Consider the following 57,671-nt stretch of genomic DNA (forward strand, 5'->3'; position numbering starts at 1 on the left):
GCCAAATAACCGAGGTTATTTGTTTTGGTCACTCAGTTCATTGATAAATCTTTTTGACTATCTATTCACGAGTGCCCACACAGATTGCATGGTCAAATTTTTAAAGAGCTAAGCTTCTTTTTTAAGCCTTTCGACTTAACTTTCGAAGTGGACGGTCATTTTAGCGATTTAAGTTAGCGTGTCAAACACTTTTTCTAACTAATTTCTTGTGACTCAGTCTTTACTGATTTGATGCAAACCCTTACAGGCTCTGCTCCGTTTCAGTGAGGACGCATTATAGAGACTTCGATCTCATTGGCAAGAGTAAATTGGTTTTTTTTCCATAAAAAAAGCCCAAAAGCTCACTAATTAGCCACAATAAACTTTATACCAGGAGACTCCCAAATTACCCACAAAGTTACCCACAAAAAGGAGGGATATTCAGATCTTCAGACTTAACTATTACTGTCAAAGAAGTATGAGATACGCGCTCTTGGGTTTAAATACTCTCTAATATTATCAGGGAGCTTATTAGGTAAGATTGCAGAAACAATCTTAAGCTCCTTTTCAGCCAAACCAACAATTGGGGCTTGTGTCCTTGGAACAGTGGGATCATACAATAAGACACTAGGGTATAAGATTTGCTCTGAATTAACCGATATCACTAGCCCAATAAGATCATTTGATAATTGAACAACCGTACCAGGAGGATAGACCCCCATGAACTTAACAAGTATGTTTAGATTTTCCTTACTATAAAGATGCTGATGATTTTTATAGAGATGAGATAGAGCGCTATAGGGAATTCTTTGCTCAGAGGGAATGGCAGGATGACACAAATTATCATAGGCATTTGCTAAAGAGACGATTTGAGCATATACATCTATCTCCTCCCCTTTTAGACCTTTTGGGTAACCGCTACCATCATAGAGCTCATGATGCTGTTCAATGATAGCCTTTGCCGTATCTGGAAAACTGTCTAAGTGATCAATAAGCTGCAAGCCATATTCTGGATGTAGCTGAAAATAGTTTCGCTCTGGCTCTGTTAAAGGTGTTTTCTTTCTTACTATATTATCAGGGATTTTTACCTTACCCATATCATGAAATAATGCGCCAAAAGCCACTTCTTTTATTTGTTCTGCACTATAGCCCTTATTACGGCAAATCATCATAGATAAGACAGCAACATTAAGCGAGTGAAAATAAACATCTTCTAATTTTGCTTTGCCATTCATTAAATGCAAAGTCACACTATCGTCAGTTAAAAACTTATCGACGATGTCCTCTACCATTAAAGAGGCTTCATTAATGGCATCTACAGGACGATTACGAATTTTACTCATTACGGAACGCAACTGTGATAAAGAACGCTCAAACTCTTTTTCACATTTTAGTACTCGCCGCCGATACGCATTAAGCTTCTCAATTCTTTTTTCTTTCTCTTCCCATAGTTGTTGTTGCAATGCATTTAGTTCATTCGGAGCATCCTCTTCCTCTTTACTCTGATCTTGGGGAGGCAATGGCTGAGTATCACTTTGACTTAAGTTAATATATACATGCTGAATACCAATATGCCTGATAATATCAATCTGCTCTTGGTCTTTTATTTTAAAGCTATTGAAGAGAAAAGGATGATCCTTCCACTTAACGGGTAAGCGGATATAAAGACCTGGCTGAATGCGATCCACCGTTATCTTTATGGCTGCCTCCTTGCTGACAATTCACACCTAACTGTGTTTCATTGTAGCCCCTCTTATTTATAAGGTCAGGTTTTTGCCTTGGTTCTCACTTATTAAAAAAGGGACTTGCCGATCAAACAGAAAAACTAGTGGAAGAGCTTAAGAGAATAGATTCTGAACTTCAGAAACAACAAAGCCCCAACCGAAGTTGAGGCTTTGTTGTTTAATTTGGTGCCCGAGGACGGACTTGAACCGTCACTCCCGAAGGAAACGGATTTTGAATCCGTCGTGTATACCAATTTCACCACTCGGGCTTACTTTTTGAGACATTGTCTTGGTAAGTGCAGCCATTATACGTATGCAAAGCTCCTTCGCAACAGTTAATTTCACTAACCTTGTCTATTTGCTGGTAATTTCACCATTAAGTTGTCTTTTTAGTCTTTCCAATACCGCAGAAGCCCTTTTTCCCATAAACAAAACTGATACACTCCCTCTATCTTGTTATTTGGATAGAACTTATGACACCTCAATCTTCTACACATAAAGATAAAACAATAAAATCAGCAGGCTTACTCCGTCGCTTTGGGGCTTGGCTGTACGACTTTCTAATTATTCTTGCTTTGGAAATGATGGCAGGTGGCGCGGTCGTTGCAACACTGGAAATGTTATATGGCTTCGGGGCTATCAATTACGGTGAATTCCAAGATGTTGGTGCGTTCTTAAATGGCCACGCTTTCTGGAGTATAGCTTACCCACTTTACCTTGTATTTGTAGCTGTTGCGTTCTTTTCATTCTTCTGGTGTAAAGGTGGGCAAACTCTTGGCATGAGAGCTTGGAAATTACGCCTTCAAAACAAAAACGGCTCTAATATTTCCGTTGGTCAGTCTTTAGTTCGCTTGGCAACCGCATTATTTGGTTTTGGAAACTTGATGGTCATCTTCAATTCCAAAAACACGGCCTTTCAAGATTATTGTGCTAAATGTGAAATGGTTGTTCTGGAAAAAGCCGCATAGTACAAAAATCCAATAAAAAAGAGGACGCGGAGTCCTCTTCTTTTTAAGCACTTTAAAGTTTTCGCCGTAACAACAGCAATGTAATAAAGAGGAAAACTAAACTAGGCCCAAGTGCACCAAAAGCAGGATGCAGGTTATACACTAAGCTCATTGGCCCAAAAACTTCATTCGAAATGTAAAAAGTAAAGCCAGAGATGACACCCGATAATATTCTGGCCCCCATAGTAACACTACGGAGCGGACCAAAAACAAACGACAACGCTAACAACATCATGACGGCTATTGCTAACGGTTGAAACGCTTTACGCCAAAAAGCCAACTCATAACGAGCAGCATCTTGCTCTGATTCTTTTAAATAAGTGACATAATCATATAGGCCTGATAGCGGTAACTCTTCAGGTTTAACCGTTACTACCGCCAATTTATCGGGGGTCAACGTTGTCTTCCATGCCAACTGATTTAATGTTGTTTCCGAAATAGCGACTTTGTTTTCCATCTTAGTAAGGTGAACATCTTGCATGATCCAGCCTGCTTTAGAGTCAAAGTGAACTTCTTTCGCAAACATCACACTGTCTAAGCGGTCTTTATCATCGAAGCTCCAGATGTTGACTCCAAATAAAGCGTCTTGATCATTCACTCGCGTAATGAAGATGAAATCATTGGCATCTTTTGCCCAAACTCCGGTCCGAACGGAAACAATGCTACCTCCTGATGTGGAAATGGCTCTAAGCTCTCGGGCCATTTTCTGGGCATCCGGCGCTCCCCACTGACCTAACGCCATGACCACCAACATCAATGGTACCGCTGTTTTTAAAACTGACACACCAATATCTAATTTGGAAAACCCTGCAGCTTGCATCACCACCAGCTCAGAGCTTGATGCGAGCATACCCAACCCAATCAATGCTCCTAATAATGCCGCCATCGGAAAAAACATTTCGATATCGCGAGGGACACTTAATAGCACATACAACAGTGCCTTCCACAAGTCGTAAGTTCCTTCGCCGACTTTACGAAGCTGCTCAACATATTTAATGATGCCAGACAGACCTACAAGCGTTGCTAAACATAAGCCAGAAGTTGCAATAATGGTTCGGCCAATGTACCAATCAAGAATTTTAAACATGGTTAGCTTTTTCTCCGCATTTTGTCTTTCAAGCGTCGAACAGGAAGACTATCCATACCATTTAATAAAATACCGGCAATAAGAAGACCGACATTGATGACCCACAACCCTAAATAAGGTGGCAAGCTACCATCTTCCACCGCAGACTTAGCCGCGCTGATCGATAAAAAATAACCTAAGTAAACCAGTACAGCCGGAGTGAGTTTTGCAAAGCGTCCCTGTCTTGGATTTACCGCAGACAACGGAATAACCACCATGGTTAATAGCGGGATACACAATACTAATGAAACTCGCCATTGAAATTCAGCTTTGGCTTCTAAATTAGGATCTTTTAATAACTCAAGGGTTGGTACTGCATCCCAGTCACGGTGCTTCTCTCTGACTTCACGCTGACCAATTAACGCTTGGTAAGATTCAAAATCAGTGACCATATAATCTAAGCGAGTGGGAATTCCTTCATATCGAACTCCATCATTCAGCTTTAATACTTGACGGCCATCGCTGTATTCTTCAATCGTTCCCGTATCAGAGATAATCACACTTGGGCGTATCGAGTCTCTTGGTACTGGCTGTGCAACAAAAATACGTTCTAGTTGCTTACCATCACCACTGATCCCATCGATAAACACAACCGCTTGGCCATTAGGCGCTCGCTGGAACTGACCTTTTTGTAGTAACTCTAACCCCACATCCGCTTCTACTTGTTCGAGCAGTTGGGTTTCTTTTTCTTTACTCCAAGGCGACAACCAAAAAGCATTAAAGGCGGCAACCACCCCTGTGATTAACGCTAAATACAAAGCAGCACGTATCAGGAACTTATTTCCCATCCCGGTGGCGCTCATTACCGTGATTTCACTTTCAGCGTACAAACGACCAAAAGTCAGCAATATACCGATATATATACTGAGTGGTAGCATCAATAATCCCATCGCAGGCATATTCAACGCCACTAAAGACGCAATCAGCTCACCAGGGATATCACCATCCGATGCATCCGCTAAAACTCGGATGAATCTTTGACTAATAAATACTAAAAAAAGAACAAAAAAGACCGCAAATTGGCTCTTTATTGTCTCGCGGATCAAATATCTAACAATAATCACGCTTATTCTACCTATACAAAACTTGTTTTTTTGCCGGAATCACTATAGTTTTTCGGTAAATCTATTATTTTTTGATCTTTGGCTAGTTGTTAGCCTGCACTTTAACCTATACCGAACTGCTATTTCAGCAACTAAGTGCGGCATTATCTAACATTTAGTCTTATTTGTCTTTAGGATGTAGGAGTACGCATGGAGTTCAGTGTAAAAAGTGGTAGTCCTGAGAAACAGCGCAGCGCATGTATCGTTGTGGGTGTTTTCGAGCCACGCCGTCTTTCTCCAATAGCAGAACAACTAGATAAAATCAGTGATGGCTATATTAGTTCACTGTTACGCCGTGGTGATCTGGAAGGAAAACCGGGCCAAATGTTACTACTTCACCAAGTACCAAACGTGTTATCAGAACGCGTATTGTTAGTTGGCTGTGGTAAAGAGCGTGAACTAGGTGAACGTCAATACAAAGACATCATCAAAAAAACCATCAGTACATTGAACGAAACAGGTTCAATGGAAGCCGTGTGTTTCTTAACAGAGCTGCACGTGAAAGGCCGCGACACCTACTGGAAAGTTCGCCAAGCCGTCGAGTCCACTAAAGACAGCCTATACACTTTTAATCAATTTAAGAGTAATAAGCCAGAGACTCGCCGTCCACTACGTAAACTAGTATTTAATGTACCAACGCGTCGTGAACTGAACTTAGGTGAGCGTGCAATCAGCCACGGTTTAGCCATTGCTTCAGGTGTTAAAGCCTCTAAAGATCTGGGTAACATGCCACCAAACGTAGCCAACCCAGCTTACCTTGCTTCTCAAGCTCGTCGCCTAGCGGATGATTTTGAAACTGTAACGACCAAAATTATCGGTGAAGAAGAAATGCGTAAACTAGGCATGACTTCTTACCTTGCGGTTGGCCAAGGCTCGCACAACGAATCCATGATGTCTGTTATGGAATACAAAGGCCACCCGGATCCAGAAGCGAAACCAATCGTACTGGTTGGTAAAGGCTTAACCTTCGATTCAGGCGGTATTTCTATTAAGCCATCTGAAGCGATGGATGAAATGAAGTACGACATGTGTGGTGCCGCTTCCGTATTTGGTGTGATGAAGTCGCTTGCGAAACTGAACCTACCAATTAACGTCGTTGCCGTACTTGCTGGTTGTGAAAACATGCCCGGCAGCAACGCCTACCGCCCGGGCGACATCTTAACCACCATGTCAGGTCAAACCGTCGAAGTATTAAATACTGATGCCGAAGGCCGTTTAGTTCTTTGTGATGCTCTGACGTACGTTGAACGTTACGAACCAGAGTGTGTGGTTGACGTTGCAACACTGACTGGCGCATGTGTTATGGCATTAGGTCATCACATCAGTGGCCTATTGGCGAACCACAACCCACTGGCGCACGAGCTGATCAACGCTTCAGAGCAAGCGGGTGATCGTGCGTGGCGCTTGCCAATGACCGACGAATACCAAGAGCAACTAGCAAGTCCATTTGCAGACATGACAAACCTTGGTGGTCGTGCAGCAGGTACTATTACGGCGGGTTGTTTCTTATCTCGCTTTACGAAGAAGTATAACTGGGCCCACATTGATGTGGCAGGTACAGCATGGAAATCAGGCAAAGACAAAGGCTCTACAGGCCGCCCTGTCTCAATGCTTGTCCAATTCTTGCTTAATCGTGCAGGCCTTGAAAACGAAGAATAAAATAGTTTTCACACTAAAGGGGCCGCAAGGCCCCTTTTTATTATGATTGAATTATTCCATATTCAGTTATAAACCATCATCAAGAATAAAGAGTGATCAATGAGCCACGGAATGTTTTACCTCATCGAACCAGAAACGGCTGAAGATTCTGAAGCAGGGCTATTGGCATTTGTTAATAAGCTCACAGTGACTCATTATTCACAAGGACAACGGATTTACCTACTTGCCAAAAGCCGCCGTCAAGCCGAGCTGCTTGATGAACTGCTATGGCAACAAGAACCTAGCAATTTTATCCCTCATAATTTAGTGGGAGAAGGGCCTCGTGGCGGAGCGCCTGTTGAAATTGGTTGGCCCGGCTTACGCCACAGTGGCCACAGAAGTGTACTGATTAATTTGGCTCAAGATGCAGCAAATTTTGCGGTAACCTTTGCCCTAGTGGTAGACTTCGTTCCTTGCGATGAAAAATCGAAACAGCAAGCTCGCGAAAGGTATAAAATATATCGACAAGCAGGCATTCAGTTGCAAACCCTTGCTATCAATCAAACACAATAAATTTGACGCCAATAGCCATAATTAACGGCTTATCACATTAAACTGTTAATTATGGTGCTTGGCATCATTCCACTATTCACAGACAGTATCCATTAAGAGCGCTATGGAAAAGACATACAACCCACAATCAATTGAGCAAGCGCTATATCAGCGCTGGGAAGAGGCTGGCTACTTTAAGCCTCACGGTGACACATCAAAAGATGCATACAGCATTATGATCCCACCACCAAACGTCACAGGTAGCCTACACATGGGCCACGCATTCCAAGATACCATTATGGATACTTTGGTCCGCTGTGAGCGTATGAAAGGTAAAAACACCTTATGGCAAGTCGGTACCGACCACGCAGGTATCGCCACCCAAATGGTTGTGGAGCGTAAAATCGCAGCTGAAGAAGGCAAAACAAAGCACGATTACGGCCGTGATGCTTTCATCGACAAAATCTGGGAATGGAAAGGCGAGTCTGGTGGCACCATCACTAAGCAGCTTCGTCGTTTAGGTGCATCTGTTGACTGGGATCGTGAGCGATTCACTATGGATGATGGCCTATCTGCAGCAACTCAAGAAGTTTTTGTTCGCCTGTACGAAGAAGATCTTATCTACCGTGGTAAGCGCCTTGTTAACTGGGATCCAAAGCTGCACACCGCAATTTCTGATCTTGAAGTCGAAAACAAAGACAAAAAAGGCCACATGTGGCACTTCCGCTACCCGTTAGCAGACGGCGTAAAAACAGCAGAAGGTAAAGACTACATTGTAGTAGCAACCACTCGTCCAGAAACCATGCTGGGTGATACAGGTGTTGCTGTGAACCCAGAAGATCCACGCTATAAAGATCTAATTGGTAAAAACATCCTGCTTCCGGTTGTGAACCGTCTAATTCCAATCGTAGGCGATGAACACGCCGACATGGAAAAAGGCACAGGTTGTGTGAAAATCACACCAGCTCATGACTTTAACGACTACGAAGTTGGTAAGCGCCATAGTCTACCAATGATCAACATCCTAACCTTCAATGGCGATGTTCGTGACAATGCTGAAGTATTCACAACTAATGGTGAAGCAAGCGATGTTTACAGCACAGAACTTCCAGCCAAATATCATGGCATGGAGCGTTTTGCAGCGCGTAAAGCCATTGTTGCGGAATTTGAAGAATTAGGCCTGCTTGATGAAATTAAAGATCACGACCTAACTGTACCTTACGGCGACCGTGGTGGCGTGGTTATTGAACCAATGCTAACTGACCAGTGGTACGTACGTACTGCACCTCTTGCTGAGCCTGCGGTAAAAGCAGTAGAAGACGGCGAGATTCAATTCGTTCCTAAGCAATACGAAAACATGTACTTCGCGTGGATGCGTGACGTGCAAGATTGGTGTATTTCACGCCAGCTATGGTGGGGTCACCGCATTCCTGCATGGTACGACAACGACGGTAAAGTCTATGTTGGCCGTACTGAAGAAGAAGTTCGCGAAAAGAACAACCTAGCACCTGTTGTTGTACTGCGCCAAGACGATGATGTACTGGATACCTGGTTCTCTTCTGCACTATGGACATTCGGTACTCAAGGCTGGCCAGAAAACACAGATGATCTGAAAACATTCCACCCATCAGATGTCTTGGTATCAGGCTTTGATATCATTTTCTTCTGGGTTGCACGTATGATCATGATGACCATGCACTTTGTTAAAGATGAAAACGGCAAAGCTCAGGTTCCATTCAAGACCGTATACATGACAGGCCTTATCCGTGATGAAAATGGCGATAAGATGTCTAAGTCAAAAGGTAACGTACTTGACCCTATCGACATGATCGATGGTATTGACCTTGAATCTCTCGTTGAAAAACGCTGTGGCAACATGATGCAGCCTCAACTAGCCAAGAAAATCGAGAAAAATACCCGTAAGACATTCGAAAACGGCATCGAACCATATGGTACTGACGCTCTACGTTTCACTCTTGCTGCAATGGCTTCAACAGGTCGTGACATCAACTGGGACATGAAACGTCTAGAAGGTTACCGCAACTTCTGTAACAAGCTGTGGAATGCAAGCCGCTACGTTCTAATGAACACAGAAGATCAAGACTGTGGCATGAACGGCGGTGAGATGGAGCTGTCTCTGGCTGATCAGTGGATCCAATCTCAGTTTGAACTAGCAGCAAAAGAGTTTAACACTCATATCGAAAACTATCGTTTAGATATGGCTGCTAACGTTCTTTATGAATTCATCTGGAACCAATTCTGTGACTGGTACCTAGAGCTCACCAAGCCGGTACTGTGGAAAGGATCTGAAGCACAACAACGTGCGACTCGTCATACTCTGATTACGGTTTTAGAGAAAACATTGCGCCTAGCTCACCCAGTGATCCCATACATCACTGAATCTATCTGGCAAAGCGTGAAACCACTGGTTGCAGGCGTTGACGGTGAAACTATCATGACTCAGGCACTGCCTCAGTTTGATGAAGCGAACCTAAACGAAAAAGCGGTTGCTGATATTGAATGGGTGAAAGCCTTCATTACTAGTATTCGTAACCTACGCGCTGAATACGACATCGCACCAAGCAAAGGCTTAGATGTGATGCTAAAAGTCGCTGACGAACAAGATGCAACTCGTGTGAAAGAAAATGAGATTGTTCTAAGTTCTTTAGCGAAACTAGACAGCATCAAGGTACTGGCAGACGAAGAAACACCTGCGTGTGCAACCGCACTTGTTGGTAAGTCTGAGCTGATGATCCCTATGGCGGGTCTTATCAATAAAGACGCAGAGCTGGCTCGTCTGGATAAAGAAGTAACACGTATTCAAGGTGAAATTAAACGCATCGAAGGCAAACTAAACAACCAAGGTTTTGTTGCGAAAGCACCTGAAGCCGTTGTTGCTAAAGAGCGTGAAAAACTAGATGACTACAAAGAAACGTTAGTTAAGCTAGAAGAGCAAAAAGTCACCATTGCTGCACTATAAGACACACAGCGAAACATAAAAAAAGCCAGTGAGTGATCACTGGCTTTTCTTTTATCTAAATTCCATAGTTAAGTGCTTAGCTTATGTCTATTCCTAATATTGCCGTACTGCTTGAATACGCTCATCCAACTCAGGGTGAGTACTTAACCACTTCGGTAGTTCCCCTTCTGAAACTGTCTGGAAACCTTTAAACATCTCAATCATAGCTTCAGCGCTACCGTGAATCTGCCACATGTTTTTCACGGCGTATTGATCCGCTTGGTGCTCTGCTTGCTGTGAAAGCCCATTACTAAAGACAAACACACCAACACTAGCCAGATTATGAATTACTCCAGAGCTTTCTCCTGTCAGCAATGCCACACTCAGAGAGATCAAGCTGGAACGCACCAAAGATTGCATCACATGCTGATGATGCACATGGCCAAGCTCATGCAACAAAATGCTATCTAGTTGTAATGGCGTTTCGGATAGTTCTACTAATGAATCCAATACCACGACGGTACCATCACTCAACGCAAAGGCATTAGGCCCCTGTTCCCATGAGCGAAAAACCAACTTAGGAGTAACCACATAATCTTTAGGTAGCTGCTCTACATAAGAGTTAAACCGCTGTCGTATTTCATCTTGCTCATTCTGTGCCAGCTCAGACGGTGATAGCCATTGCTCATCTAATGCCTCTAACACCTTCTCCCCAACCACCTCCGAGACAACTGGGGGCAAGTTATGCACAATCGCCTGCGTTAACCACGGCATACCATGAGTGAAGCTACCCAGTGTCAAAGCAACGATCAACACCATGCTTATAAAAATGGCACCGACGTGACGCTCTAGTTTTGATAACCAGCTTTTTTCACCATGTGTAGCAAGATAAGACTCCAGCGCTTTATTATCACTCGGGACAAATAACCAGCCATTGGGAAATTTAACTTTACGTGGCAATGATCCCACACGATCCGTCACGGTGATCTGTTCAAGAGAAGCGCTAATGATATCGCCATCAACGTGCAATGCTAAAAAGCCAGATTGGGCGATATCAAGTTCAGCGGTAAGCCGCGCAGAACTGCGCGGCGGGTGAGCAACACCAAGTAGCATTAACCAATACCTAAGTTCACATCAAAGGCCTGTGCCACTTCATCAGACACTGCCGATTTCACATTCGAATCTTGGTCTTGTGCCACTAAGCGTGAGAGGTCACCATGAACAGAGGTAACACTCGCCACATATTTCGCAGTACGTACCATTACCCATGGACGAGCAATACCCATTGTGATCACTTGTAAGATAAAGTTAGTCACCACTAAACCAACGTAAGACATTACCGTCATCTTTGAGTCACATTTTAGCTCAGGCTCACCTTCAAGCATTAACTGAGAAAACACGTGATTACGAATACGTACAGAAATAAACGCACTGATCGCGACACCTAAAAACAGCATTACAGCATAAGCAGCGATAGCGATACCTATCATTGCCGGTGAGCCCATGATATCAGCCATACCCGCCTGCCCCTCACTCAGTGCGGCCATGAATGCACCAGCCCCTAGGAACAAGCCAATTGCCACGATAGAAAGCACACTCGCTACCAGCCAAAGGACAGCGGCAAGTAAGTAGGTTTTAAAATAGTAGCCTGAACTGATTTGAGCTGAAAAATCACGTTCACCATAGCGATAACCATTCGCGAAGTAACTTGCAATACCCGACATCGCCCATGCTTGAAGGTATAAAACACCTGGAATACCGGCCAAAATAACAATACCCGCCGCAATTGGAGACGCTTGCACGGCAAAACCGATAACGGCAAACACGGCAAAAATAGCCAACATAATAACCAAGCTGCGACCTAAAATGGTGCTATAAGCTTTACCTAGTGTTCCCACAAAAGAGAAACGCACATTACGGTAACTGGTCATCGCACTGTCAAAACGTGCGTTGCTCCACGATAAAAATGGTAAAACAGCAACAAACGCCAACAATAAAACCATAGAAAAAACAGGGAACAAGCTATTTGCGACCGCCCAAAGCAACACACAAACTAACGCAACCAAACGACCTTTTAAAATTTGCATCGGCTTAGCGTGATACTCAAAGCTATCGCCGTCTAAAATGGTGTTGCCGTAAAAATATTGATTCGTTCTTACTTTTGCCCAAGCGGAATAGATACCCAGAGTAATGACGCTGAGTAAAATATTAACAATCCAAATACCAAAAAATTCACCGCCTCGCCCCGTAAAGCTCATCGTGTGATCTAACTTATTATTATCCATATAATCCCTTTTTATTATTGATTACACCTAGCCAATAACCGCATAACACCTTAGTGCATAGCGATAGTCTGGTCGAATTATAATCGCAAGATATGAATTAATAAAATAACTATTTATTTCTAATACAATTTTCAGAACTATCATTAATACAAAATAGTCCCCCTCACATTTAATAGCTGTTGCCTATCAAAATAATAAAAACAATCAATTTTTCATATTAAGAATAACTCGCAATACTATATGGAAACCACACAAGTTACCTTTAATCGAGGCACCTATGAAAAAGACATTCACCTTTGCTGGCATCCATTTCTTTGTCGCTTTTAGCCTAGCTTATGCATTAACAGGGGAACTTGTGATCGGTGGGCTAATCGCTTTATTAGAACCTTTAGCCAATACCGTCGCGTTTTTCTTCCATGAAAAAGCGTGGCAGCACAAACAGAAACATAGTGTTACTACAGTGAATTCCGGCTATAAAACCTTAAGCTTTGCCATGTTGCATTTTAGCGTCGCATTCAGTGTAATTTATTTGCTAACAGGAGATGTCATCATAGGAAGTGCCATGGCCATGATTGAACCATGCATTAATACGGTAACTTACTATTTACATGAAAAAGTCTGGCTACACATTAGCCAGACCCAAAAAGAAATGGATGAAGCAACACTTCAGACATCCATAGCCTAAGCACCTGAAAATGAAGTGTAGGGAAAGCTAGAGTGGGAAATGAGCAGCACACTGGCTTTCAGATAAGCCGATCTTAATATGGTGCTTTTGTCCGTCCAGCTCTACTTCAATAAGGTATAAATCATTGTCTTGTGGGTGCTCCGGGTTCCAGTAGCGTGGCGCATCCACCTGAAATAGAACGCTGGTGTGACTCTGTCTGACATCAATTGGCATCATATAGGTTCGACCATCAAACTTTACCGACGCCGAAACCAACCCTGCCGATAAGGTTTGATAGTAGAGATCCACTTTCAGCTCACAGCCACTGTGGTGCCAAATCTGCTCGGTAGTGATTTGCTCTAAACGCACATGACGAATAAACTGCAAATAGCTCTCACCCCATACGCCCATCTCATCACTTTGTAACCAATCTTTTGCTTTATTGGGCATATCCAGTAAGCAAAGCTCTGGCTGAGTATCAAACTCTTCGTCATCGAGCAGCCAATCATCATCTTGCTCTAAAAACAGGATCTCAAATCGGTTCCCCCCTTCTTGTAGATAGGGTTTAATGTCTTTTCGATAACGTTCATTGCGATCGGTACAGTCAAACACAGCCACACCATTAACACGAACTTCCGCAAAATGGGAAACACCACTTAGCACCAAATCCACCGAAGAGCAGGAAAGCATCGCTTGGTCTACATCGGAAAAATGCATTAAATGCCACTCCGATTGCGAGATCTGCTCTTCCGATAACGACTGAGGTAACACCGAGCTCAAAGCAGCTGGAAAGGTAATGTCATCTTGTGGGATAGATAAATCGGTTAACGGTGAGACTTGCCATAAACCAGTGAGTGAACGTTGCATGACATTCCTTCTTGAGCCAGATCAATTAATTTGGCGAATTCTACGTCATCCCCTATATGAAGATCTAGACATAAGCATAAAAAAACGGCTGATATAACATCGATATCAGCCGTTCACAATCTTACTTACACGAGATTACTCTTCGTCTTCGAACTCTTCATCCTCGTCTTCATCACCTTCGAAGTAAGTTCCCCAACCGTCGTAGATGATGTCGTATTTCTCGGCAAGATGTACCAGCTTTTCAACTTGCATATCGATGATTTCAGCGTCTAATGGCGAATCAACCACTGCATCACAGCACATCATTTTCGTTCCATCTTCATCTTCCAGCTCTTCTGCTTCTTGTACATCAAAGCCCATTTTAAAAGCTTCAACGACGGCTTTTTCAAGCACAGAAAAATCTTCAGCAGCCAGATGGTGCTCAATGGTGTATAGCGCATCCGGATCGCTGTCGTCATCCATTAATGTTTTGATGATCTCACGAGTATCTTCTTTCTGAAGCTCAATAAGCTCCTCAACAGATAGGTAATCATCGGCATTATTAGACATAGAAGGCTCCAATTGGTTTAGGAAGTCAGGAACAAGTGGACGGAATATGGCACGATTAGCAAGCAATTACCAACTTTCTTGTGTTGCCAAAATGTAAAATTGATATATATCAAATAAGTGACGGATATTTGTCTTACAAACTCACCAGCAAATGGTGAAAGAGTGTGCATAAATTATCGGATTACCTTTTTACTCATTTCTCTTTCTAAGAAAAATAGCTCATGAAAGTGGCATATTCACGCAATAACTCGATAAAACCATCGATACACGTCACCATAAATACCACGCCTCCAGAAGTTTAATAAAATATCGGCCTGAATAAACAAACAAACTCCATTGGTTTTATTCATCACATATTCACTCAACTTTCCCCATAAAATACCCATACAAAAGTTTTATAAGCTAAATCATTGCAATATTATCGAATATAAATTTGTGATTAACCCCAAAGTATAGTGTTTAAAGCCGCCATACACTCTCTTACGAAAAATAAAACAACGACCGTAATTTAATAAAACGGCGAAACAAAAAGAGAGATACGATCATGACTAAATTCCACGTAGGTTCAGAAGTAGGTCAACTCCGTCGCGTATTATTACACCGCCCAGAGCGTGCCCTCACTCACCTTACCCCTTCTAACTGTCACGAATTATTGTTTGATGATGTATTGGCTGTCGACCGTGCCGGTGAAGAACACGATGCCTTTGCAAAAACGTTAACGGATCAAGGCGTCGAGGTATTTCTACTTCATACCCTACTCACAGAAACATTAGACATTCCGGAAGCCAAAGCCTGGTTGCTAGATACCCAAGTATCTGATTTCCGTTTAGGGCCAACATTTGCCAATGATGTGCGTTGCTTCTTAGGCGATATCGAACACAAAGAACTGGCTTCAATGCTGCTTGGTGGCCTTGCTTACTCTGAGTTGCCTATTACCTCTTCTTCAATGATGCAAGGCATGCACTCAGCGTCTGATTTTATTATCGAGCCACTACCGAATCATTTATTCACCCGTGACACGTCTTGCTGGGTTTACGGTGGTGTTTCTATTAACCCAATGGCAAAACCTGCTCGCCAACGTGAAACCAACCACGTACGCGCCATTTACCGTTGGCACCCAATGTTTGCAGGGCAAGACTTTGTGAAATATTACGGTGATGAAAACCGTGCTTACGATAATGCCACCATTGAAGGTGGTGATGTACTTGTGATCGGTAAAGGATCTGTATTGATTGGTATGTCGGAAAGAACCACACCACAAGGCGTTGAAAACCTAGCGGCAGGTTTATTTAAAGCAGGCCAAGCCAAACAAGTGATTGCCCTTGAGCTGCCAAAACACCGTTCTTGCATGCATTTAGATACCGTAATGACACACATGGACATTGATACTTTCTCTGTTTACCCAGAAGTCATGCGTAAAGACATTAAGTGCTGGAGCTTAACAGGCAACGAAGCAGGCAACGTAAATGTGAAAGAAGAAGGCTACTTCGTCAATGCCATTGAAAAAGCGCTAGGCGTCGATCAGTTAAAAATCATCACAACGGGTGGTGATAACTACGAAGCCGAACGTGAACAATGGAACGATGCCAATAACGTGCTCACCGTTAAACCAGGTGTGGTGGTTGGTTATGAACGTAATACTTACACCAATGAAAAATACGACAAAGCCGGCATTACCGTATTACCAATTCCAGGGGATGAACTAGGCCGTGGTCGTGGTGGTGCACGTTGCATGAGTTGCCCTATGGAACGCGACGACATCTAACCCTTCCTAACCCGTTGTATTGCTGCCTCAGTCGTGACTTTTTGTAATGCAAGACTTAGGCAGCCATTGCCACATTTAATTTCGAATAACTATTCAGTTTAGAACTATTCAATTTAGTGATGGCGTAGAGGAGAAAACTCATGACGACGAATACCCTCAAGCAAGAAGACAAAGGCGGCTTCTTCGCAAACTTTAAATTTCCATCGGCTTACACCATTCTTTTTGCGTTAATCGCCATCGTTGCCCTGCTCACCTGGATCGTGCCTGCTGGCCAATATGATCGCGTAATGAATGACGATCTGGGTAAAGAGGTTCCTGTTACTGGCACCTATAAAGTTGTCGATAGCAACCCACAAGGTATTGTCGATGTCTTAATGGCCCCGATTGATGGCCTTTACGATCACAACACTTATGAAGCAGCGGCGATTGATGTTTCGTTATTTATCCTTGTCATTGGGGGCTTTTTAGGTTTAGTCACCAAAACCGGTGCCATTGACGCTGGGATTGAACGAGTCACAGCAAAGCTGGCTGGCCGAGAAGAATGGATGATCCCCATCTTAATGGCACTGTTTGCCGCTGGCGGTACGATTTATGGCATGGCGGAAGAGTCTCTACCTTTTTACACGCTACTTGTTCCTGTAATGATAGCTGCTCGCTTTGATCCCGTTGTGGCTGCTGCTACGGTATTGCTTGGCGCAGGAATCGGCACTTTAGGTTCGACAATAAACCCTTTTGCAACCGTGATCGCCGCCAATGCTGCCGGTATTCCATTTACCGACGGTATCTTACTGCGTGTTGCTATGCTGGTGATCGGCTGGTTTATCTGTGTGGCTTATGTCATGCGTTACGCCAAAATGGTGCAAGCCGACCAAAGTAAATCCATTGTTTTTGATAAATACGAAGAAAACAAAGCGTATTTCTTAGGCGATAAAGACGAGCAAGGTAGCTTAGAATTCACCACCACACGCAAAATTATACTCGGCATTTTTACTGCCGCTTTTGGTGTGATGATTTATGGTGTTGCCGTACTCGGTTGGTGGATGGCTGAAATCTCTGCCATGTTCTTAGCGGCCACCATTATCGTGGGTATTGTGGCTCGCATGAGCGAAGAAGAGCTAACATCAAGCTTCATTGATGGTGCACGTGATTTACTGGGTGTTGCCCTGATCATTGGTATTGCTCGCGGTATTGTGGTCATCATGGACAGAGGCATGATCACTGACACCATTTTAAACACAGCAGAGCATGCTGTTACTGGGCTGTCTTCCATCGTGTTTATTAATGTTATGTATTGGCTTGAAATACTGCTGTCTTTCTTAGTGCCATCGTCATCTGGCTTGGCCGTATTAACCATGCCAATCATGGCTCCTCTGGCCGATTTTGCAGGTGTCAGTCGAGATTTGGTGGTAACCGCTTATCAATCAGCGTCCGGTATTGTTAACCTCATGACCCCTACTTCTGCAGTGGTCATGGGAGGGCTAGCCATCGCTCGCGTCCCTTATGTCCGTTGGGTGAAATGGGTCATGCCGCTACTTGGTATTTTAACTGTGCTGATCATGGCAATGTTAAGCTTAGGCGCGATTTTATAACCCCCCAAATGATCATTTATAACCCTAATAGCCAGCTGAGTTCAGCTGGCTTTTTCACTAAAAACACTTTTTCAGCCCACCTTCTACAGAGCCCTCCCCCCCATTTTTTAGTTATTTCCCGATAAAAAGCCATTAGTGCCAAATCAATTTTCTCTGTTTTATAAGCGCATTTGGGCCTCTCTCCTATCGTTTAAAAACCGATCAAGATCACAGAAACATAAAATTAACATCAACACACAATCATTAACGCTGACATTTGGGGTTTATCACTAAGCAAAAGGCAAAAAAGCAAAATTAAAATCTAATTAACCGTAAAAATAAAAAATCAACGGCTAATAAAAAGAAACAAAACTACAAAATACAATAAAAAATGTTTTAGAAAGAAAAAGTTTCGTTACGGTTTGTTTAACAGCTCATGACAAGTCATATAGGCGCTCAAATAAACTGCATAAGTTCCAATAATAGTGAGTAAATAGACACCGTATTCTTGTGAATAAAATTCCATGCTTACGCACCAAAATGACTAAAATCAGACTATTACCCCCTTAAATCACCATCAAAAAGCACTTTTTTTACATATAAATTCTTGCACGAAACAAAACGACAAATGAATAAATAATGTTAAAAAAACAATGAGTTAGAAAGGAGTCAAAGTCTATTTTTTGTGATAAATGTCGAAGAATAGCTCATCAAGTGGAGTATGATGAAGACATACAAAAGAGCAAAGACAGACAAAGTCAATATTGCATAGTACAGCGTATCTTCGCCAATATAAGGGTCAATGGATTGTCAAATTGGTCATTATAGAGAGATACGATCATGAGTAAGTTTTATGTAGGTTCAGAAGTTGGTCAGTTACGTCGAGTGCTACTTAATCGCCCAGAGCGCGCACTGACCCACCTTACACCATCAAACTGTCACGAATTATTATTTGATGATGTACTGGCCGTAGAGCAAGCGGGTAAAGAACACGATGCGTTCGCCCAAACGCTAACCGACCAAGGGGTTGAAGTTTTCTTACTGCATGACTTACTTGCCGACACCTTAGCAGTACCAGAAGCAAAACAATGGCTACTAGATACACAAATTTCTAACTATCGCTTCGGGCCTGCATTTGCATCAGATATTCGAGCTTTCTTATCGGATATGGGTAACGATGAACTCGCAACCATTTTATTAGGTGGTTTAGCGTATTCAGAACTACCAATTCAATCAGCATCCATGATGCAAGGTATGCATAGCTCTATAGATTTTATTATTGAACCACTGCCAAATCACTTATTTACTCGTGATACCTCATGTTGGGTTTACGGTGGTGTTTCAATTAACCCAATGGCAAAACCGGCACGTCAACGTGAAACCAACCACTTACGTGCAATTTATCGCTGGCACCCAATGTTTGCAGGCGAAGACTTCATTAAATACTACGGCGACGAAGACGTACATTACGATAACGCCACCATTGAAGGCGGTGATGTTCTTGTTATTGGTAACGGCTCTGTACTTATCGGCATGTCAGAGCGAACCACGCCACAAGGTGTTGAAAACCTAGCGGCTGGTCTATTCAAATCAGGCCAAGCAAAACAAGTCATTGCTCTTGAGCTGCCAAAACACCGTGCGTGCATGCACTTAGATACAGTAATGACACATATGGATGTAGACACGTTCTCGGTATACCCGGAAGTGATGCGCAAAGACATAAAATGCTGGAGCCTAACGGGCAACGAACAAGGCGAAGTAGCCGTAAAAGAGAAAGGTTACTTTGTTAACGCCATTGAAGAGTCTTTAGGCGTCGATCAGCTCAACATCATCACCACAGGCGGTGACAGCTACGAAGCAGAGCGTGAGCAATGGAACGATGCCAACAACGTATTAACAGTAAAACCAGGTGTGGTGATTGGTTACGAGCGTAACGTCTACACCAACGAGAAGTACGATAAAGCAGGGATAACAGTATTACCAATCCCTGGAAATGAACTGGGCCGTGGCCGTGGCGGTGCGCGCTGCATGAGCTGCCCATTAGAACGAGACGGTATTTAATCCCCCCAACTTCAGGCCACTGACTGCCCTGGTTGGTGGCCCTCTCTGCTTCATTTCCTCGCTTTACCTACTATCTCTTAATTTATCTCATGACTTTATTTAGCCGAGAGCTGTTCTGCCTTGTGCTCTCGGCTACGCCCTAATTACAACGCTGATAACACCGCTTTTCCAAGCACATCAGCACATTAAAAGCTGGCAACAACCGATCAGCTAAAAATACTTAAAACAAAAAATTGAGAGATACGATCATGACCAAACAAACTGTTGTCGTTGCCCTTGGTGGCAACGCATTGCTACGCCGTGGAGAGCCACTAGAAGCAGACACTCAGCGCCAAAACATTGCCACTGCTGCCAAGACCATTGCCGAAATAGCAAAAACTTATAACGTGGTTTTAGTACACGGCAATGGCCCACAAGTCGGGCTGCTAGCACTACAAGGGTTAGAATATAAAAAAGTAAACCCTTACCCGCTGGATGTTCTGGGCTCAGAAACCCAAGGCATGATCGGCTACATGCTCATGCAAGAGTTGCACAATTTAGAACCAACGCAACATGTCTCGTGCATGCTCACCCAAATGAACGTGGACCCAAATGATCCAGCGTTCAGAGATCCAACCAAGCCTATTGGTCCGGTTTATAACGAACAAGAAGCCCGTGAATTAGCAGAAAAACACCAATGGACCATAAAGCCTGACGGCGAATATTTCCGTCGCGTGGTCCCTAGCCCACAACCAACAGGCATTGTGGAAGACGAAGCCATCACCAGCTTGATCGAAAAAGGTCACTTGGTTATCTGTACTGGTGGCGGTGGCATTCCTGTAAAAGAAGAAAACGGCAAACTGATCGGCGTAGAAGCGGTGATCGACAAAGACATGTCAGCGGCTTTTCTTGCCAAACAAATCAACGCCGATGCACTGCTGATCTTAACCGATGCAGATGCAGTATATTTAGATTGGGGGACCCCAACTCAAAAAGCGCTGCGTAGCACAACGCCAAATGAATTAAGCAACTATCAATTTGATGCCGGATCCATGGGACCAAAAATTGAAGCGTCATGTGAATTCATTAAGCAAGGTGGGAAATTAGTTGGGATTGGTGCTCTAGAAGATGGTTTAGACATCTTAAATGGAACTGCCGGAACGAATATTGTTGCTTAAATAGTAAATATTTATTCAAAAAGAACAAAAAAATTAGTATAACCATTATATCGGAAGGCAGAGAGTGAATTCCCTGACCAAATCCAAGAGAGATAATAAGGATAAACATTATGGCTTTTAACCTACGCAACCGTAACTTCCTAAAATTACTAGACTTCACTCCACGCGAAATTCAGCACTTACTTGATCTGTCTGCTGAATTGAAAAAAGCAAAATACAACGGTTACGAACAGCCACGTCTAACAGGTAAAAACATCGCGCTGATTTTTGAAAAATCATCCACTCGTACTCGCTGTGCATTTGAAGTGGCGGCATTTGATCAAGGCGCGCAAGTTTCTTACCTAGGCCCATCTGGATCTCAAATTGGCCATAAAGAATCCATGAAAGACACTGCTCGTGTATTAGGCCGTATGTATGACGGCATTGAATACCGTGGTTTTGGCCAAGAAATTGTTGAAGAGCTTGGTGCTCATGCTGGTGTTCCTGTCTGGAATGGCTTAACCGATGAATTCCACCCAACCCAGATTCTGGCTGACTTCCTAACAATGATGGAGCACGGCCGTGGTAAACAACTACACGAAATGACCTTTGCTTATTTAGGTGATGCCCGTAACAACATGGGTAACTCACTGATGGTAGGTGCAGCCAAAATGGGCATGGACATTCGCCTTGTGGCACCAAAAGCATTCTGGCCAGAAGAAGAGTTAGTGGCTCAGTGCCGTGAAATCGCAGAGAATACAGGCGCGAAAATCACTCTTACGGAAAATGTTCAAGAGGGCGTTCAAGGCTGTGACTTCCTATATACAGATGTATGGGTATCTATGGGTGAATCCAAAGATGCATGGGACGAGCGCGTGAAATTAATGACACCTTACCAAGTGAATATGGAGATGCTAAAAGCCACTGGCAACCCACACGTGAAATTCATGCACTGCCTACCAGCATTCCACAATGATGAAACAACCGTAGGTGCTGAAGTTGCTGAAAAATACGGTATGAAGGGCTTGGAAGTTACTGAAGAAGTGTTCGAATCTGATCACTCTATTGTGTTTGACGAAGCTGAAAACCGCATGCATACCATCAAAGCTATCATGGTCGCGACACTCGGCAACTAGTACGAACACCTAGCAACCTATACATAGCTCAGTAAAGGCTAGACCAAAAGCCAAAGGTGATTATTCCCTTTGGCTTTTTCTTTGCTTTTTCCATCAAAATCCCCCGAAACCCTATCTACACTGACTAAAATTATGCGGAATAATTTCTCTGCAGCTTAACACCACTATCAAAAAATAAATTTTAAATACAATAAGTTAACCAAGCTAAAAAACGAACCATCATTGCATAAACTTCCATAAAATGAATAGTTTATATAATTTCAAAGCAAACGCTTGCGCTCTCATTTTTAGGGCGTATAATCCTCCGCAATTTGTTTGGGGAATGAAATATGCTTGTTCGAAAAAATGCATCCAACTTGCGCCAGTTAGTAACCAAGATGACCTCTTGGCAGGCGTCCGTTTTCGTTCTCCTATCGTTTTTTAAAAAAGCCTCCTATTAATGGGAGGCTTTTTTTTGACTGCAACTTCTGCAGATGTCACTGTCATCAACAATAGGGAAGAGAAGGCCATGGCGCACTCGCTATATCAAAAACACATCATTTCCATCCCAGAACTGACTCGAAGTGAACTTGAGCTTATCGTTGAAACGGCTGGTAATTTAAAAGCAACACCAAATCCTGAGCTATTAAAAAACAAAGTAGTCGCAAGCTGCTTTTTTGAACCGTCCACCCGAACTCGTCTGTCTTTCGAAACCGCAATCCAACGATTGGGTGGCACAGTAATTGGTTTTGATAACGGTGGTAATACATCACTGGCCAAAAAAGGCGAAACCTTGGCCGACTCTGTTCAGGTTATCTCTTCTTATGTGGATGCCTACGTCATGCGCCACCCTCAAGAAGGTGCCGCACGCTTAGCATCTGAGTTTTCAAATGGTGTTCCGGTGATTAACGGTGGAGATGGGGCGAATCAACACCCAACTCAAACACTGCTCGACTTATTCTCAATCTATGAGACGCAAGGTCGCTTAGACAACTTAAATGTGGCCTTTGTCGGTGACTTAAAATACGGCCGCACTGTGCACTCATTAACTCAAGCGCTGGCTAAATTTAATAACGTAAAATTCTTCTTCATCGCACCAGAAGTCTTAGCGATGCCAGATTACATCTGTGAAGAGCTGGATGAAGCAGGCATTGAGTACACCATCATGCAGGACATGGAAACCGCCATACCTGAGTTAGATATCCTGTACATGACACGAGTGCAGAAAGAACGCTTTGATGAATCAGAATACGCGCACATCAAATCCGCCTACATTTTAAGCGCCAACAATCTAGTCGAAGCTCGTGAAAATTTAAAAGTACTGCACCCACTACCACGTGTAGATGAGATTACAGTAGACGTAGATAAAACCCCACACGCCTATTACTTCCAGCAAGCAGAAAATGGCGTATACGCTCGCCAAGCTCTGTTAGCGTTAGTATTAAATGAAGAACTGTAAGGTAGGAGACAATATCATGGTAAAAGAAACACAATTACAGGTTGAAGCCATCAAAGACGGGACTGTAATCGACCATATTCCTGCTCACATTGGCATTAAAGTACTAAAGCTGTTTAATCTTCATAAATCTGCTGAACGTGTCACTGTTGGATTTAACTTACCGTCTTCTGCATTAGGAGCTAAAGATCTACTCAAAGTAGAAAACACCTTTGTTTCAGCACAGCAAGCCAGCAAACTTGCTCTTTATGCGCCAAAAGCAACAGTGAATCAAATTGAAAACTACGAGGTAGTGAAAAAAATCCCGCTCACACTACCAGAGATGATCACCAATGTGTTTGCCTGCCCAAACACCAACTGCATCAGCCACGATGAACCTGTGGACAGTAGCTTTAAAGTCATCACTAAAAAAGAAGACATTCAGCTCAAGTGCAAATATTGTGAAAAAGTGTTCTCACGAGAGATTGTTACAGAACGCAATTAACACAAAACAAAAATACAACATTAAAGCTCTGATATTTCAGGGCTTTAATCTTTATATTGTTTAAAAAACACCACAAAATAAGAGTTTAATCACACTCTGACCTCCCCCCTATTTTGGCTCAATCTTTTGGTGATACTCATCAAATTTTATAAGTGTATGAGCTGATACCATTCAACCCAACACCACACTTTTCAGCCAGCTCATTGGCGATAGATATGATCAATATTATTAAAAATTAAGGAGTTGCCATGACAGCTCAGCCAAATACGCTCATTGAACATGATGATGAAAATGCCTACCTTGCGTGTAAGCGTTTGCTACAACAACAAAGCTTTACTACACAAGATGAGATCCGCCACCAGCTGATCACGATGGGATTTAGTGATGTCAGTCAATCCACCGTGTCTCGTTTGCTCTCTCGCTTAGGAGTAGCAAAAGTTCCTAATGCTCACGGGAAAAAAGTCTACTGCTTAACCGTTGAAAGTGAGCCCGTCCGTATTAACTCTTCCATTGCTTCTCAAATTGAATACGTCACTCATAATCAACTTGTTGTGGTTGTAAAAACCCACCCAGGAGGTGCTCAATTAGTCGCTCGATTAATTGATATTCAACCGCACAATGAGATTCTAGGATCTGTGGGAGGCAACGATACTGTTATGATTGCACCACGAGACATTAAACGCATTGATTTATGTGAGCAAATCGTAAAAGAACGTTTAGGTATGGCGTAAGCTGCAACTTCAAGCTTTGACCCCATCAGATTTTAAGAGTTTTTTGTTCTAGGGCTTTACCTTAGTGATGCTGCGTTGCACACTAGAAGTTACATATAACCTCCTATGACATAAATAAAGGAAGTATCATAATGACCACTGTTCTACACACTGAAAATGCACCAGCAGCTATCGGCCCATACGTACAAGGTGTTGATCTTGGCAACATGGTTCTAACTTCTGGCCAAATTCCAGTAAACCCACAAACAGGCGAAGTCTCTGACGATATTGCAGAGCAAGCACGCCAGTCGCTTGAAAACGTAAAAGCAGTGGTTGAAGCTTCAGGTCTAACGGTAACTGACATTGTAAAAATGACCGTATTTGTAAAAGACCTAAATGATTTTGGCACTGTAAATGAAGTGTATGGTCAGTTTTTCGATAGCCATAATGTGGCTAACTACCCTGCACGCTCTTGTGTTGAAGTTGCGCGTTTACCAAAAGACGTGAAAATTGAAATTGAAGCGATCGCGGTACGTAAGTAATCGCTCCATAATAAAAGCGGTGAGATCACCGCTTTTATTCACATATAACTACCGTTTACGCGACAGAAATCGCTTTTTGAGTAAATGATAAAACTTGGCTAAACCACGCTGTAAAACGTTCTGGGTGCTGACTTAGCTCCTCTGACAATTCAGCTTCAGGCCACCAACGGACTGCCATCACCTCTTCAGGGTTAAGTTCATATTCGACATCATCAATCTCAGCACACACCACATGATCCAGCTCGTGCTCAATCAAATTATTATCCAGTTCCGCCCGATAAATAAAAGAACCCAGCTCTTTTAGAGGCATCTTTTCAGCACTAATGTGGACTTCTTGCTTTAGCCTGCGAACGGCAGCGGCTAGTATCGTTTCATTGTGCTCAGGGTGAGAACAGCAGGTGTTCGTCCACAAACCTTCACTGTGATATTTCCCCAATGCTCGCTGCTGAAGCAAAAACTCAACCCCAGCCGAGGTTCTCCGGTACAGTAATACCGAAAATGCGAGATGCAGCTCACCGCTAACATGAGCAGCCATTTTTTCCATCTCGCCAATAGGTTGGCCCTGTTCATCAACCAAGATGACATTTTGTTGCTGACCGTATGAATGCATATTTAGCTCCTAAACAAGAAAAGGTACGCTCATCAGCGCACCTTTTCTTCTTCAATCTTACTGACAATTATAACTAGTGGTTACGCCGACTGCTTGCGGCTACCCATATTTAATTGCTCTACTTCTGCATCCAGCTCTGCAAGCTTCTGTGCCATTTGCTCACGACACTGAGCCGCTATTTCACGAACATTCTCTTTCGTACACCCTTCTGTACTCACTGGTGGCAACATTTCCACAATAACGTGACCATTATTCCAGCGGTTTAGCTTAATTTTATCTTGTGTTGTACTACACACAATTGGAGTTACTGGCACGCCAGCACCAATTGCAGCGTGAAAAGCACCCGTTTTAAACGGCATCAAACCACGACCACGTGAACGCGTACCCTCAGGAAACATCCAAACAGACACTGAGCGCTCTTTAATTTTTTCTACAACCTGACCAATCGTACCCATCGCTTTACTTCGGTTAGCACGATCAATCAAAATATTACCGGTGATCCAATAAAGCTGACCAAATAAAGGTAACCACACTAAGCTTTTCTTACCTACCGTCACAGTACGTGGCATCACCGCACCAGAAACAGTAAACAGATCCCAGCTATTTTGGTGGTTAGCAATGTACATGCTAGTGCCTTGCTGATAAGCCTCATCTGGTATACGTACTTCTAGCTTAATGCCAAAAACAGCCGACATTTTGCTAAATAAGCGACCAAATGTATGAACGTGTTTTGGGTTGCGCGGGCTAAATAAGCAATAACCACAACCTAATGTGAACATTAAGATGGCAAACACCGCTACTGCCAACAGGCGTAGTACAGCAATCATTTATAATCTCCTCAGCGTACATGTGTACGCTATTATACGGATGGAGTGGATGAATACCAACCGTCTTGTCATTAATGCGTATTAGCTCTTCGATATTGATATCATAAGATATAAAAAACCGGGCTCTATTGCAGATCCCGGTTTCAATACAGCAGTTATGTTGTGTTATCGACCAGAAGGGATCCGCTCGATATTCGCACCCACACGAGACAACTTATCTTCAATTTTGTCGTAGCCACGATCAATATGATAGATACGATCAACGACCGTCTCGCCTTGGGCAATACAACCCGCTATCACTAAGCTTGCTGAGGCACGTAAGTCTGTCGCCATTACTTCAGCACCACTTAGGTGATCCGTATCACCACAGATCACGGTATGGCCTTCAATCTCTGCGTGTGCACCCATTCGCTGTAGCTCAGGAACATGCATAAAGCGGTTTTCAAAAATAGTTTCTGTAATAATACCAGAACCTTTGGCCACCATATTCAGCAATGTAAATTGAGCCTGCATGTCCGTTGGAAAACCTGGATGCGGTGCAGTACGAATATTCACAGCTCGTAATTCACGATCGCCAGTCATGTCGACACTGATCCAATCTTCACCACTTTCCACTAACGCGCCCGCATCTTCCAATTTGGCAAGCACCGCTTCAAGTAAATGAGGTTGGGTATTAAGACACTTAATTTTACCGCCAGAAACAGCGGCAGCTACTAAAAACGTTCCCGTTTCAATGCGATCCGCAACTACTTCGTGGCGGCCACCTGTCAAACGTTCAACACCTTCAATCGTAATCGTATCAGTGCCAACACCTGAGATTTTTGCACCCAAAGTATTTAAGAACTCTGCAGTATCAACAATTTCAGGCTCACGCGCTGCATTTTCAATGATCGTTGTGCCCGTTGCTAACGTTGCTGCACTCATGATGGTGATCGTGGCACCAACGCTCACTTTATCCATCACAATGTGCGCGCCCTTTAAACGGCCATCAACGTCTGCTTTTACATAACCATCTTCTAATGTGATGGTCGCCCCAAGTTGCTCTAAGCCCTTGATATGAAGATCAACAGGACGGGCACCAATCGCACAACCACCCGGCAGAGAGACTTGCCCTTGACCGAAACGCGCAACAAGTGGACCTAAAGCCCAGATGGAAGCACGCATGGTTTTTACAAGCTCATAAGGTGCGCAGAAGTTATCGATTTGACTCGCATCAACGTGTACGGAACCATTGCGTTCTACCTTTGCACCTAAACGCTTTAGCAGCTCCATCGTGGTGTCGATGTCACGCAGCTTAGGTACATTAGCGACTTCTACTGGTTCTTCTGCTAGTAACGCAGAAAACAAAATTGGCAAAGCCGCATTTTTTGCACCAGAGATATGAACGTCACCAGAAAGCGGCTTATCGCTTCCTTTGATAAGAAATTTATGCATTCAATACGACCTCTTAGAATGGCATATTTAATTTTTTATCACGTTCCCATTCCTGAGGCGTGTAGGCTTTAATGGATAATGCATGAATTGCATTTGAAGCGATCTGTTCCATAAGAGGAGCATAAATAGTTTGCTGTTTCTTAACGCGGCTCATTCCATCGAACATGTCACCAACAGCAATCACTTCAAAATGACTGCCTTCACCTTTCACGTGAACTTCACTTAATTGAAGTTCACTTTCTAAAATCTGTTTAATTTCAGTGCTATCCACTCGTTTACCTCTTACGCCGCGTTATTTATATGATCGGCAAGTATTGATTCAACATTGCTTAACCGCATTAATGTCATTAGCTGATCAGGCACGAAACCAAGCATTATATGACAGTTTCGTTTTTTTGCATGCTCTATTAAATGTAACAGCATAACCATGCCAGCAGAATCAATTCGATCAATTTGCGCTAAGTCTACCTGAACTTGATCACTTTTAGGATGCCATTGTGTGATTTCCCGCCATAATACTGGCACGGTTTCACGATCTAGGGCACCTTCTAACACCACACGATCCTCAGAGGTAATATGCCAAGTGGGATGCACTGCCATTATTTATCGCCTTCTAAACGAATCGGATTTAACGCTAAACGATGCAACTCTTTACTAACCGCATCAATCCCTTCCTTACGGATTTTGCTATTCCACTCAGACTGCTTTGTTGATAGTAAGCTTACGCCTTCTGCTACCATATCAAACGCCTGCCACTCTGACGTTTTCTTATTTTTACGCAGTTTGAAATCAATTTTAATCGATGGACGAGCACTGTCGACAATTTCAACTCGAATAGAAATGATGCGTTTATCTGCAGGAATGGTTTTTTCCGGCTCAAACAATACATTCTGATCAGTGTATTGTGTTAACACCTGTGCGTAAGAGGCGATAAGGTACTGATTAAATGCACGAACAAATTCTTCACGCTCTTCTGGTGTTGTCTTTTTTAAGTGTGTGCCTAACAACTTGTAAGCCGCGTATTTCACATTCACGTATGGCATCAGCTCTTCACGCACAACCGTTTTCAAAATTTCAGGTTGCTGCTGAATATTCTCTTGCTCAGCTTTTAAACGCGCAAACGTATTTTCCGATACAAACTCCATCATCTCGTAGGGCTTGGTTTTATCCACCTCTGCGGCTGATGCCATCCAAGAGAAGCTCGCAATTACAAGAGTAAATAGTGCAATTATCTTTTTCATCATTCTGTCCTTACTGTTCCGTCGTTGGCTCAGTCGTTGATTCTGAACTGTCGCCACCAATGCTATACAGCACTTGGCCTATCATATCTTCTAATACTAATGCTGATTTGGTGTCTTCTACGTAATCACCATCACCCAGCAGATCAATGTCTTCATCAACAAAGCCAGGAACCAAACCAACGTATTGCTCACCGATCAAGCCTGCCGTTAAAATTTGCACAGCAGAGGTTTCTGGAAAGTAACCGTACTGCTTTTCAATCGCCATGCTCACCACAGGCAAGTAGCTGCTGGTATCTAATGTGATGTTAGTGATTCGTCCGACGACGACACCACCAACCTTAATTGGCGAGCGCACTTTCAAGCCACCGATGTTATCGAATTCCGCTTTTAGGGTGTATGTTTCACCATTACCGATGTTGCTCACATCCGCGACTTTCAGCATGATGATTAATAGAGCGCCCAAGCCAACTAAAATGAATGAGCCAACCCAAAGTTCTAATTTACGTGTCTGTTGCATGATTAATTCCCAAACATCAGTGCTGTAAGCACAAAATCTAATCCCAATACGGCTAATGACGAGTGTACAACGGTTCGTGTTGTTGCTCGGCTGATCCCTTCAGAAGTCGGTATCGCATCATAACCATTAAAAAGTGCAATCCAGGTGATAGTAAATGCAAACACCATACACTTAATAATGCTGTTCACGATGTCATACCGTAGATCAACAGAAGACTGCATCACAGACCAAAAACTACCGTGGTCAATACCTTTCCATTCCACACCAACAATCTGCCCCCCCCAAATACCAACAGCCATAAAAATCATGGCAAGTAATGGCATTGAAATCAGACCCGCCCATAATCGCGGTGCAATAATACGTCTTAAAGGATCAACGGCCATCATTTCCATGCTTGATATTTGCTCAGTGGCTTTCATTAACCCAATTTCAGCCGTTAATGCAGAACCTGCTCGACCAGCAAATAATAACGCGGTGACTACAGGCCCAAGCTCTCGTAATAAAGAAAGCGCCACCATCTGACCAAGACTGGTTTCAGCGCCGTAATCCACAAGAATGATATAACCCTGAAGACTAAGAACCATGCCAATGAATAAACCAGACACGATGATAATAGCTAAGGATAATACGCCGACAGAATATAACTGTGTCATAACCAGCGGCAACATTTTAATCGGCTGCGGTTTAGCAATCACAGCCCCTAGCAACATGAACGTGGCGCGACCAAAAGATTCACAGACATCCAGACCACGACGCCCTGTTTTTGCAATAAATTTCATCACTGCACTATCCGCCATGATTAAATAACTCCTGTGACAATGCTTTAGCGGGAAAGCGGAACGGAACGGGGCCGTCTGCATACCCATCTAAGAATTGGCGTACTTTCGGATCTGGGTTTTCTCGTAAAGCCTGCGGTGAACCTTGAGCAATCACTTTACCTTCAGCCAACAAGTACACATGATCAGCAATACTCATTACTTCAGGAACATCATGAGAGACAACAATAGACGTTAACCCAAGGGCCTGACTTAAATTACGAATCAGCTCCACCAGCACCCCCATCGTAATCGGGTCTTGGCCAACAAAAGGCTCATCGTACATGATCAAATCGGGATCAAGCGCAATAGACCGCGCCAGTGCCGCACGGCGAGCCATCCCCCCTGATAGCTCACTTGGCATTAGCTGAGCAGCACCACGTAATCCTACCGCTTCTAACTTCAATAACACCAAAGAGCGAATCAAATCTTCAGGTAAATCCGTGTGCTCTCGAATTGGAAAGGCCACGTTATCGAACACTGTCATATCCGTAAACAAAGCCCCCGACTGAAAAAGCATGCTCATTTTTTTACGTGCTTTATACAGTTCAGACCGGCCAAGTGTTGGAATATTCCAACCTTCGAACCACACATCACCCGACTCCGGTAAAATTTGCCCACCAATCAAGCGTAATAATGTTGTTTTACCAATGCCAGAAGGCCCCATAATGGCGGTTACCTTCCCTTTCGGTACTTCTAAGCTGACATCATCAAAAATCTTACGATCGCCGCGGCTAAAAGTAAGGTTCTTAACGGTCACTAAATGATCACTAGAGGTCATATCCAACCTTTAATCGTTGTACATCATGAGTACAGCGTTGGCTTCGCATTCCATAGAGCCAACAAACAAGAAATAATAGGACGATTAAACACCAATCCCACACAAATGAACAGTGTTCTTATGTCAAATCTGAGTCAATCTCAACTTAACAACAATAAATAGTACCGCAGGTTATCAAATTTATTTATCAACTCTACTGACTTTTCAATAAAATATATGAATTAGCTTGCTAAATTAAACAAGCTTTGTGAATCAATGAATAACAATTATCCTCCCCTTTTTTCTTCCATTTTGAACGCTGACACGTCAGAATTACTGGCAATATTATCTCTACCATTTTTTATCATCTATTTTACTAAGGAAAAAACATGCTTGAAGCAGTTGTGTTTCTAGTCGTGGGGCTAGGCCTACTCGTCTGGAGTGCTGATAAACTCGTTTTTGGTGCAGCAGCACTGGCAAAAAACATAGGTGTATCACCACTTGTTATCGGTATGACCATTCTTGCAATGGGCTCATCGGCCCCAGAAATGATGGTTTCTGCGACTGCCGCTCTAGATGGAAAAACAGACACAGCTGTGGGTAATGTTTTAGGTTCAAACATTGCAAATATTGCGCTTATTTTAGGTATCACAGCACTCATCAAGCCTCTGGCTATCAGCTCTGGCGTTATTCGTCGTGAGCTGCCGCTAATGCTCGTTGTGACCTTATTAGCAGGTGCATTATTGTGGGATAGCCACCTTGGTTTTTACGAAGGTGTACTGCTGGTTGTTCTGTTTATCTCCTTCCTAATTGCAATGCTAAAAATAAGCCAAAACGAAAAGAAAAATGGTGATGTATTACTTGACGAACAAGAGTCTGAAATCCCAGAAGGCGTTAGCAACGCAAAAGCCGCCCTTTGGGTGGTAGTCGGACTAGTGGCCTTACCGTTTGCCGCCGATACCTTGGTAGATTCTTCTGTTACCATTGCTAAATTCTTTGGCATGAGCGACCTTGTGATTGGCTTAACCATCATTGCTATTGGTACTAGCTTGCCGGAACTTGCCGCTTCACTCGCGAGCCTGAAAAAAGGCGAAGATGATATGGCAGTAGGTAACATTATCGGCTCTAACGTGTTTAATATTTTGGCCGTAATGGGGATCCCTGGCTTACTCAACCCTTCAGTTCTGAGTCCTTTGGCGATGGGGCGTGATTTTTATGTAATGCTAGCCATTTCTATTTTATTGCTGATTATGGCTTTAGGGAAAAGTCGCAGTATTAACCGCATTGAAGGTGGTATTTTATTTGCGTGCTTTATCGCCTATCAAACATATCTCTTTTATAATGTGGCCGCTTAAACATTTAAGGAACCATTAACATGGCAAGCAATTTCGATTTTTGTGCCGCTGGTAAAGAAGTACTGGACATTGAAATTAGTGCTCTTAACCAGCTTTCTCGTTACATTGATGATAGCTTTCATCAAGCCTGCGAATTAATGATGAACTGCCAAGGTAAAGTCATTGTTATGGGCATGGGTAAGTCTGGACTTATCGGCAGTAAAATTGCGGCAACTTTTGCCAGCACAGGCACCCCATCCTTCTTTGTTCACCCGGGAGAAGCCAGCCACGGTGATCTAGGAATGATCGAAAAAGGGGATGTCGTGCTTGCCATCTCAAACTCTGGTGAAGCTTCTGAATTTTTAGCATTAGTTCCCGTCATTAAGCGTCAAGGAATCGACCTGATCTCCATGACAGGTAAACCGAATTCAACCATGGCAACGGTATCTGATGTTCATTTGCAAATCACAGTACCAAAAGAAGCCTGCCCTTTAGAACTGGCTCCCACTTCTAGCACCACGGCGACATTAGTGATGGGTGACGCCCTCGCGATGGCTTTACTCGAGGCCAAAGGCTTTACCGCCGATGATTTTGCTCTTTCTCACCCGGGAGGCGCATTAGGCCGTAAACTTTTAATGCGCCTTGCCGATATCATGCATCATGATGAAAAGTTACCGATGGTAACCGCTGACTCCCTAATTAAAGATGCACTCCTCGAAGTATCTCAAAAAGGGCTTGGGATGACCGCCATTGTAGATGAAGAACAACAGGTACTGGGGATCTTCACTGACGGTGATCTACGTCGCTTATTAGACAATCGTATTGATATTCACACAACTCACATTGGTGAAGTCATGACGCATAACCCTACCGTCGCTAGCCCAGACATGCTGGCAGTTGAAGGGTTAAACATCATGGAAAGCAAAAAAATCAACGGCTTACTATTATGTGATAATGGCCGACTTGTGGGCGCTTTAAACATGCATGATTTACTAAAAGCAGGAGTAATGTAATGCCTAAATCCATTACTACCTTATATGGTGAGGTGGAACCATCGCTCTTTTCCATTGCCAAAGACATTAAACTACTCATTTGTGACGTGGATGGTGTGTTCTCAGATGGCAGAATCTACATGGGCAACAATGGTGAAGAATTAAAAACCTTCCACACCCGTGATGGTTATGGCGTCAAAGCACTCATGAGCGCAGGTGTAGAAGTCGCAATTATTACTGGTCGTAAATCAGCAATTGTAGAAAACCGCATGAACGCACTTGGTATTAAACTAATATACCAAGGCCAGGACAATAAACTGCAAGCTTACCAAGATATTTGTGCCAAACTCAATATCGCACCAGAGCACACAGGCTACATTGGTGATGATTTAATTGATTGGCCTGTCATGGAAAAAGTTGGGCTGAAAGTCTGTGTTGCTGATGGGCACCCGCTTTTAGTACAGCGTGCAAACTACGTTACCCATATCAATGGTGGTTATGGCGCGGTACGCGAGGTCTGCGATTTAATACTACAAGCAAAAGATGAACTAGAAATGCATAAAGGTTTGAGTATATGAGTCTAGCCAGACTGCTTTTTATACTCTTAATGGTTGTTTCCAGTTGGGCAGGGTACTATCTGTTTGATAAACAAAATCAAGAAGTCAAACAAGTCATACCCAGTGCGGAAGTACCAGTTTTCAGTGGAACGCACCTCACCAATACCAGTTACACTGAAGGTGGGGTGCGAAACTACCGTATTTATTCTCGCTCACTCGACCACTACTCCAGCACTGGTGAAACCCATTTTGTCTCGCCACTGTTAACCATCTTCCGAGAAGGTGATGTCACGGAGTGGCAAATTAGCTCAGACAATGCAGTATTAGACAATGAACACGCTTTGCTTATGACTGGTAATGTAGTGATTCATAATTTGATTCAAGGGGCGAGCTTTGAATCCATGACCACTGATAGCTTAAACATTCAGCTCATTGAGAAAGATTTCATGACGGATGACGCTGTACGATTATTTGGCCCTCAATTCCAAACCACAGGCCAAGCAATGCGTGGCAACTTTGAACGTTACGAAGCAAAATTACTTAATAAAGTACAAGGTAGATATGAAGCTCTTAGAAATTAGCTTATTAGCTTGCTTATGTGTTTCAACAGCAAGTTGGGCACTGAGCTCCGATACTCAGCAACCCCTTTACATTAATGCCGATTCCCAATCACTCGACATGAAAAACAATCAAGTGACGTTTAACGGTGATGTGACATTAAAACAAGGCAGTATCAATATTCAAGCCGATAAGCTGATTGTGATCCGCCCTAAAAATAAAGAAGGTCGCGAGATCATTGAAGCTTATGGCAACCCTGCGCGTTTTAGCCAAATGACCGATACTGGTGAAACTTTAAAAGGCAAAGCCAACAAACTGAAATATGAAGTAGCAAAAGAGTTTTTACGTATGTCAGGCAAAGCAGAATTAGCCCAAGACGATAGCTTGATTCAAAGTGAAATGATCACTTATCAGATCAGCACTCAAAAATTGATGGCTGATGGTGGTGAAAACAAGCGTGTGACCACAATATTACAACCGAGCCAATTAAATAATAAGTAACCCTATGGCAATATTAAAAGCAGAGCACCTTGCAAAAAGCTATAACGGTCGTAAGGTCGTAACCGATGTAAGCCTCCAAGTTGAGTCAGGAAAAATTGTCGGCTTACTCGGGCCTAATGGGGCAGGCAAAACCACGTCTTTTTACATGATCGTTGGGCTTGTCGCTCGTGATGAAGGAAGTATCACCATTGATAATACTGACATCAGCATCCAACCGATGCACAACCGCTCTAAAATGGGTATTGGCTACTTACCACAAGAAGCTTCTATTTTTAGAAAACTGTCTGTTCACGACAACCTAATGGCCGTGTTACAAACACGCTCAGAACTGACAAAAGAGCAACGCCAAGACAAACTCGAAGATCTACTGGATGAATTTAACATTCAGCACATTCGTGACAGTTTAGGTATGGCTTTATCCGGTGGTGAGCGTCGCCGAGTCGAAATTGCACGCGCTTTAGCCGCAAATCCAAAATTCATTCTACTGGATGAACCTTTTGCTGGCGTCGATCCAATATCTGTGATCGACATCAAAAAGATCATTGAGCATTTACGAGATCGTGGTCTAGGTGTTTTGATTACAGATCATAATGTTCGTGAAACACTGGACGTATGTGAGCATGCTTACATCGTGAGTCAGGGCCATCTAATTGCAAACGGCTCTCCAGAAGATGTACTCAACGATGAACATGTGAAACGAGTATATTTAGGCGACCAGTTCAAGCTATAGTTATAAGTGAACGTTACCTGTCTAATGATTTTATATTGACAGCTTTCATCGGATTAGACAGGTAAGTCGCCATAACATAAAAATAATATTGCAGGGTACGCACACTACACATGAAACCATCACTTCAACTCAAGTTAGGCCAACAGCTGGCCATGACACCTCAGCTTCAGCAAGCAATTCGTTTGCTTCAGCTCTCCACTCTCGACCTTCAGCAAGAGATCCAAGAAGCCCTCGAGTCAAACCCATTACTTGATGTAGAAGAGCACCAAGAAGAAGTTGCCGCACCGTCAGCTGACGACAAAACAAATAAAGAAAATAGTAACGACGCTGAACCAAGTGCAGAAGTAACCAGCGAACCTGAGCCTATGGATAGCTCCGATGCCATCGAAAAAAATGAAATGGCAGAAGACCTACCTATCGATACCACATGGGAAGATGTCTACAGTGCTAACACTGGCAGCACAGGGATCGCGCTTGATGATGACATGCCTGTCTACCAAGGTGAAACCACTGAAAGTTTGCAAGATTATCTGATGTGGCAGGTACAACTTACTCCTTTCTCTGAGACGGATTTAACCATTGCTACCGCGATTATTGATGCTGTCGACGAAAAGGGGTACTTAAGTGTCTCTACAGAAGATATTCAAGAAAGCTTAGGTAATGAAGAAGTGGAGCTTGATGAAGTTGAAGCCGTCTTAAAACGCGTTCAACAGTTTGATCCACTGGGTGTAGCCTCTCGTAACTTGCAAGAATGTTTATTACTACAACTTGCTACCTATCCAAAAGAGACCCCCTGGTTGAGTGAAACACAGCACATCCTAACAGAATACATCGATCTGCTTGGTAACCGTGATTATCGCCAATTAGCAAAAGAAACTAAGCTCAAAGAAGCAGAATTAAAACAAGTCATGATGCTAATTCATGATTTAGATCCAAGGCCAGGCAACCGTGTGGTGAATACCGATACTGAGTACGTCATTCCGGATGTGTCCGTATTTAAGGACAATGGTAAATGGGTCGTCAGTATCAACCCAGACAGTGTTCCTCGCTTGAAAGTGAATGCCGAATACGCCGCTCTTGGTAAAAGCACCAAAAACAGTGCTGACGGGCAATTTATTCGAACTCACCTTCAAGATGCGAAGTGGCTAATTAAAAGTCTAGAAAGCAGAAACGAGACGCTGCTCAAAGTTGCACGCTGTATTGTTGAACATCAGCAGGATTTCTTTGAGTATGGTGAAGAAGCCATGAAGCCAATGGTTCTCAACGACATCGCTCTTGCCGTTGAAATGCATGAGTCAACCATATCACGAGTTACGACTCAGAAGTTCATGCACACCCCACGAGGGATATTTGAGCTAAAATACTTCTTCTCTAGCCATGTGAGTACCGATAGTGGTGGTGAATGTTCATCCACTGCGATCCGAGCTCTAGTGAAGAAACTGGTTGCCGCCGAAAACCAAGCGAAACCATTAAGTGACAGTAAAATTGCAACACTGCTTGCAGAGCAAGGGATAATGGTAGCAAGGCGAACTATCGCTAAGTACCGTGAATCTTTAGGTATACCGCCATCTAATCAGCGTAAACGCCTATTATAAGGCGAACAACAGAAGGAAGATGTATATGCAAATAAACCTAACAGGGCACCACATTGAACTCACTCCAGCACTAAGAGAAAGTGTAAATAGCAAATTCCAAAAATTGGAGCGTTTCTTTGAGCATATCAATAATGTTCATGTGGTGCTCAGAGTTGAAAAGTTGCAACAAACCGCTGAAGCAACACTTCACGTAAACCAAGGTGAAATTCACGCTACCTCTGAATCTGAAAATATGTATGCCGCAATTGACACACTTGTTGATAAACTAGTGCGTCAATTAAACAAACATAAAGAAAAGTTAAGTAACTACTAATCATGCAACTAAGTCACGTACTTTCATTGAACTGCACCAAAAGTGCAGTTCAATGCACGAGCAAAAAACGCGCTCTTGAAATCATCAGTGAAGTCGCCGCCAAACAGCTCAATCAAAACCCAACCGAATTATTTGAGTGTATGCTCAATCGTGAAAAGATGGGCAGTACAGGTATTGGCAATGGCATCGCCATCCCTCACGGGCGTATTTTTAACAGTGATCAAGCCGTAGCGGTGTTACTGCAATGCGAAGAACCAATTCAATTTGATGCCATTGATAACCAACCAGTGGATCTCCTTTTCGCTTTATTAGTGCCTGATGCACAATGTAAGCAACACTTAAAAACCCTTTCCAACATGGCTGAGAAGCTCAGTGACAAACACGTACTGCGCCAATTACGCAATGCCAGCAGCGATCAAGAGCTATATCAAATCATGATCGGAAGTGAAGAAACGGCCAATTAAAGGTAACGTGTAATGAAATTAATGGTAGTCAGTGGCCGTTCTGGTGCAGGTAAGTCAGTTGCTTTGCGTGTTCTTGAAGATCTGGGCTATTACTGTGTGGACAATCTTCCTGTTGATCTACTGTCTCAGTTTACTTCTTCTATCAAAGGCAGCCGCCAAAATATTGCGGTAAGCATTGATATCCGCAACTTACCGGAAGACCCAACATTAATACAAGACACTCTCCACGATCTAAAAAATGAGTTTGACGTTAATGTCATCTTTTTAGATGCCGACGATAAAGAGCTCGTTAAGCGCTATAGTGAAACTCGCCGGTTGCACCCGCTGTCCATGAATTCCAAGAACTATTCATTGGAACAAGCCGTCGAATTAGAAAACTCTTTACTCACGAAGCTAAAAGGCAGCGCGGATCTTGTCATTGATACCACAACTAAGTCTATCCATGATCTTAGTGAGACCTTAAGGGCTAGAATTCTTGGTAGGGAATCCAAAGATCTGGTAATGGTCTTTGAGTCATTTGGCTTTAAATATGGCCTACCGACCGACGCTGATTACGTCTTTGATGTCCGCTTTTTGCCTAACCCACACTGGGAACCAAACCTTCGCCCAATGACAGGCTTAGATGCGCCAGTGCAAGAATACCTCAGCGGTTTTAGCGAAGTCACTCAGCTTCAGCAGCAAATTCGGACCTTTCTAGAAACCTGGTTGCCTGCACTTGAAAAAAACAACCGCAGCTATCTAACCGTTGCGATTGGCTGCACAGGCGGTCAACATCGCTCTGTGTATATTACCCAACAATTAGGTGAATACTTCAGTAAACAGGGCCAACAAGTACAAATTCGTCATAAGACATTAGAGCGACAATAAACCAGCAAAGGACGCTGAAATGGCCAACCACCAGAAAAGGTTATTAATCAAAAACAGGCTCGGATTACACGCCCGAGCCGCCGTTAAACTGGTTGAACTAGCACAGAGTTTCAATGCTTGTATCACCGTTTGTAACGACGAACGAGAAGCAGTGGCTGACAGTGTCATGGGGCTGTTAATGCTGGAATCTGCACAAGGGCAACAAGTCACCGTCAGTGCAACAGGGCGGGAAGCCGAGCAAGCATTACATGCAATTTGTCAGCTAATCGAAGATGGGTTTGACGAAGAAAGTTAATAGCCTCCACACTGTTCAAAACCGTAAAGATAAATGTAAGAAAATATTCTTAAACCTCATTTAAAAGTACGTTACTATTCAGCCCATTGCGCCATCAGTAGAAAGAGGCGAGCCTATGGCAGAACAACAAGAATTTGACCAAGCCCACCAGACCTTACAAGAGGTCAGCACCGCACTCGATAACGGGATGTTTGTCCATGTCCGACGTCAGTTACAAGACATGGAACCCGAAGACATTGCTCATCTACTCGAAGCCTCTCCTCGTAAAAGCCGTGATGTTTTATGGCAACTGACCGACCCCGAAGATTACGGGGAAATATTGGATGAGCTATCAGAAGATGTAAAAGATGGTATCGTCTCCCAAATGGCGCCAGAAAAATTGGCTGAAGCCACTGAGGGGATGGAAACCGACGATGTTGCGTATGTTTTGCGTAGCCTCCCAGAAGACGTCTCCCGTGAAGTTTTGTCCCAAATGGACAGCACGGATCGGCTAAGAGTAGAAACCGCCCTATCCTACCCAGAGGAAACCGCTGGCGGTATGATGAATACCGACTTCATCACCATTCGCTCTGATGTTGAAGTTGATGTGGTTCTTCGCTACTTACGTATGAAAGGTGAACTACCAGAAGCAACAGACGCCCTCTATGTGGTCGACAGTGAGAGTCGCCTAATAGGGCACCTGCCCCTAACTTCACTCCTTACCGCCCAGCCAGATGTGGAGGTAAGTGAGGTGATGGATGACGCTGATGAAGCCATTCCTGTCGACATGGATGATGGTGAAGTCGCCAGCTTATTTGAAAGACGAAACTGGGTTTCAGCTCCTGTCGTTGATGAAAATGATCTACTGGTTGGTCGTATTACCATTGATGATGTCGTTGATATTATTCGAGAAGATGCTGAGCACTCGATGATGAGTATGGCGGGTATGGATGATGACGAAGATACTTTCGCCCCCGTAGTCAAGTCGGCTCGTCGCCGTAGTGTCTGGCTGGGTGTCAACGTATTAGCCGCTTTAGCCGCAGCATCGGTCTCTAATATGTTTGAAGCGACCTTTGATAAAATGGCAGCTATTGCCGTCCTGATGACCATAGTACCTTCGATGGGTGGCGTTGCTGGTAACCAAACCGTCGCTCTTGTTATCCGTGGTTTAGCGGTTGGCCATATCGGTGACAGTAACAAACGCGAACTTCTTATGAAAGAAGCGGCAATTGGTTTACTCAACGGCCTATTATGGGCGTGTATCATCGGTGGAGTGGTCGTGGTATGGAAAGATAACTTCATCTTAGGCGGAATCATTGCAACAGCCATGATGGCTAACCTGATTATTGCCGGAGTAGCAGGGGTCACGATCCCTATCTTCTTGAAGAAAATGAATATTGATCCCGCTCTTGCAGGGGGAATGGCACTCACCACAGTCACGGATGTGATTGGTTTATCTGTCTTCTTAGGCTTAGCCACTTTGCTTATCTAGCCGGGCCTCTGTTATTTCTAGCAAGTAATAAAAAAGGTGCTGAATTCAGCACCTTTTTTGTATCTTTCGCTTAACAGTAATTACTTACGCTTTACTGCTTTTGCATTTGGAAGATCAGTGATTGAACCTTCAAATACTTCCGCTGCTAGACCAACCGATTCGTGAAGTGTTGGGTGAGCATGGATAGTTAATGCAATATCTTCTGCATCACAACCCATCTCGATCGCTAGACCGATTTCACCTAGAAGTTCACCACCGTTAGTACCAACGATAGCACCACCGATCACACGGTGAGTGTCTTTGTCGAAGATCATCTTCGTCATACCGTCAGAGCAGTCAGATGCGATTGCACGGCCTGAAGCAGCCCATGGGAAAGTAGCAACTTCGTAGTTAATGCCTTCTGCTTTTGCTTCTTTTTCTGTCTTACCAACCCAAGCCACTTCTGGCTCAGTGTAAGCAATTGAAGGAATAACTTTAGGATCGAAGTAGTGCTTCTTACCAGAGATAACTTCCGCAGCTACGTGACCTTCATGCACACCTTTGTGAGCAAGCATTGGTTGGCCAACGATATCACCGATAGCGTGGATGTGAGGTACGTTCGTACGCATTTGCTTATCTACGTTAATGAAACCACGCTCATCAACTTCGATACCTGCTTTCTCAGCATCAAGAAGCTTACCGTTTGGCACACGACCAATAGCAACAAGAACTGCGTCATAACGTACAGGCTCAGCAGGTGCTTTTTTGCCTTCCATTGTAACGTAGATACCGTCTTCTTTCGCTTCAACTGCTGTTACTTTCGTTTCTAGCATCAAGTTGAATTTCTTCTTAATGCGTTTTGTGAACACCTTAATGATGTCTTTATCAGCAGCAGGGATCACTTGATCAAACATCTCAACAACGTCGATCTGAGAGCCTAGAGAGTCGTATACTGTACCCATTTCTAGGCCGATGATACCACCCCCCATTACAAGCAGCTTCTCAGGAACTTCTTTCAGTTCAAGTGCATCAGTTGAGTCCCAAATACGTGGGTCTTCATGCGGGATGAAAGGCAGTTCGATAGGACGAGAGCCCGCGGCAACGATAGCGTTGTCGAAGTTAACAGTCGTTTGACCGTCTTCGCCTTCAACTAGAATGCTGTTTGGGCCTGTGAATTTACCGTAACCGTTAACTACGTTAACTTTACGCATCTTAGCCATACCGCCAAGACCGCCAGTCAATTGGTTAATTACTTTTTCTTTCCAAACACGGATTTTGTTGATGTCAGTTTGTGGCTCACCAAAAACAACACCGTGATCCGCCATTGCTTTTGCTTCTTCGATCACTTTAGCTACGTGAAGAAGTGCTTTAGATGGGATACAACCCACGTTCAAACATACACCACCTAGTGTGCTGTACTTTTCAATCAGAACCGTATCTAGACCTAAGTCAGCGCAACGGAACGCCGCAGAGTAACCAGCAGGGCCTGAACCCAGCACCACTACTTGGGCTTTAATTTCTTTGCTCATCTTGACCTCGTTGTAAGTCTTTTATCCCTAACAGGTTATGTTTAATGTTCTACTTTTAGTTTCAGACGGCCAACAGTTTACAGAGGTGTTAACAGACTGAAAAGTAAAATGACATAGCCTGTGAGCTAGACAACAGTTCCAAGTAAACTCACTTCAGAGAACAAGGAACTGTCGATAGTTTAGTACTTAAATTATCCAGTTTGACTCAATCAAAGCTACCCCGTTTCAAACGAGGCAGCGAAGAAAGGTATTATAAAACTAGACGACGGATGTCAGATAGACAGCCATTTAAGTAAGTAATGAAACGTGCACCTTCAGCACCATCGATCACACGGTGATCGTAAGACAGTGACAGAGGAAGCATTAGGCGAGGTTCAAAGTCCTTGCCGTTCCATACTGGTTTCATTTCAGATTTAGATACACCTAAGATACCTACTTCTGGCGCATTTACGATTGGAGTAAACGCTGTACCACCTAAACCACCAAGGCTAGAGATTGTGAAACAACCGCCTTGCATATCAGAAGCAGTTAACTTACCAGCACGTGCTTTCTTAGAAACAGCCATTAGCTCTTCAGATAGCTCGTAGATGCCTTTTTTGTTCACGTCTTTAAACACAGGAACAACAAGACCGTTTGGCGTATCAACAGCGATACCTACGTTTACGTACTTCTTAAGAATTAGGTTCTCACCGTCTTCAGATAGAGAAGAGTTGAACGCAGGGAACGCTTCAAGTGCTTTAGCAACCGCTTTCATGATGAACACAAGAGGAGTGATCTTCATGCCAGAATCTTTCTTAGCTTCAATCGCGTTTTGCTCTTTACGGAATGCTTCAAGAGCTGTGATATCTGCATTATCCCACTGTGTAACGTGCGGGATCATTACCCAGTTACGGTGCAGGTTAGCGCCAGAGATCTTCTTAATGCGAGAAAGAGGCTTAGTTTCCGTTTCACCGAACTTGCTGAAGTCCACTTTTGGCCATGGTAGTAGACCAAGAGCAGCGCCATCACCTTTACCTGATGCAGCTGCACCAGCGCCAGATTCAAGACGCTTAAGCGCTTCTTTAACGTAAGACTGAACGTCTTCTTTCAAGATGCGGCTCTTACGGCCAGAACCTTTAACTTTAGAAAGGTTTACACCAAACTCACGAGCAAGACGACGAACAACTGGAGACGCGTGTGCGTACTCGTTATTCTCTTGGAAATCACCTGTTGCAGCTGCTGCCGCTTTAGGTGCTTCAGCTTTTGCTGCAGGAGCAGGGGCTGCTGCCGGAGCTGCTTGAGCAACAGGTGCCGCTGCTGGAGCTGCGCCCGCTACTTCAAATACCATGATCAGAGAGCCAGTAGACACTTTGTCGCCAGCTGCGATCTTGATTTCTTTAACAGTACCCGCGAATGGCGCTGGAACTTCCATAGAAGCTTTGTCGCCTTCAACAGTGATTAGAGATTGCTCTTCTTCCACTGTATCGCCAACTGCAACCATGATTTCAGTAACTTCAACTTCATCGCCACCGATATCTGGAACATTCACTTCTTTCGCTGCAGACGCTGCTGGAGCCGCTGCAACTGGTGCTGCCGCTTGAGCTGGTGCCGCTGGAGCGCCAGAACCTGCAACTTCGAATACCATGATTAGAGAGCCAGTCGTTACTTTGTCGCCAGCTGCTACTTTGATCTCTTTTAGAGTACCAGCGAATGGTGCCGGAACTTCCATAGACGCTTTGTCGCCTTCAACAGTCAGAAGAGATTGCTCTTCTTCAATGCTGTCGCCAACTGCAACCATGATTTCAGTAACTTCTACTTCGTCGCCACCGATATCTGGTACGTGAACTTCTTTAAGCTCTGCCGCTGCTGCTGGAGCTGGAGCCGCTGCTGGAGCCGCTTCTGCCGCAGGAGCAGGTGCAGCGTCAGCTGCACCCTCGGCTTCGAAAATCATGATAAGAGAACCAGTAGAAACAGAATCGCCTTCCGCTACTTTGATTTCTTTAACAATACCCGCTTGAGACGCTGGAACTTCCATAGAAGCTTTGTCGCCTTCAACAGTGATCAGAGACTGCTCTTCTTCAACCTTGTCGCCAACGCTTACAAGAATCTCAGTAACTTCAACCTCATCCGCACCGATGTCAGGTACATTAATTTCGATTGCCATTGCTTATTTACCTTCTAGTTAAGCGCTGTATTAAGCGTATTGTGGGTTTGTTTTTTCAGTGTCGATGTCGAACTTAGCGATCGCTTCAACAACTACTGATTTCTCAACGTCACCACGCTTCGCTAGCTCAGTTAGCGCTGCAACCACTACGTAGCCCGCATTAACTTCGAAGTGACGACGTAGGTTTTCACGGCTGTCAGAACGGCCGTAACCATCTGTACCCAATACTTTGTACGACTCAGTTGGCATGAACGCGCGAACTTGCTCAGAGTAGTTCTTCATGTAGTCAGTCGCTGCGATAGCTGGCTCAGAACCCATTACTTGTGCAACGTAAGGTACTTTCGCTTCCGCTTCAGGGTGAAGCATGTTGTAACGCTCTGCGTCTTGACCGTCACGAGTTAGCTCGTTGAACGATGTTACAGAGAATACGTCAGATGCGATGCCGTACTCTTCGCTTAGGATAGTCGCTGCTTTACGTACTTCGTTCATGATAGTACCAGAGCCCATTAGCTGAACTTTAGACTTATCACCAGCGTAAGACTCAAGCTTGTAGATACCCTTACGGATGCCTTCTTCAGCGCCTTCTGGCATTGCTGGCATTGCGTAGTTTTCGTTCATTACAGTTAGGTAGTAGAACACGTTCTCTTGGTTCTCACCGTACATGCGACGAATACCGTCTTGCATGATTACTGCTACTTCGTACGCGAATGTTGGGTCGTAAGAGATACAGTTAGGAACTGTGTTCGCCATGATGTGCGAGTGGCCATCTTCGTGCTGTAGACCTTCACCGTTCAGTGTTGTACGACCTGCAGTTGCACCTAGTAGGAAACCACGAGCTTGTTGGTCACCAGCCATCCACGCCATGTCGCCAACACGTTGGAAACCGAACATAGAGTAGTAGATGTAGAATGGGATCATTGGCAGATCGTTTGTGCTGTAAGAAGTAGCAGCAGCAACCCAAGAAGCCATTGAGCCTAGCTCGTTGATACCTTCTTGTAGAACCTGACCTGACGTCGCTTCTTTGTAGTAAGAAACAATATCGCGATCCTGTGGCGTGTAGTTTTGACCGTGCGGGTTGTAAATACCGATCTGACGGAAGAGACCTTCCATACCAAACGTACGCGCTTCATCACAGATGATAGGAACGATGTTCTTACTAATGTTCTTGTTCTTAAGCAGGATGTTAAGAGTACGAACGTAAGCCATAGTTGTAGAGATATCACGCTTCTGCTCACTTAGTAGCGGTGCGAACTCTTCTAGCTCAGGTACTTTAAACTCTTGAGTGAACTTAGGTAGACGCTGTGGCGTGTAACCTTTTAGTGCTTTACGACGAGCGTGAAGGTATTCGTATTCCGCTGAACCTTCTTCAAGTTTCAGGTACGGAAGTTCTTTAACCGCTTCGTCAGTTAGGATGTCTTGAAGACCTAGACGATCACGTAGGTGTAGTACGTGAGTCATGTCCATCTTCTTAACTTGGTGCGCGATGTTCTTACCTTCAGCCGCTTCACCCATGCCGTAACCTTTAACAGTCTTAGCAAGGATTACCGTTGGACGACCTTTAGTCTCTTCTGCATTTTTGTAAGCTGCGTATAGCTTAGAAGACTCGTGACCACCACGCTTCAGTTCGAAGATTTGATCGTCAGTCATGTCTGCAACTAGTGCAGCTGTCTCTGGGTACTTACCGAAGAAGTGCTCACGTACGTACGCACCATCTTTCGATTTAAATGTTTGGTAGTCACCGTCTACAGTTTCGTTCATTAGCTGTAGAAGCTTACCAGACGTATCTTTAGCAAGTAGTGAATCCCAGTTACTACCCCAGATAACTTTAACAACATTCCAACCAGCACCTTTGAATAGGCCTTCTAGCTCTTGAATGATGCTACCGTTACCCATTACAGGGCCATCTAGACGCTGTAGGTTACAGTTGATTAGGAAACATAGGTTGTCTAACTTCTCACGCGCAGCGAAAGAAAGTGAACCACGTGATTCTGGCTCATCCATCTCACCGTCACCTAGGAACGCGTAAACACGCTGTGCCGATGTGTCTTTCAGACCACGACCGTCTAGGTACTTAAGGAAACGCGCTTGGTAGATCGCAGAGATTGGACCCAGACCCATAGATACTGTTGGGAACTGCCAGAACTCAGGCATCAATTTAGGGTGTGGGTATGATGGAATACCTTTACCGTCTACTTCTTGACGGAAGTTGTCTAGCTGCTCTTCAGTTAGACGGCCTTCAACGAATGCACGAGAGTAAATACCAGGAGAGATGTGACCTTGGTAGTATACTAGATCGCCACCGTCCGTCTCGTTTGGAGCACGGAAGAAGTGGTTGAAACATACTTCGTAGAATGCAGCAGAAGACTGGAAAGACGCCATGTGGCCGCCTAGGTCTAGGTCTTTCTTAGATGCACGTAGAACGATCATGATTGCATTCCAACGGATGATGGAACGAATACGACGCTCAAGTGTTGTGTCACCTGGATAAGCTGGTTCTTGATCTGCAGGAATCGTGTTGATGTAGTTGCTCGTAATGCCTGTTGGCATATCAACACCGTCTAGACGAGCTTTGTCCAGAACTTGTTCTAATAGGTATTGGGCACGTTCAACACCCTCTTCACGAACGACTGATTCTAGAGCAGCAAGCCACTCTTGAGTTTCTAGTGCGTCAACGTCATTCTTCATGACTTCAGACATGGCGATCTATCCTTTTGTTGATTGGATCTACAAAACTAACAATGTCGCAGCAGAGCTTATCTGCTAGTCCTTGCGTTGCTGAATTCGACGAAGGGAGCGCTCACGACGGCTCTCTTCACGCGTCAAGTCCAACAGGGTTTCCTCTATGTATGCTAAGTGCTCATGAGATGCTTCACGTGCCTTATCTGGCTCACCGGAAACAATCGCATTCACAATCTCAGCGCGATGTTTGCCTACTTTCTCAACCACATCTTCGCGGCGGTTCAGTAGTTCAAAATTTTGTAATACGTTTTGCTCAAGCAATGGCGCTAAACTGCGAACCATATGCAGTAAAACCACATTATGAGCCGACTCAGTCACTGCAATTAGGTAATGCATCACCGCAGAAGCTTCTGCTTTTAAATCACCTTGCTGCTGAGCCTTCGCAATTAGATCATGACAATCTAAAATACGTTTAAAATCTTCTTCAGTACCACGCAACGCTGCAAAATAAGAAGAAATTCCTTCTAACGCATGACGTGACTCTAATAAATCTAGCTGGGTATCTGGATGCGCTGACAATAAATCAAGCAACGGTTCAGAAAAACTCTTCCACAGCGTATCACTCACAAACGTTCCACCACCTTGGCGACGAATGAGCAATTTTTTCACTTCCAAACGCTGGATAGCTTCACGCACAGAGGGACGAGAAACGTCAAACTGCTTCGCTAACTCACGCTCTGACGGCAGTTTTTGCCCAGCAGATAGCGTACCTTCTAAAATCAAGCGCTCTAATTCTTGTTCAATCACATCGGAGAGCTTGGGTTGACGGATCCTTTGATAAGCCATATTCGTTCTTATTTTTCTGCTTAACGTTTAGCCAGTGGGCTCGTGGTAAATGGTATTACCAATCTAAATTTGGCGAAAATTTAGCAGATGAACTCAGCAATGTCCAACACAAACTTGATTAGAATCATGGAAGCACAGAAAATTTAACAAAAATGAAATGATATGAACACTAATGAGTAATGAATAATTGGTCTGACCAATGTAAATATTTAACTCTTATCTAATGCAGACAGAGCGTGCTTCAGCAAGGAATGGTAATAACGCCAGTCAAATGAAAGCCCAGGATCTGTCTTACGAGAAGGCGCAATGTACTGGTGTCCGGTGATCCTTTCTAAGGTGATTTCAGGGTATTTTTCCATCAAAGCCACCGTCACTTTCACTAGTGCATGGTACTGTTCTTTGGTATACGCCACAAAGTCAGTTCCCTCCATTTCGATACCCACAGAATAATCATTACATCCTGGTTTATCAGCAAATTGAGACACTCCGGCATGCCAAGCACGAGCACAAAAAGGCACAAATTGAACTATAGATCCGTCTCGACGAATTAAACAGTGAGCCGATACACGTAACTTACAAATCCCCTCAAAAAAAGCATGGTCTTGTGGGTTTAACTTACCAGTAAAAAGCTGCTCGATGTATGGACCACCAAACTGCCCTGGCGGCAAACTGATATTATGTACAACCAACAAAGAAACTGGTGTATTCTCAGGACGATAGTCAAAAAAAGGTGACGGTACATGTTTGGCCTTATCTAACCAACTTTTCTCAGATATCTGCATTTTATTCCTCTATAACTTATCCATTTATTCATCATCATTAATGGGTACATACAATGTGATGAGAATTAACACAGGCTCCATTTATGCGTAAAAATCCCATCATTTTCGCTCACCCATATCACGCTTACGCTAACATCCATCAATAGGGAAACAAATAGAGCTGAAATCTACGCCCAGCCCGAGTATCATTTCCCTAATCAACTAAAGTTGTTTACTAAACCTATTATGATGACCTCTGCAACGGAAACACAGATGAAAAACACACACAACAGCCAAGCTCGCCTAGATTACTTAAAACAACAACTTCCTCTGGAGATTTCACGCAGTGTTGCAGACACCATACGAGAAGATCTGGGTGGCACTTTAGATGCCAGTGCTGATATTACCGCAAGTCTTATCCCTGCTGACACCCACAGTGTGGCGACCATTATCACTCGTGAACACGGTATTTTTTGCGGGCAAGCGTGGGCAGACGAAGTATTCAAACAACTTGGCGGCGAAGCAAAGATTGAATGGCATGTAAGCGACGGTGAAAAAGTAGAACCAAACCAAACATTATGCACCATTTCAGGCCCAGCCCGTATTCTACTTACGGGTGAACGTAACGCCATGAACTTCATTCAAACCCTTTCTGGCTGTGCAACAATGACGGCAACCTACGCAGAAAAAATTGCGGGCACCAACTGCCGTTTATTAGACACACGCAAAACCGTACCTGGTTTACGCAGCGCACTAAAATACGCAGTAGCTTGTGGTGGCGGCTTTAATCATCGTATTGGGGTGTTTGATGCCTACCTTATTAAAGAAAACCACATCATTGCGTGTGGCGGTATTGAAAAAGCCATCTCCACAGCAAAAGAGTTGAACCCAGGCAAACCAGTAGAAGTAGAAACAGAAAGTTTAGAAGAGCTGCAACAAGCCATTGATGCTGGAGCCGATATTGTGATGCTGGATAACTTTACGACTGAAATGATGCGTGAAGCCGTTGCTTTAAACAAAGGCCGCGTGGCACTAGAAAACTCAGGAAATGTCACTCTAGAAACCATTCGTGAATTTGCAGAAACTGGGGTGGATTACATTTCTGTTGGCGCACTAACAAAACACGTAAAAGCCATGGACCTGTCAATGCGCTTTAAATAAGCGTCTTAAAAGCGATTCTTTCGTTATATTTTTAAGAATAACGGCAGTCACTATACTGCCGTTATTTACATTTAAAAATCAACATAACTTACTGTTATTTATCAACTTAACACTTAAACCACCTCATTTAAGAACTCTGTCGCATAATAAATTCCCGCCATATGCAACAACCTAGATAAGCTGCAAAACAGACCGCGTAATCAGTACGCCCTTCTTTTTTATACGCTTTGCCCTCTCTATGCTTCCCGAACTTTCAATAAGTTACGAGAAGATAAAATGAAAAAACAAAAAGGCTTTACCTTAATCGAGTTAATGATCGTTGTGGCGGTCATTGGTGTTTTGTCGGCAATTGCGATTCCTAAGTACCAAGAGTTTGCTCAAAAAGGAGCGGTATCATCGGGAATAGCCACTCTAAGTGGTTTAAAAACCAACATCGAAGATTATATGGCCAGTAATGGTTCCTTTCCTTCAACATCAAGTGCTGTAGGTGCAATCAACTCACCTATAGGAATGGTTGACTTAGATTCTGCCGTCAGTGGAGGTATTAAAATCACCTTTTCCGAAGGTGCTGCAAAAACCAAAACAGTAAAAATGAGACGAGAAAACTCAGGAGAGTGGGTCTGTACATATGATATTCCCGATCTAGATATTGCTGGCTGTACAGGGTCATAATATATGCAAAATCTTGCTGTTATTCTGCGCCAAGCGGAGCTGATCACTCCAGCGCAAGAGCAAGTGGTTACCGAAAGCATCAAAGCTGATGGCCATAATGTGCCGTCAGCTTTACTTTCTTGCGCCATTTTTACCCCTACCGAACTTGTGGATCACCTCGGTCAAATCTTTGGGTTAACGACTGTTCAACTAACCAACTATAACTATCAAACCCACTGTCAGCAATTGGGCTTACGGGAGCTCATTACTCGCCATCAAGCGATTCCTGTTCAAGTTACCTCAGAGCGTATCCAACTGGCTATTGACGATCCAACCAACGCCCAAGCCGAAGATGATTTTCGGTTTGCGACTGGTAAACACGTTGAGTATGTCTTAACGGATCCAAACCAAATAAGTGCCGCCATCCGACGCATGTATGGCCAGAGCCGAGCAACAAAAACAAACAGCGCGGCGAAAGACATTACTCAAGATGAACTGGCCTCACTGGTTGATGTAGAGAATGACGAATTCAATACCACCGAAGACTTAAGCCAAGATGATGCCCCTGTCACCCGCTTTATCAACCAAATCTTATTAGAAGCCGTTCGTAAAGGAGCCTCTGATATCCACTTTGAACCTTACGAAGAAACCTATCGGGTACGATTACGTTGTGATGGCATTTTAGTTGAAAATAACACCCCAGCCGTTCATTTAGGCCGTCGCTTGGCAGCTCGCATCAAAATCATGGCCAAGCTAGACATTGCCGAACGCAGACTACCTCAAGACGGCCGCATTAAATTAAAGCTCAACCATGACACCGCCATTGATATGCGTGTTTCTTCCTTACCGACGCTATGGGGAGAAAAAATTGTTCTTCGCTTGCTCGACAGCAACAGCGCTAGCTTAGACATAGCCAAACTAGGCTATAGCGAACAACAACAAGAGCTATACCTCAACGCCCTTCAGCGTCCACAAGGCATGATCTTAATGACAGGGCCTACAGGCAGCGGTAAAACCGTCTCCCTTTATTCTGGACTGAAAGTGCTTAATACCCCTGAACGAAACATCTCAACAGCAGAAGACCCTGTAGAAATAAACCTTAATGGGATAAATCAAGTACAAGTGAATCCTAAAATTGGCTTTACGTTCGCCGAGGCACTACGGTCTTTCCTTCGCCAAGATCCTGATGTGGTCATGGTTGGCGAAATTCGTGATTTAGAAACCGCCGAAATAGCCATTAAAGCCGCCCAAACGGGCCACCTTGTTTTATCTACTCTTCACACCAATTCAGCAGCAGAGACCGTTATTCGACTCAGTAATATGGGGATTGAAAACTTCAACTTGGCCTCTTCTCTTACCATGATTATTGCTCAGCGGTTAGCTCGCCGATTATGCCCTCATTGCAAGCAAGCCGATCCGTTAACACCGACTCTGCGTAAAGAATTTAACCTTGAACAGCAGCAGCCCATATTTAAAGCCTCACCACAAGGTTGCCATGAATGTAATTTGGGCTACATGGGCAGAGTGGGTATTTATGAAGTGATGCCTTTTAACCGAGAGCTGGCCACTGCCGTTTTAAAAGGCGCGAGTGCCACCCGAATAGAAGAGTTGGCTATCCAGCAAGGTATGCTGACATTAAAGGCTTCTGGAGTTCAAAACCTAAAAGCCGGAGTCACCAGCTTTCAAGAGCTCAGCCGAGTGCTTTATTTTTAATGCGTACGATATTGCTCATCAGCGCTTTACCATCACAGGTCGCTGACCACGACACAGAGATAATTCATGCTTGGACGACAATCTAAACATAATACCCCAACCCTCCGTAATTTTTATTGGAGAGGCGTTAATAGCTCAGGTAAACAGGTCTCAGGGCAGACTCTTGCCCTTAGTGAAGTGGAAGTCAGATCGAACCTTAATGAGCAAAAGATTCGGATAAAAAAAATTAAAAAACGCAGTATTTCTGCCTTTTCAAGATTAAAGCACTCCGTAAAAAGAAAAGACATCACTCTACTCACTCGGCAATTAGCCACCATGCTCACTACTGGTGTCCCCATTGTGCAAGCCATTCGTTTAGTAGGAGAAAACCACCTAAAAGCAGAGATGAAATCCATCTTAAAACAAGTTTGTTTCGCCATTGAAGCTGGAACACCACTTTCTAAAGCACTGGCCACCAGTAGCAGGCATTTTGACCATTTTTATATTGAGTTAGTCGCAACAGGTGAGCAAACGGGTCACTTAGCGGCTGTCTTCGAACGATTGGCTGAATACCGAGAAAAAAGTGAAGCACTTCGTTCTAAAGTCATCAAAGCCATGATTTACCCTGTTATGGTCAGCCTCGTCGCCATTGGCGTCACCGTATTGATGTTAACCATGGTGATCCCAGAGTTTGAATCAATTTTCAAAGGCTTTAATGCTGATTTACCTTGGTTTACTCAACAAGTCATTAATCTATCTTATCTTTTACAATCGTCTGGCCATTGGTTTATAACTGTTTTATTCAGTCTATTTTTACTACTCAAATATCTTCAAAGAAAATCATTAAAATTCCAGCTAAAAACAAGCCAATGGTTACTAACTATTCCTGTCATTGGAGGAGTCTTAGCAAAAGCAGCCATCGCGAAGTTCAGCCGAACATTGGCAACCAGTTTTAGCTCCGGCATCCCAATATTAACCAGTTTAAAAACAACGGCAAAAACCACAACCAGCCTCTACTATCAAACGGCCATGGAGTCGGTCTATCACAATACCGCGGCAGGCATGCCCCTCTATATTGCTATGCGCCACAGTCATGCCTTTCCCGAAATGGTCTTACAGATGGTGATGATAGGAGAAGAGTCCGGCCAGTTAGATAACATGCTAAATAAAATCGCAGCGGTGTATGAACAAGAGGTCGATAATACCGTCGATAACCTAGGCAAAATATTAGAGCCACTTATTATCGTTCTGCTCGGCTCGATCATAGGTGGGTTAGTGGTTTCAATGTACCTACCGATCTTTAACTTAATGAGTGTGATTGGATAGCCTAAACCTTTCCAAGCAAGGTAGAATAACCTCCCTTAGTGATAATAATTTAACTTTTATAGAGATCAGCATGGCAGCATTTGATTATTACCCTTGGCTATTTCCCGTATTTGCTGGGATTTTTGGTTTATTGATAGGTAGCTTTCTCAATGTTGTCATCTATCGCTTACCAGTCATGATGGAGCGCCAATGGAAACAAGACTGCATTGAATGTTTCCCTGAACTATCCACGCCTTCAGACGAGCCATCACCGTCCACTTTTAATTTAAATACACCACGCTCTCGCTGCCCACAATGCAAAACTCAAATACGGGCAATCGATAATATTCCGGTGATCAGCTGGTTACTTTTAAAAGGCCAATGCCGCCACTGCCAGCACAAAATAAGCATGCGTTACCCAGCAATCGAGTTACTTACCGCGAGCATGGCAGCCACTGTCGCCCTGTATTTCCCACTGTCTGAATTTGCACTTGCCGCCATCTTTTTTACGTTTGTATTGATTGCAGCTACATTTATCGATCTCGATACCATGTTGCTACCAGATCAACTCACTCTTCCTTTAATGTGGGGGGGGATCACGTTATCACTACTGGGCTTTAGTCCTGTCTCCTTACAAGATGCTGTCATTGGTGCCATCGTCGGTTACCTATCACTATGGAGCTTATATTGGGCTTTCAAATTACTGACAGGAAAAGAAGGCATGGGCTACGGTGACTTTAAGTTACTGGCGGCGCTAGGGGCTTGGTTAGGCTGGCAACAGCTGCCTGTGCTTATCTTAATGTCTTCTCTTGTTGGGGCGATTTTTGGTATCGCACAATTAAGAGCCCAACAAAAAGGAATGGATAAAGAATTTCCATTTGGCCCCTATCTCGCTATCTCAGGTTGGGTATGTCTAATTTGGGGAGACAGCATTATCACTTGGTACCTTACTTCTATTTTGGGAATGCCATTATGAGTTTAGTTATCGGCCTAACAGGCGGTATTGGCAGCGGAAAAACCACCGTTGCTAATTTATTTGCAGAAATGCACCACATTGACATTATTGATGCTGATATTATTGCACGCGATGTTGTAGAAAAAGGAAGTGTTGGCCTTAACAAGATAAGCCAACACTTCGGCACTGAGGTCCTACTCCCATCCGGAGAGCTAGACCGAGCTAAATTACGTGAAAGAATCTTTTCTAACCCTGAAGAAAAAACATGGCTGAATAACTTACTTCATCCACTAATAAGAACAGAAATGGTGAACCAAACTCAGCAAGCAACATCACCTTATTGCCTTTTGGTTATTCCATTAATGGTCGAAAATAATCTACAGAGTTTGGCAGAGCGTATTTTAGTCGTGGATGTATCCGAAGAAACACAAATAGCTCGCACGACACAACGTGATAATGTCAGCGACGAACAAGTTAAGAACATCCTCAAAGCTCAAGCCTCTCGACAGCAACGGCTTGATTCTGCCCATGATGTTATTTGTAATGATGGTAAAAATATGGAACTAAAGCCTATAATATCAACCTTACATTATAAGTATCTGGAACTCTCCCAACAACTTCAGACACAATAAGTCTTTTTTAATCACTAAAATGGCAGATAGGATGAATACACATCGATTTGAGCATCCCCTAAATGAAAGAACACGGATCTATCTGCGCATAGAGTTTTTGCTGCGACAAATGGGGCAATCTGCGGATATCTCTGAAGGGTTCCAGCACCAATTATTTTTTAGAGCCCTCTTCGATATTCTCGATATTTTTGAGCAAGTGCCTCTTAAAGGCGATCTAGGAAAAGATCTCGAAAAACAGCGTCAAAAATTAAAAAGCTGGCTAGATGTGGAAGGTGTGGATCAAGCAGCCCTAACTAAACTGCTTGGTGAAATTGATGATGCGCATCGAACGCTCATGAAATCTTCCCGTTTAGGCCAAGAATTACGTGAAGACCGTTTTCTAAGCAGTATAAAGCAACGTTTTTCCATCCCTGGAGGCAGCTGTTGCTTCGATCTACCAGCGCTACATTATTGGCTTCACCTCCCGCTAAATCAGCGCTATAAAGATGCCCAACGCTGGATGGCTCACTTGCTGGATATGTCACAAGCTTTATCCATTTGGCTTAAACTGACACGTGAATCCGGTCATTTTCAGCCTAAAATAGCGCGTAATGGTTTCTTCCAAGGTGAGGCTGACGAAGCCAGTATTATTAGACTACAAATCCCAATGAATTATGGCGTCTATCCTATGATCTCGGGACATAAAAATCGATTTTCAATCCGTTTTATGTCCTTTGAGCGTGGTCAAAACTGCACAGAAGACATCGAATTTAATCTGGCGATTTGTTAAGGATCAACATGAACAAAGATACCATTGTGAAGTGCCCAACCTGTCGTGACGACGTGGTATGGAGTAGCGATAGCCCTTTCCGTCCATTTTGTAGTAAGAAGTGTCAATTAATTGATTTTGGCGAGTGGGCCGATGAAGAGAAATCCATTCCCGGCGCCCCGGATATGTCCGATTCAGACGGCTGGTCTGAAACACACATTTAACTAAAACATAGGCAGAATACGGAGTCACTCACCCTATATTCTGCCTTTTTATTATTCCTTACTCAGAAAAGCCGTTAAACGCTCTAGCACAGGAACATTTGCCGCCGGAAACGGATAATCTACAAGTTCTTCCACTCGTACCCATTGCCCCTGCTGGCCTTCTTTACCAAAAGGCTCACCGTTAAATGATCGAATGAGAAAGAAATCAAACTCCAGTGCTTTATCCGGGTAATCGTGTTCAAGCTTCATAAGGTGCTCAACTTCAGTCGCCTGTATCCCAACTTCTTCATCTAGCTCCCTGATCACCGCTTGCTTTGCGGTTTCACCTTGTTCTACTTTACCTCCCGCAAATTCCCACAAACCACCTTGATGTGCTTTTGCTGCTCGCTGAGTAATAAACACCTTCTCATAACTAGAGTTTAAAATGATCCCTGCTGAGATCCATACTCGTTTTTTATCCACTGAGTTTCCTTATTATTCAATCTTATGCTCATCGGACATATATTCCGAACAAAGAAAAGGCCGCATTACGCGGCCTTTTATATCAACATGTTAAACTAGATTTTACCATGGCATTGTTTGTATTTTTTACCAGAGCCACAAGGACAAGGCTCATTACGGCCTACCTTACGCTCTTCACGAACCATTGGGCCTTGTTGATCGTTTTCTGTTTCTTCACCATCACTCAACTGATTTTCAGCGTTTTGATGTTGGAACTGCTGACGGCGAGCGATAGCTTCTGCTTGCTCACGACGTTGCTCTTCCATCCGTTCAACTTCTTCTTGCTGTTGTACACGAACTTTACTTAAAACAGAAATCACATCAAACTTTAGTGCTTCTAATAACCCTTCAAATAGCTCAAACGACTCACGCTTGTACTCTTGTTTCGGGTTTTTCTGAGCATAGCCACGTAGGTGAATACCTTGTCGAAGGTGATCCATTGCCGCCAAATGTTCTTTCCATAGACCATCAAGCGTTTGCAGCATAACTGCTTTTTCAAAGTTGCGAAGCACCTGTTCACCAACCGCTTCTTCCTTCGCTTTGTAGTTATTAACCGCTTCTGTCATTACTTTTTCACGTAATGCATCTTCATGTAGCTTATCGTCTTCATCAAGCCACTGTTGGATTGGGAATTCCAGATCAAAATCCGCTTTTAGACGAGCTTCCAAGCCAGCAACATCCCACATATCTTCCA

57 protein-coding genes and 1 tRNA gene (1 of these 58 running past the window's edge) are annotated in these 57,671 nt (G+C 43.7%); 34 read left to right on the forward strand and 24 right to left on the reverse strand.

The features are described 5' to 3' along the window. Positions 1-434: 434 nt before the first annotated feature. Positions 435-1,667: an HD-GYP domain-containing protein gene (locus MHO82_RS14695; RefSeq protein ID WP_239184730.1), complete on the reverse strand. Its 1,233-nt coding sequence runs from the start codon at positions 1,665-1,667 to the stop codon at positions 435-437. Positions 1,668-1,887: 220 nt separating this feature from the next. Further along, positions 1,888-1,972 (reverse strand) — tRNA-Leu (locus MHO82_RS14700). A gap of 204 nt (positions 1,973-2,176) precedes the next feature. Here MHO82_RS14700 and MHO82_RS14705 point away from each other — a divergent pair. Beyond that, complete coding sequence (locus tag MHO82_RS14705) at positions 2,177-2,671, forward strand: RDD family protein (RefSeq protein ID WP_239184731.1); 495 nt, start codon at positions 2,177-2,179, stop codon at positions 2,669-2,671. A 52-nt stretch (positions 2,672-2,723) separates the two neighbouring features. Here the strand turns inward: MHO82_RS14705 and lptG are convergent, their stop codons facing one another. After that, positions 2,724-3,797, reverse strand: coding sequence for an LPS export ABC transporter permease LptG (gene lptG, locus MHO82_RS14710; RefSeq protein ID WP_239184733.1), 1,074 nt, complete (start codon positions 3,795-3,797; stop codon positions 2,724-2,726). Positions 3,798-3,799: 2 nt separating this feature from the next. Beyond that, on the reverse strand, positions 3,800-4,900 hold the full coding sequence (gene lptF / locus MHO82_RS14715) for an LPS export ABC transporter permease LptF (RefSeq protein ID WP_239184735.1): 1,101 nt from the start codon (positions 4,898-4,900) through the stop codon (positions 3,800-3,802). A 189-nt stretch (positions 4,901-5,089) separates the two neighbouring features. On the opposite strand from lptF, the gene pepA reads away from it, so the two are divergent. The 3 genes from pepA to MHO82_RS14730 all read left to right on the forward strand — a co-directional run bounded on the left by pepA (position 5,090) and on the right by MHO82_RS14730 (position 10,109). After that, the gene (gene pepA, locus MHO82_RS14720; protein WP_239184737.1) at positions 5,090-6,598 is read left to right on the forward strand and encodes a leucyl aminopeptidase; all 1,509 of its coding nucleotides are present in this window, start codon (positions 5,090-5,092) and stop codon (positions 6,596-6,598) included. Between the two features lie 99 nt (positions 6,599-6,697). Further along, positions 6,698-7,150, forward strand: coding sequence for a DNA polymerase III subunit chi (locus tag MHO82_RS14725; RefSeq protein ID WP_239184739.1), 453 nt, complete (start codon positions 6,698-6,700; stop codon positions 7,148-7,150). A gap of 103 nt (positions 7,151-7,253) precedes the next feature. Beyond that, a complete protein-coding gene (locus MHO82_RS14730) occupies positions 7,254-10,109 on the forward strand; it encodes a valine--tRNA ligase (protein ID WP_239184741.1) in 2,856 nt (951 codons plus the stop codon). A 93-nt stretch (positions 10,110-10,202) separates the two neighbouring features. Here the strand turns inward: MHO82_RS14730 and MHO82_RS14735 are convergent, their stop codons facing one another. Both MHO82_RS14735 and MHO82_RS14740 read right to left on the reverse strand, forming a co-directional pair. Next, entirely contained in the window at positions 10,203-11,201 is a 999-nt protein-coding gene (locus MHO82_RS14735; protein ID WP_239184743.1) for a M48 family metallopeptidase, read from the reverse strand. Next, entirely contained in the window at positions 11,201-12,373 is a 1,173-nt protein-coding gene (locus tag MHO82_RS14740) for a YjgN family protein (protein WP_239184745.1), read from the reverse strand. The genes MHO82_RS14735 and MHO82_RS14740 overlap by 1 nt, the downstream gene beginning before the upstream one ends. Positions 12,374-12,650: 277 nt before the next feature. On the opposite strand from MHO82_RS14740, the gene MHO82_RS14745 reads away from it, so the two are divergent. Further along, positions 12,651-13,058 carry a DUF2061 domain-containing protein gene (locus tag MHO82_RS14745; protein WP_239184747.1) on the forward strand — a complete coding sequence of 136 codons (408 nt, stop codon included), beginning with the start codon at positions 12,651-12,653 and terminating at the stop codon, positions 13,056-13,058. Positions 13,059-13,085: 27 nt separating this feature from the next. Here MHO82_RS14745 and MHO82_RS14750 read toward each other — a convergent pair whose 3' ends face one another. Both MHO82_RS14750 and rraB read right to left on the reverse strand, forming a co-directional pair. Continuing rightward, on the reverse strand, positions 13,086-13,904 hold the full coding sequence (locus MHO82_RS14750; RefSeq protein WP_239184749.1) for a hypothetical protein: 819 nt from the start codon (positions 13,902-13,904) through the stop codon (positions 13,086-13,088). A gap of 135 nt (positions 13,905-14,039) precedes the next feature. Next, positions 14,040-14,453, reverse strand: a complete 414-nt coding sequence (rraB, locus tag MHO82_RS14755) for a ribonuclease E inhibitor RraB (RefSeq protein WP_239184751.1) — start codon at positions 14,451-14,453, stop codon at positions 14,040-14,042. A 544-nt stretch (positions 14,454-14,997) separates the two neighbouring features. Between rraB and arcA (MHO82_RS14760) the strand changes: the two genes are divergently transcribed. The 9 genes from arcA (MHO82_RS14760) to MHO82_RS14800 all read left to right on the forward strand — a co-directional run bounded on the left by arcA (MHO82_RS14760) (position 14,998) and on the right by MHO82_RS14800 (position 25,290). Beyond that, positions 14,998-16,218: an arginine deiminase gene (arcA, locus tag MHO82_RS14760; protein ID WP_239184753.1), complete on the forward strand. Its 1,221-nt coding sequence runs from the start codon at positions 14,998-15,000 to the stop codon at positions 16,216-16,218. Positions 16,219-16,358: 140 nt separating this feature from the next. Continuing rightward, positions 16,359-17,807 (forward strand): YfcC family protein, encoded by a 1,449-nt coding sequence (locus MHO82_RS14765; protein WP_239184755.1) that lies wholly within the window; start codon positions 16,359-16,361, stop codon positions 17,805-17,807. Positions 17,808-18,626: 819 nt separating this feature from the next. Continuing rightward, positions 18,627-19,847, forward strand: coding sequence for an arginine deiminase (gene arcA / locus MHO82_RS14770; RefSeq protein WP_239184757.1), 1,221 nt, complete (start codon positions 18,627-18,629; stop codon positions 19,845-19,847). Positions 19,848-20,095: 248 nt separating this feature from the next. Beyond that, positions 20,096-21,004 carry a carbamate kinase gene (arcC, locus tag MHO82_RS14775; protein WP_239184760.1) on the forward strand — a complete coding sequence of 303 codons (909 nt, stop codon included), beginning with the start codon at positions 20,096-20,098 and terminating at the stop codon, positions 21,002-21,004. 110 nt (positions 21,005-21,114) lie between these two features. Next, positions 21,115-22,119, forward strand: a complete 1,005-nt coding sequence (gene argF / locus MHO82_RS14780; protein WP_239184762.1) for an ornithine carbamoyltransferase — start codon at positions 21,115-21,117, stop codon at positions 22,117-22,119. 508 nt (positions 22,120-22,627) lie between these two features. Beyond that, positions 22,628-23,557 (forward strand): aspartate carbamoyltransferase, encoded by a 930-nt coding sequence (gene pyrB, locus MHO82_RS14785; RefSeq protein WP_239184957.1) that lies wholly within the window; start codon positions 22,628-22,630, stop codon positions 23,555-23,557. Between the two features lie 16 nt (positions 23,558-23,573). Beyond that, complete coding sequence (pyrI, locus tag MHO82_RS14790) at positions 23,574-24,038, forward strand: aspartate carbamoyltransferase regulatory subunit (protein WP_239184764.1); 465 nt, start codon at positions 23,574-23,576, stop codon at positions 24,036-24,038. Between the two features lie 248 nt (positions 24,039-24,286). Beyond that, entirely contained in the window at positions 24,287-24,769 is a 483-nt protein-coding gene (locus MHO82_RS14795) for an arginine repressor (RefSeq protein WP_239184772.1), read from the forward strand. A 131-nt stretch (positions 24,770-24,900) separates the two neighbouring features. Beyond that, positions 24,901-25,290 carry a RidA family protein gene (locus MHO82_RS14800; protein WP_239184775.1) on the forward strand — a complete coding sequence of 130 codons (390 nt, stop codon included), beginning with the start codon at positions 24,901-24,903 and terminating at the stop codon, positions 25,288-25,290. 55 nt (positions 25,291-25,345) lie between these two features. Here the strand turns inward: MHO82_RS14800 and idi are convergent, their stop codons facing one another. The 9 genes from idi to mlaF form a co-directional block, all read right to left on the reverse strand. Next, positions 25,346-25,900: an isopentenyl-diphosphate Delta-isomerase gene (gene idi, locus MHO82_RS14805; protein WP_239184778.1), complete on the reverse strand. Its 555-nt coding sequence runs from the start codon at positions 25,898-25,900 to the stop codon at positions 25,346-25,348. Positions 25,901-25,980: 80 nt separating this feature from the next. Further along, complete coding sequence (locus tag MHO82_RS14810; RefSeq protein WP_239184780.1) at positions 25,981-26,727, reverse strand: 1-acylglycerol-3-phosphate O-acyltransferase; 747 nt, start codon at positions 26,725-26,727, stop codon at positions 25,981-25,983. Positions 26,728-26,892: 165 nt separating this feature from the next. Continuing rightward, positions 26,893-28,161: a UDP-N-acetylglucosamine 1-carboxyvinyltransferase gene (gene murA, locus MHO82_RS14815; protein WP_239184781.1), complete on the reverse strand. Its 1,269-nt coding sequence runs from the start codon at positions 28,159-28,161 to the stop codon at positions 26,893-26,895. Between the two features lie 13 nt (positions 28,162-28,174). After that, positions 28,175-28,432 carry a BolA family iron metabolism protein IbaG gene (gene ibaG, locus MHO82_RS14820; protein WP_239184783.1) on the reverse strand — a complete coding sequence of 86 codons (258 nt, stop codon included), beginning with the start codon at positions 28,430-28,432 and terminating at the stop codon, positions 28,175-28,177. 11 nt (positions 28,433-28,443) lie between these two features. Next, positions 28,444-28,761, reverse strand: a complete 318-nt coding sequence (locus tag MHO82_RS14825) for a lipid asymmetry maintenance protein MlaB (RefSeq protein ID WP_239184784.1) — start codon at positions 28,759-28,761, stop codon at positions 28,444-28,446. Then, positions 28,761-29,405: a phospholipid-binding protein MlaC gene (mlaC, locus tag MHO82_RS14830; RefSeq protein ID WP_239184785.1), complete on the reverse strand. Its 645-nt coding sequence runs from the start codon at positions 29,403-29,405 to the stop codon at positions 28,761-28,763. Before mlaC ends, MHO82_RS14825 begins: the two co-directional genes overlap by 1 nt. A 7-nt stretch (positions 29,406-29,412) precedes the next feature. Continuing rightward, positions 29,413-29,919 (reverse strand): outer membrane lipid asymmetry maintenance protein MlaD, encoded by a 507-nt coding sequence (mlaD, locus tag MHO82_RS14835; RefSeq protein WP_239184786.1) that lies wholly within the window; start codon positions 29,917-29,919, stop codon positions 29,413-29,415. A gap of 2 nt (positions 29,920-29,921) precedes the next feature. Beyond that, positions 29,922-30,716, reverse strand: coding sequence for a lipid asymmetry maintenance ABC transporter permease subunit MlaE (gene mlaE / locus MHO82_RS14840; protein WP_239184787.1), 795 nt, complete (start codon positions 30,714-30,716; stop codon positions 29,922-29,924). Then, entirely contained in the window at positions 30,706-31,515 is an 810-nt protein-coding gene (mlaF, locus tag MHO82_RS14845; RefSeq protein ID WP_239184788.1) for a phospholipid ABC transporter ATP-binding protein MlaF, read from the reverse strand. The genes mlaE and mlaF overlap by 11 nt, the downstream gene beginning before the upstream one ends. 368 nt (positions 31,516-31,883) lie before the next feature. On the opposite strand from mlaF, the gene MHO82_RS14850 reads away from it, so the two are divergent. From MHO82_RS14850 to mgtE, 12 genes are all read left to right on the forward strand, one after another. Beyond that, positions 31,884-32,849, forward strand: coding sequence for a calcium/sodium antiporter (locus MHO82_RS14850; RefSeq protein ID WP_239184789.1), 966 nt, complete (start codon positions 31,884-31,886; stop codon positions 32,847-32,849). A 20-nt stretch (positions 32,850-32,869) separates the two neighbouring features. Then, positions 32,870-33,841 (forward strand): KpsF/GutQ family sugar-phosphate isomerase, encoded by a 972-nt coding sequence (locus tag MHO82_RS14855; RefSeq protein ID WP_239184790.1) that lies wholly within the window; start codon positions 32,870-32,872, stop codon positions 33,839-33,841. Then, complete coding sequence (kdsC, locus tag MHO82_RS14860) at positions 33,841-34,398, forward strand: 3-deoxy-manno-octulosonate-8-phosphatase KdsC (RefSeq protein WP_239184791.1); 558 nt, start codon at positions 33,841-33,843, stop codon at positions 34,396-34,398. The genes MHO82_RS14855 and kdsC overlap by 1 nt, the downstream gene beginning before the upstream one ends. After that, entirely contained in the window at positions 34,395-34,958 is a 564-nt protein-coding gene (gene lptC / locus MHO82_RS14865; protein ID WP_239184792.1) for an LPS export ABC transporter periplasmic protein LptC, read from the forward strand. Before kdsC ends, lptC begins: the two co-directional genes overlap by 4 nt. Further along, complete coding sequence (lptA, locus tag MHO82_RS14870; protein WP_239184793.1) at positions 34,939-35,436, forward strand: lipopolysaccharide transport periplasmic protein LptA; 498 nt, start codon at positions 34,939-34,941, stop codon at positions 35,434-35,436. Before lptC ends, lptA begins: the two co-directional genes overlap by 20 nt. Positions 35,437-35,440: 4 nt before the next feature. Next, complete coding sequence (lptB, locus tag MHO82_RS14875; protein WP_239184794.1) at positions 35,441-36,166, forward strand: LPS export ABC transporter ATP-binding protein; 726 nt, start codon at positions 35,441-35,443, stop codon at positions 36,164-36,166. Positions 36,167-36,276: 110 nt separating this feature from the next. Then, a complete protein-coding gene (locus MHO82_RS14880) occupies positions 36,277-37,761 on the forward strand; it encodes an RNA polymerase factor sigma-54 (RefSeq protein WP_239184796.1) in 1,485 nt (494 codons plus the stop codon). A 25-nt stretch (positions 37,762-37,786) separates the two neighbouring features. Further along, the gene (hpf, locus tag MHO82_RS14885) at positions 37,787-38,074 is read left to right on the forward strand and encodes a ribosome hibernation promoting factor (RefSeq protein WP_239184798.1); all 288 of its coding nucleotides are present in this window, start codon (positions 37,787-37,789) and stop codon (positions 38,072-38,074) included. Between the two features lie 2 nt (positions 38,075-38,076). Beyond that, positions 38,077-38,538 carry a PTS IIA-like nitrogen regulatory protein PtsN gene (gene ptsN / locus MHO82_RS14890; RefSeq protein WP_239184799.1) on the forward strand — a complete coding sequence of 154 codons (462 nt, stop codon included), beginning with the start codon at positions 38,077-38,079 and terminating at the stop codon, positions 38,536-38,538. Between the two features lie 12 nt (positions 38,539-38,550). Beyond that, positions 38,551-39,405 (forward strand): RNase adapter RapZ, encoded by an 855-nt coding sequence (gene rapZ, locus MHO82_RS14895; protein WP_239184802.1) that lies wholly within the window; start codon positions 38,551-38,553, stop codon positions 39,403-39,405. A gap of 19 nt (positions 39,406-39,424) precedes the next feature. Then, positions 39,425-39,700, forward strand: a complete 276-nt coding sequence (locus tag MHO82_RS14900; protein ID WP_239184804.1) for an HPr family phosphocarrier protein — start codon at positions 39,425-39,427, stop codon at positions 39,698-39,700. 115 nt (positions 39,701-39,815) lie between these two features. Beyond that, positions 39,816-41,171: a magnesium transporter gene (mgtE, locus tag MHO82_RS14905; RefSeq protein ID WP_239184807.1), complete on the forward strand. Its 1,356-nt coding sequence runs from the start codon at positions 39,816-39,818 to the stop codon at positions 41,169-41,171. Positions 41,172-41,251: 80 nt separating this feature from the next. On the opposite strand, the gene lpdA is transcribed toward mgtE, so the two are convergent. From lpdA to ampD, 5 genes are all read right to left on the reverse strand, one after another. Beyond that, a complete protein-coding gene (lpdA, locus tag MHO82_RS14910; protein WP_239184809.1) occupies positions 41,252-42,679 on the reverse strand; it encodes a dihydrolipoyl dehydrogenase in 1,428 nt (475 codons plus the stop codon). A 250-nt stretch (positions 42,680-42,929) separates the two neighbouring features. Beyond that, complete coding sequence (gene aceF, locus MHO82_RS14915) at positions 42,930-44,822, reverse strand: pyruvate dehydrogenase complex dihydrolipoyllysine-residue acetyltransferase (protein ID WP_239184811.1); 1,893 nt, start codon at positions 44,820-44,822, stop codon at positions 42,930-42,932. A gap of 30 nt (positions 44,823-44,852) precedes the next feature. Next, on the reverse strand, positions 44,853-47,519 hold the full coding sequence (aceE, locus tag MHO82_RS14920; RefSeq protein WP_239184813.1) for a pyruvate dehydrogenase (acetyl-transferring), homodimeric type: 2,667 nt from the start codon (positions 47,517-47,519) through the stop codon (positions 44,853-44,855). A gap of 63 nt (positions 47,520-47,582) precedes the next feature. Further along, entirely contained in the window at positions 47,583-48,347 is a 765-nt protein-coding gene (pdhR, locus tag MHO82_RS14925) for a pyruvate dehydrogenase complex transcriptional repressor PdhR (RefSeq protein WP_239184815.1), read from the reverse strand. A 209-nt stretch (positions 48,348-48,556) separates the two neighbouring features. After that, positions 48,557-49,129 carry a 1,6-anhydro-N-acetylmuramyl-L-alanine amidase AmpD gene (ampD, locus tag MHO82_RS14930; RefSeq protein ID WP_239184817.1) on the reverse strand — a complete coding sequence of 191 codons (573 nt, stop codon included), beginning with the start codon at positions 49,127-49,129 and terminating at the stop codon, positions 48,557-48,559. Between the two features lie 252 nt (positions 49,130-49,381). Here ampD and nadC point away from each other — a divergent pair, with 252 nt between their 5' ends. The 8 genes from nadC (at position 49,382) to yacG (ending at position 56,476) form a co-directional block, all read left to right on the forward strand. After that, the gene (gene nadC, locus MHO82_RS14935) at positions 49,382-50,269 is read left to right on the forward strand and encodes a carboxylating nicotinate-nucleotide diphosphorylase (RefSeq protein ID WP_239184819.1); all 888 of its coding nucleotides are present in this window, start codon (positions 49,382-49,384) and stop codon (positions 50,267-50,269) included. A gap of 276 nt (positions 50,270-50,545) precedes the next feature. Further along, positions 50,546-50,941 (forward strand): pilin, encoded by a 396-nt coding sequence (locus tag MHO82_RS14940; protein WP_239184821.1) that lies wholly within the window; start codon positions 50,546-50,548, stop codon positions 50,939-50,941. Between the two features lie 3 nt (positions 50,942-50,944). After that, a complete protein-coding gene (pilB, locus tag MHO82_RS14945) occupies positions 50,945-52,633 on the forward strand; it encodes a type IV-A pilus assembly ATPase PilB (protein ID WP_239184823.1) in 1,689 nt (562 codons plus the stop codon). Between the two features lie 66 nt (positions 52,634-52,699). After that, a complete protein-coding gene (locus MHO82_RS14950) occupies positions 52,700-53,938 on the forward strand; it encodes a type II secretion system F family protein (RefSeq protein ID WP_239184825.1) in 1,239 nt (412 codons plus the stop codon). Positions 53,939-54,008: 70 nt separating this feature from the next. Beyond that, on the forward strand, positions 54,009-54,893 hold the full coding sequence (locus tag MHO82_RS14955; RefSeq protein ID WP_239184827.1) for an A24 family peptidase: 885 nt from the start codon (positions 54,009-54,011) through the stop codon (positions 54,891-54,893). Beyond that, positions 54,890-55,504 (forward strand): dephospho-CoA kinase, encoded by a 615-nt coding sequence (gene coaE / locus MHO82_RS14960; RefSeq protein WP_239184829.1) that lies wholly within the window; start codon positions 54,890-54,892, stop codon positions 55,502-55,504. Before MHO82_RS14955 ends, coaE begins: the two co-directional genes overlap by 4 nt. Positions 55,505-55,535: 31 nt before the next feature. After that, positions 55,536-56,273 carry a cell division protein ZapD gene (gene zapD, locus MHO82_RS14965; protein WP_239184831.1) on the forward strand — a complete coding sequence of 246 codons (738 nt, stop codon included), beginning with the start codon at positions 55,536-55,538 and terminating at the stop codon, positions 56,271-56,273. Positions 56,274-56,281: 8 nt separating this feature from the next. Continuing rightward, positions 56,282-56,476 (forward strand): DNA gyrase inhibitor YacG, encoded by a 195-nt coding sequence (yacG, locus tag MHO82_RS14970; RefSeq protein WP_239184833.1) that lies wholly within the window; start codon positions 56,282-56,284, stop codon positions 56,474-56,476. 51 nt (positions 56,477-56,527) lie between these two features. Here the strand turns inward: yacG and mutT are convergent, their stop codons facing one another. Then, on the reverse strand, positions 56,528-56,938 hold the full coding sequence (gene mutT, locus MHO82_RS14975; protein WP_239184835.1) for an 8-oxo-dGTP diphosphatase MutT: 411 nt from the start codon (positions 56,936-56,938) through the stop codon (positions 56,528-56,530). Between the two features lie 95 nt (positions 56,939-57,033). Beyond that, on the reverse strand, positions 57,034-57,671 hold the 3' end of the coding sequence (secA, locus tag MHO82_RS14980) for a preprotein translocase subunit SecA (RefSeq protein WP_239184837.1). Its footprint extends 2,089 nt past the window's final position; the window shows 638 of its 2,727 coding nt (coding positions 2,090-2,727); its start codon lies beyond the right edge, outside the window; it ends in the stop codon at positions 57,034-57,036.

The sequence above is a fragment of the Vibrio sp. Of7-15 genome (assembly GCF_022347565.1).
GTDB lineage: Bacteria > Pseudomonadota > Gammaproteobacteria > Enterobacterales > Vibrionaceae > NORP241.

What these genes read in the sequence shown, in the direction of transcription:
- MHO82_RS14705 (WP_239184731.1), top strand. Translation starts at nt 2,177, where the DNA reads ATGACACCTCAATCTTCTACACATAAAGATAAAACAATAAAATCAGCA.
- lptG (WP_239184733.1), bottom strand. Translation starts at nt 3,797, where the DNA reads ATGTTTAAAATTCTTGATTGGTACATTGGCCGAACCATTATTGCAACT.
- pepA (WP_239184737.1), top strand. Translation starts at nt 5,090, where the DNA reads ATGGAGTTCAGTGTAAAAAGTGGTAGTCCTGAGAAACAGCGCAGCGCA.
- MHO82_RS14725 (WP_239184739.1), top strand. Translation starts at nt 6,698, where the DNA reads ATGAGCCACGGAATGTTTTACCTCATCGAACCAGAAACGGCTGAAGAT.
- MHO82_RS14730 (WP_239184741.1), top strand. Translation starts at nt 7,254, where the DNA reads ATGGAAAAGACATACAACCCACAATCAATTGAGCAAGCGCTATATCAG.
- MHO82_RS14735 (WP_239184743.1), bottom strand. Translation starts at nt 11,201, where the DNA reads ATGCTACTTGGTGTTGCTCACCCGCCGCGCAGTTCTGCGCGGCTTACC.
- MHO82_RS14740 (WP_239184745.1), bottom strand. Translation starts at nt 12,373, where the DNA reads ATGGATAATAATAAGTTAGATCACACGATGAGCTTTACGGGGCGAGGC.
- MHO82_RS14745 (WP_239184747.1), top strand. Translation starts at nt 12,651, where the DNA reads ATGAAAAAGACATTCACCTTTGCTGGCATCCATTTCTTTGTCGCTTTT.
- MHO82_RS14750 (WP_239184749.1), bottom strand. Translation starts at nt 13,904, where the DNA reads ATGCAACGTTCACTCACTGGTTTATGGCAAGTCTCACCGTTAACCGAT.
- rraB (WP_239184751.1), bottom strand. Translation starts at nt 14,453, where the DNA reads ATGTCTAATAATGCCGATGATTACCTATCTGTTGAGGAGCTTATTGAG.
- arcA (WP_239184753.1), top strand. Translation starts at nt 14,998, where the DNA reads ATGACTAAATTCCACGTAGGTTCAGAAGTAGGTCAACTCCGTCGCGTA.
- MHO82_RS14765 (WP_239184755.1), top strand. Translation starts at nt 16,359, where the DNA reads ATGACGACGAATACCCTCAAGCAAGAAGACAAAGGCGGCTTCTTCGCA.
- arcA (WP_239184757.1), top strand. Translation starts at nt 18,627, where the DNA reads ATGAGTAAGTTTTATGTAGGTTCAGAAGTTGGTCAGTTACGTCGAGTG.
- arcC (WP_239184760.1), top strand. Translation starts at nt 20,096, where the DNA reads ATGACCAAACAAACTGTTGTCGTTGCCCTTGGTGGCAACGCATTGCTA.
- argF (WP_239184762.1), top strand. Translation starts at nt 21,115, where the DNA reads ATGGCTTTTAACCTACGCAACCGTAACTTCCTAAAATTACTAGACTTC.
- pyrB (WP_239184957.1), top strand. Translation starts at nt 22,628, where the DNA reads ATGGCGCACTCGCTATATCAAAAACACATCATTTCCATCCCAGAACTG.
- pyrI (WP_239184764.1), top strand. Translation starts at nt 23,574, where the DNA reads ATGGTAAAAGAAACACAATTACAGGTTGAAGCCATCAAAGACGGGACT.
- MHO82_RS14795 (WP_239184772.1), top strand. Translation starts at nt 24,287, where the DNA reads ATGACAGCTCAGCCAAATACGCTCATTGAACATGATGATGAAAATGCC.
- MHO82_RS14800 (WP_239184775.1), top strand. Translation starts at nt 24,901, where the DNA reads ATGACCACTGTTCTACACACTGAAAATGCACCAGCAGCTATCGGCCCA.
- idi (WP_239184778.1), bottom strand. Translation starts at nt 25,900, where the DNA reads ATGCATTCATACGGTCAGCAACAAAATGTCATCTTGGTTGATGAACAG.
- MHO82_RS14810 (WP_239184780.1), bottom strand. Translation starts at nt 26,727, where the DNA reads ATGATTGCTGTACTACGCCTGTTGGCAGTAGCGGTGTTTGCCATCTTA.
- murA (WP_239184781.1), bottom strand. Translation starts at nt 28,161, where the DNA reads ATGCATAAATTTCTTATCAAAGGAAGCGATAAGCCGCTTTCTGGTGAC.
- MHO82_RS14825 (WP_239184784.1), bottom strand. Translation starts at nt 28,761, where the DNA reads ATGGCAGTGCATCCCACTTGGCATATTACCTCTGAGGATCGTGTGGTG.
- mlaC (WP_239184785.1), bottom strand. Translation starts at nt 29,405, where the DNA reads ATGATGAAAAAGATAATTGCACTATTTACTCTTGTAATTGCGAGCTTC.
- mlaD (WP_239184786.1), bottom strand. Translation starts at nt 29,919, where the DNA reads ATGCAACAGACACGTAAATTAGAACTTTGGGTTGGCTCATTCATTTTA.
- mlaE (WP_239184787.1), bottom strand. Translation starts at nt 30,716, where the DNA reads ATGGCGGATAGTGCAGTGATGAAATTTATTGCAAAAACAGGGCGTCGT.
- mlaF (WP_239184788.1), bottom strand. Translation starts at nt 31,515, where the DNA reads ATGACCTCTAGTGATCATTTAGTGACCGTTAAGAACCTTACTTTTAGC.
- MHO82_RS14850 (WP_239184789.1), top strand. Translation starts at nt 31,884, where the DNA reads ATGCTTGAAGCAGTTGTGTTTCTAGTCGTGGGGCTAGGCCTACTCGTC.
- MHO82_RS14855 (WP_239184790.1), top strand. Translation starts at nt 32,870, where the DNA reads ATGGCAAGCAATTTCGATTTTTGTGCCGCTGGTAAAGAAGTACTGGAC.
- kdsC (WP_239184791.1), top strand. Translation starts at nt 33,841, where the DNA reads ATGCCTAAATCCATTACTACCTTATATGGTGAGGTGGAACCATCGCTC.
- lptC (WP_239184792.1), top strand. Translation starts at nt 34,395, where the DNA reads ATGAGTCTAGCCAGACTGCTTTTTATACTCTTAATGGTTGTTTCCAGT.
- lptA (WP_239184793.1), top strand. Translation starts at nt 34,939, where the DNA reads ATGAAGCTCTTAGAAATTAGCTTATTAGCTTGCTTATGTGTTTCAACA.
- lptB (WP_239184794.1), top strand. Translation starts at nt 35,441, where the DNA reads ATGGCAATATTAAAAGCAGAGCACCTTGCAAAAAGCTATAACGGTCGT.
- MHO82_RS14880 (WP_239184796.1), top strand. Translation starts at nt 36,277, where the DNA reads ATGAAACCATCACTTCAACTCAAGTTAGGCCAACAGCTGGCCATGACA.
- hpf (WP_239184798.1), top strand. Translation starts at nt 37,787, where the DNA reads ATGCAAATAAACCTAACAGGGCACCACATTGAACTCACTCCAGCACTA.
- ptsN (WP_239184799.1), top strand. Translation starts at nt 38,077, where the DNA reads ATGCAACTAAGTCACGTACTTTCATTGAACTGCACCAAAAGTGCAGTT.
- rapZ (WP_239184802.1), top strand. Translation starts at nt 38,551, where the DNA reads ATGAAATTAATGGTAGTCAGTGGCCGTTCTGGTGCAGGTAAGTCAGTT.
- MHO82_RS14900 (WP_239184804.1), top strand. Translation starts at nt 39,425, where the DNA reads ATGGCCAACCACCAGAAAAGGTTATTAATCAAAAACAGGCTCGGATTA.
- mgtE (WP_239184807.1), top strand. Translation starts at nt 39,816, where the DNA reads ATGGCAGAACAACAAGAATTTGACCAAGCCCACCAGACCTTACAAGAG.
- lpdA (WP_239184809.1), bottom strand. Translation starts at nt 42,679, where the DNA reads ATGAGCAAAGAAATTAAAGCCCAAGTAGTGGTGCTGGGTTCAGGCCCT.
- aceF (WP_239184811.1), bottom strand. Translation starts at nt 44,822, where the DNA reads ATGGCAATCGAAATTAATGTACCTGACATCGGTGCGGATGAGGTTGAA.
- aceE (WP_239184813.1), bottom strand. Translation starts at nt 47,519, where the DNA reads ATGTCTGAAGTCATGAAGAATGACGTTGACGCACTAGAAACTCAAGAG.
- pdhR (WP_239184815.1), bottom strand. Translation starts at nt 48,347, where the DNA reads ATGGCTTATCAAAGGATCCGTCAACCCAAGCTCTCCGATGTGATTGAA.
- ampD (WP_239184817.1), bottom strand. Translation starts at nt 49,129, where the DNA reads ATGCAGATATCTGAGAAAAGTTGGTTAGATAAGGCCAAACATGTACCG.
- nadC (WP_239184819.1), top strand. Translation starts at nt 49,382, where the DNA reads ATGAAAAACACACACAACAGCCAAGCTCGCCTAGATTACTTAAAACAA.
- MHO82_RS14940 (WP_239184821.1), top strand. Translation starts at nt 50,546, where the DNA reads ATGAAAAAACAAAAAGGCTTTACCTTAATCGAGTTAATGATCGTTGTG.
- pilB (WP_239184823.1), top strand. Translation starts at nt 50,945, where the DNA reads ATGCAAAATCTTGCTGTTATTCTGCGCCAAGCGGAGCTGATCACTCCA.
- MHO82_RS14950 (WP_239184825.1), top strand. Translation starts at nt 52,700, where the DNA reads ATGCTTGGACGACAATCTAAACATAATACCCCAACCCTCCGTAATTTT.
- MHO82_RS14955 (WP_239184827.1), top strand. Translation starts at nt 54,009, where the DNA reads ATGGCAGCATTTGATTATTACCCTTGGCTATTTCCCGTATTTGCTGGG.
- coaE (WP_239184829.1), top strand. Translation starts at nt 54,890, where the DNA reads ATGAGTTTAGTTATCGGCCTAACAGGCGGTATTGGCAGCGGAAAAACC.
- zapD (WP_239184831.1), top strand. Translation starts at nt 55,536, where the DNA reads ATGAATACACATCGATTTGAGCATCCCCTAAATGAAAGAACACGGATC.
- yacG (WP_239184833.1), top strand. Translation starts at nt 56,282, where the DNA reads ATGAACAAAGATACCATTGTGAAGTGCCCAACCTGTCGTGACGACGTG.